Genomic DNA, 57,671 nt, shown 5'->3' on the forward strand with positions numbered 1-57,671 from the left:
CAAGTATGAAAGATTAGTAAATCGAATACTACTATTTGTTGAAAAAAACACTCACCTTTATTGTCTCTCAACCACCGCATAGAAGATCTCATAAAATTCTCCCCATTAGCCCTATATATCATTAACTTCATTCGAAGTAGCCTGTTAGTAAAAAGAAATGGCGTAATCCCAGAAGGGGCCACGCCATATCCTTGTCTAAGCATATTTATAATGTAAATCTGAATCTGCCTCGTCATACTGCACAGCTCGCGCCAGTTCTGCTTCCATATGTTTATCGGAATATTGCTTCCCGTATTTGTTATCGAGATTTTTATATAGGACTGCCCTGAGAATTGCCTACACAAAGACAATAACCCATTCATATGGCCAAACAAGGCCTGATGGCATCCCTGGCATGTATAACACCGTAATTCCCAGGGCCATTAAAACAGCAATCCTTCCAGCCCTTACGAACCATAGGAAACAGCCGGCTATGGCTGGACCTGGAAACTTTGCAGTCAAGGTTATTACATTGTAAGGGCATAACAATTCATTACCCTTTGCTGTTAAGGCAAATGGGATGAAGTTAAAATCTATTTTAACTAAAAATTCAGAATTATCAAGGAATAATATTCGACAAATTGGGCAATTACCAAATTCAGAGAGGGCTGATACCTTCTCGAATTAATGTTTAAAATCACGTTTCGTAGTAAGCAAAGGAAACACTTGCTGAATCGATGATTAGATACCCGTTAAGGAATTTCTGGGAAAGAAGTAAAATAAAAAAGCGGTTGGAAAGGCCGCTTTATTTTCACAGGTTCTATTTTTCATGGAACCAAGAAGGGTTCCGGCGGTTGCTTTTATAAATGTAATTTTTATTTCACAACTGGGTTGTTCACGTGCTGGTACTTCCCTCTATAAAAAATTAAAGGTTCGCCACTGCCTATATTTCCACCCTTTGTCTCACCGATTAGAATGGTGTGGTCACCTCCATCATAGTGCTTGACTATATCACAATCAAAATATCCGATTACATCTTTTAAAATCGGCGATCCTGTTACATCTTCCTCATAACTGATCCCCTCAAATCGATCGATGTTTTTTGTTGAAAAACGTCTGGATATATCTTCTTGCTCAGACGATAAAATATTAACGGCAAAACTTTCAGCGTTCAAAAATTCTGTATATAGACTTGATTTTTTATCCACATTGATTATTACAAGAGGTGGATCCAAAGATAACGATGTGAATGAATTGGCTGTCATTCCAACTGGATGACCCTTTTCATTTTTTGTAGTGACAACGGTAACGCCGGTTGCAAAACTTCCTGAGATATCTCTGAATTTTCGCTGATCCACAATAATACCTCCTTATATTCACTTAAAAGATAGGAAAATATCAATTTAAACTCCCTATCCACCATTCCATTTGTCTATTAAACCTTTTTTATGAATTAGAGAAATCCTTACTGATTAACAGCAATTTTTGAAGGGTTATGCAAATCCAAAGCAGAAAAATATTCCTGCAATTTTACCGATAATCCTCCGCTTCCGAACTTCGGACGTAGTTTTTTTGGTTCCTTTGTTTCATTAAGGGATTCAAGAAAAAAAATAATAATTCTCCGGCGTTGTAATATATCCACTATTCCATTTTTGTAAAACCAGGAATCAATAGTGTTATAGATACCTCTATTCACTCCATATTTTTCATTACAAAGCTGGACAAATGAAAAATCAGTTAGATGAATGATTTCATCGGCATTTGAAGACATATTACTCCCCCTAACGAAAAAGTCATTCTCTATTCTCAACTTTCTACCATTAATCTTTTTCTCACGAATTCAATATCCTTCTTGATTTGTGACACTAGTTGATCTATAGAATCAAAGGAAGTTTCCTCCCTTATGAAAAAGAGATCATCAATCTTTAGTTCTTCTCCATAAATAGTTTGATGAAAATTAAAAATATGAACTTCATAATGGACTTGAAAGTCTGTTTTATTTATTGTCGGACGAACCCCTACATTCATGATGCCATCATATTGAACCTGTTTATGCCAAACTTTCACTCCATATACACCTTTTGTTAAGGATGGCTGTTCCGTATTAACAAAAATATTTGCTGTCGGAAATCCAATCGTCCGGCCAATCTGTTTACCCCTTATTACTTCACCCGTAATCATTATCAACTTATTTCTCCCACTGTCTCTGCAGATCCTTTTAATGCTGTTTGCATAAAAACAAGTTCTTTCGCTAAATTTTTTACACGCTCTAATACTTCCTCATCAACCAATTCATCTTGAAAGAAATGATTTTTATGAGCATAAACGTAACTGGGAGCCATATAAGCATGTAAATAACTTCCGATTGGTTTTAATTGGTTTTCAATAACCAAATAATGTAGATCACTTCCGCCTGTCGCAACAAACCCCATAATCTTATTACGGAAAACCTTTGGATCGACTAAGTCAATCAAGTTTTTAAGCACTCCTGTATAGGAACCCTGGAAAATCGGTGTGCCGATAATATAAACATCCGCCGACGAAATGAGATCAATTACTTTTTTTGTATCACCTTCATAAGCAGAAGGATCACGGCCGTCACAGAACTGCACGTCATATTCTTTCATGTCTAATAGTTCCGCTGTAATTTCTGGATGGATACTCTCTGCCTGTTCCAATACTTTTTTAACAACAGTAAGTGTTTTTGAACCAATTATTGTTCCTGAAATGCCGAGTAATTTCATTTCCATTCACTCCTGATACTTTTATAAACACTCAAGCTGTCAGCCCACCACTTACTAAATGTTAAAATCTCTAAATTAATAAAATTTAATAAAATGAAGAATAAAACGAAACTCCTCCTCCTTACGTAACAGGAGGTTTTCGAGCTTCTTAATGAGCTGTGTATCCACCATCGATAACAAATGTATGTCCAGCCGCATACGACGCTCCAGGGGAAGACAAGAATATTACCATTTCTGCAATTTCTTCAGGTTTTGCAGGACGTTGTATTGGAATCTGCCCAACTAATGCTTTGCTGAACTCTGGGTCTTCTAACCACCTCTGTGTCATGGGTGTTTGGACTAACCCCGGTGCAATTCCGTTTACTCTTATACCTTTTTGTGCATATTCTATTCCGGCGGCTTTTGTTAAACCAACGACCCCATGTTTTGCGGCAACATAAGGTGCCATGAAAGGATCAGCAATAAGACCAGCAACCGATGCTGTATTGACGATTGTACCCCCTCCAGATTTCTCCATAAATTCAATTTCATATTTCATTGCTAAGAATACACCTTTTAAATCTATAGCAATGGTATGATCAAAATCTTCCTCCGTCATTTCTACAAACGATTTCGTCGGAGGTAGAACACCGGCATTATTAAAGGCATGATGTAAGCCGCCAAACACCTTATTTGTATTTTCCACTAATAATTTTACTTGTGCCAAATTGGATACATCTGTCTTAAAAAATGCAGATTCTCCCCCCTCCCCTTCAATTAGTTGAACGGTTTCCTCTGCACGATGATCAATATCGCCAATAGCTACTTTTGCACCTCTCTTTGCAAATGCTAGTGCTGTAGCGCGGCCTATTCCGGTTGCTGCACCTGTAATTAGCACAACTTTACCTTCAAAATCTTTTGACACTTTTTCACCTACAATCTATAAAAATTTTTCTTTACGTGCCATTATTGAGCTGTATAGCCACCGTCAATAACCAATTCAGAACCAGTGGTGAAACTAGAATCATCGGAAGCTAAATAAACAGCTGCTTGACCAATTACATCTGGATCACCTAATTTATTCATGGGAACCATTGATAATATTTCATCAACATTCGGAACCAGATGAATCAACTCTGTATTTATGTAGCCAGGGTGTATAGAATTTACCCGAATATTGGTTTTTGTTTTAGATAAATGTAAGGCTGCTGCTTTCGTCAATAAACGAACGCCGCCTTTAGAAGCTGCATAAGCTAAAAGTTCCGGATCGCCAACCAGGCCGGCGATGGATGACATATTGATGATAGAACCTCCATTTCCTGCTTTAATCATAGCCTCAGCACCATATTTCGTTCCTAAAAAAGTTCCATCAAGGTTAATATTCAATACATTTTTCCATGATTCAAATGTAGTAGATTCTATATTGCCGTGAACACCAATTCCTGCATTATTAACTAGAATATCCAATTGGCCAAATTGTTCTAAAACGCTATTGGTAACTTCTTTCCATTTTTCTTCGTTCGTTACATCAAGATACAAGGAGGAAGCTGAACATCCTTCATTTTTGATCTCATTTGTTGTTTCTTCTAAATGTTTTTCGTTAATGTCAGTGAGAATAACATGTGCACCTTCTTTTCCAAAGGCTTTCGAGATCGCTTCTCCTAAACCTTGTGCTGCTCCGGTTACAAGTGCTATTTTTCCTGCTAACCTATTCATAATCACATACCTCTCTTTTGAAATTATCTGGATCTGGAATGAAAGATATTATTAACCTGAATTATTCTATTGCATTTTTATATGCGACGCCTTCCGATGATCATCGTATTGGAGCAGTTAAACATAACGGAAGACGTCTTTTTTGAATAGAAAGAGAGTTATTGTCCACATACGAGCAGAAAATAAACTTAGAATAGATTATTAGATTTACAGCAGTAAACATCTAAAGAATTAAATGTCTCTATATAAACTGCCTAATTTTATAATCGTGATTGGATTTTCATTATTTAGCAACAACTGATGAAGTAAGGAAATCTATAGTAGTGTTTAACACATCTTCTAATTTTTCTGCTTGAGGGTAATGTGAAGTGTTTTCAATAATAGTGACTCTTGATCCTGGAATTTTTCTATGAAACTCATATGCATAGTCAACCGGTATAATGGCGTCCTTATCTCCCCAGATGATGCAAGTGTTAGCCGTAAGTCTGTGAATTCTGCGGCTCAATCCTTTGTCAGGAATTGGCCACATATACCTGCCAGCTTCAGCTAACGAAGTTAAATTCTGGACTATTGCCTCAATTCTTTCCTCGGGATCTTCAGGCAGAGTCGAAAAAGCCTTTGCAGCATCAGAATTTACATCTACAAACATTTTTTCAAGTAAAACCTCTGGTGTGTTTACATATGAAAACACATCCAGCACAGGTGTTTCATCTATCCAGAGCCCTGCTGGACATATAAGGACCAAGTTCTTAACACGCTTCGGATCTGTTGAAGCTAATTCTGAAGCAAGCATGCCGCCAAATGAGTGGCCAATAACATCAACACTTTCCAGTCCCAGGGCGTCGAATAGCTCATAGTAATAGAGTACTAATTCCCACCAGCCCTGAAGCTCTTCATTACCTGTGGAACCGCCTGTCCCAGGAATAAATGGAGCATATACCTTAAAATGCTTGGACAACTCTTCCATATAAGGGTCCCAATTATTCCCTCCGGCTCCATGAAGAAACACAACAGGTCGTCCTTCGCCCTTAACGAGAACCTTAGCTGTTATATTTTCTCTTACCGAGACTGTTTCTATTTTTGGTGCAGACATTATGCTTTCCTCCTTAAAGGTAAAGTGTATTTATTTAACAGTTTCTTTATTGTTACTATTTAATTGAACTTCAGGCCAATTGGTAACAGGCCATTGATCATCCCACATATCACGCAGATATGGAATGACTTCTTTCGCCATCAATTCGATATTTTTCAGGGCTAAATGCTGTGGCATAGATCCATGATTTAACATTGCTATGATGTTTCCAACGTGCAAATTTTTAGCTGCTTCTCTTAGCTGCTCTCGAACACTTGCAGGTGAACCTGCAACTATAAACCCTTGATCAATAAGCTGCTGCCAGCTCAAACCTTTTCGCAATTGTGCTCCGGCTCCTTCTGAACCGTATTGGCTCTTCATACCGTGTGCTACGCTCCTTGCAGATCGATATCCCGGTGCTTCCGCATATCTCGGTGAAACATGGAATGATTTTTCGAAGAAGTAATTAATATGCTCTTCATATTCTTCCTGAGCTTTCGCGTCTGTCTCGGAAATACAAATCATTTGGACAAAAGCAGCTTTATATGGGTTCATGTCATACCCTTTTTCCTGGCGTCTTGCCCAGAATTTATCAAATTTGTCCTTGGCAAACTTATGACCATAAAAGCTTAGGTACGAATATTGATAATCATTTTCTGCAACCCAATCCCAAGTCTCAAGACTCGCTGCGCCGCCTGGGATCCAAATCGGCGGATGCGGACTTTGTTGTGTACGCGGCCAAACATTGACATAACGAAGTTGATTAAACTTGCCATTAAAGTGGAAAACCTCATCCGTTGTCCACGCTTTTTTAATTAAGTCATGCGCCTCATAATACCGCGGCCTTAATTCAGCCGGTGAAATACCATAGGCATAGTTGGTATCCATCGATGTTCCGACAGGGAAGCCTGCAATTAAACGACCGCCAGTTATGACGTCCAGCATGCCCAGTTCTTCTGCTACACGGATTGGCGGATTATAAAGTGCCAAACTATTTCCTAAGATGACAAGGCAGGCTTTTTCAGAATCTTTAACTTTTCTTGCTATTGTTGCTGCCATAACATTAGGGGAAGGCATTAACCCATAACCATTGCTGTGATGCTCATTTACCCCGACTGCATCAAAACCTAAATCAATAGCAAGTTCATATTGGTCAATATAATCGTTGTACATTTCATGCCCTTTTTCAGGATCATATAAAGTTCTTGGAATAGAAATGAAAACGCTTTCATAGTCTTTTTCAAAGTTCTTGGGTAAATCACGATACGGCATTAGATTCATATAAACAAATTTCACTGTATTTCCCTCCTCAATCTAAATTTTCAATATATTTTCACCCATATTTCCTAGCCAAATCTACCTGCTGTTACTAAAAGACAATAGAGCTATGCAGTGAATCCCTAAATCGTTTAGGTTAGCAAATTTATACCGTAGGGACGGAACACCAACTCGAACATTACCAGGTTCACTACATAAGCTCGTCTTCTACTTTTTATGAAGATTGCAGGTTTCTTATTTTACCTTTGCAATTTGTGGATTCACAACTGGCTCTAGATAATTAAAAATCTGTTCCTTTTCGTCAAGCTTCCAAGGTGGCAGCATTAAAGTAGACCCTAAATCTTGTTCCGCTTCATCAATTGCCAGTCCAATATCGGAAGTTGTGAATTCACACAGGATTCCGCCTGGTGATCGTACATAGCAGGAATGGAAGTAATGACGGTCCTTAATATCTGAAATATCTGTGTAGCCAATACCTGAAATATGGTGCCTGATCTTTTTCAATTCCTCGTCCGTATCAACTGCAAATGCAACGTGGTGCACAATTCCGGCTCCATTAATCCAGCTGCCTTGAGGAACATCAGGCTCATGCTTAAAGATGACGGTTCTTGCAGCTCCACCTTCATTAAGTTCCAATTGATAGTATGGACCTTCTTGACCTTTTAATCTGAATCCTAAAACATCCGTAAAGAAACGCATTTGTTCATCGACTTCACGGATGGACATCGTTACACTGTGGAATCCTCGTACAGCAACTGATTCTGAAATTTCATCAGTTTCAAAACAATCACGTTTATCGTTGCCATCTTCTACCAGCTCAAATTCCAATCCGCATGGGTGGAAGAACGAAAGACGTTTTTGGCCAAATCTTTCCTCGATTGCACCATGCCTAATATTTTTGGTTTCAAAACGGTTCAGCCAAAAATCTAATGAACCTTCCGGAACCGTATAACCAGTAATCTTTACTTGCCCTGATCCTCTACGTCCATAAACTCCAGCTTGCTTATATGGAAATGATGTCATTACTGTGCCGATTTCTGCTTTTCGGTTCCCATAATACAAATGATAAATTGGAACATCGCCATCCATTAGAACTGTCTGCTTAACAAACCGCTGCCCAACAATAGTCGCAAAAAAGTCTACGTCTTCTTGAGCCCCTTCCACCCCAGCAGTTACGTGATGAATACCATGAATAATGCTACTTAGATTTTCCATACCTTCTCCTCCTCCTTTTTTTCCGGGATTTATAACTGCGTGTTGTAAATCCGTAACAAAACCTTAAATCACACAACTAACTGGCTGATTACAAATTACTTACAATTCTGAATTTTTTAATATTTTTGCACAAAACGCTTTACTGATGCTGATTCAAAGACAAGAATTATATGAATGGAACATGAATTTTTTACTTTTGATAGCTTCCATATTGTAAAAAATAAATTTTTTTATGAAAAAGTTTCTGAATGTTTTGTAAGTTCGATAAATCTTTCTTGACTACTTACAAACATGCTTTTATTATGTAAACATGTACATAGGTATTTAGTGCTTAACAGTTTACTATTAAGCAAGATTACTAAAAATATTTATGTTGTTTCCATAATAATGAATGCGCTTACAGAAATTTTGAGGACTCACTTACAACTATAAAGGAGGGGTAATGTGGAAATATATGAGTCCAAATTGAGAGTTCCCTATGTGACACCATATCTAATCAGGGAGCGGCTTTTTTCTTTTATCGAAAAGCATCTGGATCGATCACTAATATGTATAACCAGCGATGGCGGATATGGTAAAACCACGCTAGTCTCGAGTTTTATCAAGGAACATAATGTCCCATCCATTTGGTACCAACTTTCGCAGTTAGACCGCGATCCCCACACATTTCTTTCCTACTTCAAAACTGCTCTTTTAAGACATATTTCAGGGGAACAAAAAGTCTACGATATTTCAAAAGAAAGACTGGATTCTGAACTAACTAGCATATCCTCCATTCTATCAACGTGGCAAGAAAATTTGGTGATCGTTCTAGACAACTACCAGTCTATTAATGATTGTGAAGAAATTGAATCCATGTTAAAAACACTGATTAAGCATGTTTCCCCACATATAACGTTCATCATTACAAGCCGCACCCGACCTAATTTAGAGCTTGTTCAATTAAAGCTCCAAAATCGCTTGGTTGAATTGAAAACTCATCACTTGGCATTCACAAAGGAAGAAATCGAACAGTTTTTTGTCCACTTGCACCATATAGATCTCCAAAATCATGAAATTGAGTTGATTTTAAATAAAACGGAAGGCTGGGCAGCGAGTTTACAGCTTCTGCAAGATTTAATAAAAGATATGAATGAGTCAGACCGTCCTTTATTTTGGCTTAAATTTAGAGGAACACCTGAAATTTATGATTATTTAGGATCTGAAATTCTTGCTTCCCAGTCGGAAGAAATTAAATCTTTTCTTTATAAAACCTGCTTATTTGCCGAGCTAAATGCAGATATTATTAATCAATATCTGGAAATCACAAATTCAGATCAAATCCTTACACATTTACTAGAAAACCATCTATTTATTTATAAGAATGAATTTGGAACAATAAAATATCATACGATTTTTCGTTCATTCCTATACAAAGAGTTATCAGGATGTTTATCAAAATCAGAAATATACAACCTTCATAGGCAGATTTCCTTTATTTATGAACAAAGAAGAGAACATTTTCCTGCCTTTGCCCATTCACTTGCCGGCAAGCATTTCCTGCTTGCAGCAAAACTGATGGCTAATATGAGGAGACAATATGACTCCTCCCTGTTTTTAACCCTTATAGATGAACTGCTTGAAGAGATTTCACCTGAAGGTTTTTCAGCAGCAAGTACCATTTTATATCTGATTAAAGGCATGCCCCAGGAAATTAATAAAGATTTAATCAAGCCTTTAAGAAATAAAATCAATCAGACCAAAAAAACCAATTCCTTATTGCTTGCAGACCTTCAACATATGCTGGGAGGGGTGTATTTTTATACCGGGGATATCAATAAAGCTGAACAACTTTGCGGTGATTCTCTTGATCATTCAATAAAAAATAAAGATCACGAATTAATATCGATTAACCTTTCCCTTAAAGCTTTGATATCCTGGCATAAAGGAAGATTTGATCATGCGATTCAATTTGCAAAGCGGGCGTTATCCCATCCGGAGAATGGCAACTTCCACCACCACCATATGGCTACATGGATTCTTGCAGAAGTTTATTTGGATCAAAACAAGCTGTCAAAAGGTGAATCCTTATTATCAGAAACACTTAAGCTTTCCGGACAGCGCTACGATGGTTCAATTATTTATCCTTATTGTTCCATGGGAAAGTATTACCGAATAAAGGGCAAATATGAAGAATCCTTGGAGTGGATAACAAAAGCTGAGTCACTAGGGCTTGAGTTCAATATAGAATATGATATGGGCTGGATCTATTATGAGCTTGCTTTAACGTACTATAAATCAAAAGATTTAACGAAAGCTGAATTTTATTCATCTAAAGCTCTCACATATCTGGCAAACTCGGATCATATGAAATGTCATGTGAAAATGCTGCAGATACAAGTTTATAAAGAATTAGGTAATGAAACGTTGGCCGCAGATATACAAAACCAGCTTGAAATGATCGTAAAGAAAAAGAATTTCTTCTGGTTAAAACAAGAAACGAAAACCAAAGACACCAGTCAAGTAATCATTGAAGAGAAAAAGGACAAAGGATTTAAACTATTCCTGTATACACTGGGGAATTTTGAAATAAAATATGAGGATCAAACTATATCTTTAAAAAGAAAGTCGAGTTTACAGATTCTACAATTTTTTATAGCTAATCGCAACAAAAAAATGAATAAAGAAAGTCTTATAGATCAAGTATTTCCGGAAGTTCCATTTAAATCAGTCAAAAATCAATTCTATGTTTCTCTATCCGACTTAAGGAAATCCATCGAGCCAAACCTTAAGACAAAAAAGGATTCATCATTTATTAAACGAAACATGGATCATTATTCATTTTGCCTGGATCATGTTTATCTGGATGCTGATGAATTCACCCAGCTTATTGAACGAAAGAATGGTACAACAAAAATGGAGCGAATAAACCAATTAACAAAAGCTGAAAAATTGTACAGAGGGGATTTTTTTGAAGGATACCCTTATCATGAATTCCTGGAAGAAGAAAGAGAGAGATTACGTAACCTTTATTTATCTGTACTGCAAGAAATAGGCGACTATTACTGGCAAAACAAGAATTATAAGATAGGAATCGAATATTATGAAAAGGTTTTAAAAAAAGAACCGTATGATGAAACCATCTATGTTGACTATATAGAACATTTACTACGTGGAAATCTCTTTTTACAGGCAAAAAAGGTATCAGCGCAATATAAAAACTCGATCGAGAACGAACTTGGAATACCGGTTGATGAAAAACTGCAAACGATTTTTCAAAAATATACCCAGTATCTTTAAAAAAGAACGCTAACACTTATTCAGCAGGATTTGTTTTAACTCCTTCTCTGTTGAAAGAAGTGTTGGCGTTATTTTTGACTATGTTTGATTGTAAGAATTTTGTAAGCATGATGAATTATCATATGATTACATTTTAAAAAAGGGACTGGTGAAGTTGATTAATAAAATATATGATTCGATGGATGCAGCAGTCGCAGACATATCTGATGGAAGCTCCATTTTGTTTGGTGGATTTGGCGGTGCAGGAGTTGCGTATGAATTGATTTTGGCACTGCACAGACAGGGTGCAAAAAATATTTCTGCAGTGAGCAATAACCCAGGGTACCATGAAGAAGGCATAGCAAAATTGATTGCATATGACCGCATATCTAAACTAACCTGTTCATTTCCCAATGCGAAAGATAGTTATGTTTTTCGACAAAAATTTGAAGAAGGCAAGATAGATTTAGAATTAGTTCCACAGGGCACCCTCGCTGAACGGATCAGGGCTGGCGGATCAGGGATTGAAGCTTTTTTCACCCCTACCGGTGTTGGGACGGAAATTGCTGCCGGCAAGGAAGAAAGGGAGTTTAACGGGATACCTTGCATCCTCGAAAAAGCTATACGAGGTGACTATGCTTTCATTAAAGCCAAGAAAGCTGATCGCTGGGGCAATCTTGTTTATAACAAATCGGGCCGTAACTTTAATCCGGCGATGGCCATGGCAGGTAAAATCACCATTGCGGAAGTTGATGAGATTGTGGAAGTCGGGGAACTGGATCCAGAGACCATTGTTACACCCGGTATTTTTGTTCAACGTGTGGTGAAAAGGAGTGGATTATAATGGATAAACGCTTATTGACAAGAGAACAAATTGCAAAACGTATTGCAAATGACCTTCAAAGCGGTGACATCGTTAACATAGGTATCGGGATACCTGTGCTGGTCAGTAATTATGTTGGGCCCGATGCTGAAATCATCTACCACAGCGAGCAAGGGGTCTTGGGCATGGGCAAAAAAGCGAAACCTGGGGAAGAAGACCCTGATTTGGTGAATGCCTCAAAAGAACCTGTTACACTCGTTCCTGGCGGCAGCTACTCTCATTCCGCAGATTCTTTTGCAATGGCCCGCGGCAAGCATATTGACGTTGCAATATTAGGTGGTATGCAAGTTTCAGAAAAAGGAGACCTCGCAAACTGGAAAGTGAAGGGTGTAAAACTTGGAAGCATAGGCGGTGCCATGGATATAGCCAATGGAGCTAAAAAGGTTTTCATTGCCATGACACATACCAGTAAAAATGGTGATATAAAAATCGTGAAAGAACTGGATTTTCCTGTTACTGCCCTGCGTTGCGTTAACCGCATTTATACGGACATGGCAGTCATTGAGGTGCAAAGAGATGGATTAGTATTAAAGGAGATTGCATCTGGATTTAGTGTTGAAGACGTACAAAAAGTAACAGAACCAAAGTTGATCATAGATGAAGACTTAAAAGAGATTCAAGTCTAGCAGAATTTGCTCGTCTATGTGAAAAAACAGGCCATTCTCCTAAAAATGGGAGGATGGCCTGTTTTTTTCATATGATTAACCTCTATAATCTGTGTTGTCTTCAACGTATTTAAATACTTGCTGTGCAATGCTATCCTTTCGGCCCCTCTCCATATCTTCAACTAGATGGGCCACCAGCCCTACCGCCCTGGAAGCAACCGCGAATGACTTTACGATACGATAATCCATTCCCATATCAGACATAATGGCACCAATTGCACCGACGACATTCAGCGTGATTTTTTTCCCCTTTGATTCACAAAATTGTCTGTGCATTTCTAATAAAAGTAAAGAATGTTTACCAAGGAATCCTGTTTCCTCAGCAATTTGAAATAATTTTCCGGTACGCGGGTCCACTACTTTATGAATATGGTGTCCCAACCCGGGAAGCTGAAGGCCTTTTTCTTTTCTGTCTTTGATAATGGTGGATGCCAGCTCTTCTGTGCTTCTTTCATCTCCATATTCTGCATACGCTTTTTGGAGCATTTCGGCTACATATTCCATCGCGCCAAAATATACCGTCCCTGCTCCAAGCAAACCTGCCGCTACTGCTGCCTGTACTGCTTCCGGAGCTCCCAAATATGTTAATCGTGTTGAAAGGGAACTAGGCGTAAAACCGTGTTCGCATATCGCAACCAGAATGGCATTTAACATCTTTGACTCATTTTCAGTCGGTATACGGTGCTTTGCACCAAGAAACGCCATATCAGCAAGTGTGATGTTCCCTATCAATTCCTCAGCCAGATCGTACCCATGGACCTGTATATTATCTTCGGTTGATTTACCAATTCTTGTTTGAAACTGCATATGTTATTCCTCCCTGCTATTCTATTAAACTTCTAATCGTTTAAATTTTTGCTCCCCATAAGCATGCTGTTGTCGCTTTCCGCATTGATTATCCCTTTAAGCAGCGAGCGGGCGGCATCAATCTCATCATCATTTACCAGGTGCCCCATGCCTTTGTAAATTCGTTTATCAGTCTGAGCTCCCCTCTTGATGAAAATGGCTTCCGTTTCATGTACACGCTCTACCGGTATCCACTCATCTTCATCACTAGTGCCCAAAAAAACAGATGTACCTTCGAATGACCCTCTATCAGCCCATTTTGTACCTTCCGGCCCTATCAATGCCCCTGTAAAGATTAATAGCCCGCCGTATCTTTCAGGATTCCTGATTGCATATTCCGCCGCCAGGCATGCGCCCTGTGAAAAACCCATTAACACAATTTTCTCTGTTGGAACACCGTTTTCTGTCCATTGTTGCAATTGTCTTCTGCAGACCTCCAACGAATAGGTTAAAAAGGGTTCATTTTTTTCAATTGGTTCCATAAATCTTTCAGGATACCAGCTATTTTGAAAAGCCTGGGGGGCAGCATAATGTACCCCGTCAAGCCCGATGCGATCCGCAATTTCCAGAATGATGTCCGGAGAATGATTTCTTCCATGAAGGGAAAGAACAAAAGCCTTTGCCTCTGAAATTCCTGCGCCATGATATTTTGTCTGCTCTTGCATGTGTACATTCATAGTTTCACCTCCAAAGTATGCATTTTAAGATAATGACAGTTTACTCTATTCATCTTACAGATTTCTTACAATATGTAAGGCCTAACAAAGAAAACACTTTTTTGCTATCAATGCGGGACCATTTTGTATGGTAATTTAGGATTTTCTCTTTCCCACCATCCAGCTCATAGCAAAAAACCTGTTTTTTCGCATAACGTTGAAAAAACAGGATGTTTTAAAACAAACTGTCAGGCTCCTATTGTATTTGTTTCTCAGTATCTACAAAAAAATTTCCCGGTTCTGGACGTTTCCCTTGGTAGGCATACTGGAGCAACTGTCGAATTAAGCTTTTATCTATCGGTCGTGGATTATAATAAGTATTGATGATAGCCAGTTCCGCCGCTTGATCCAAATCGTGCTCTTTTAAACCCAGATCTGCTAAAGACATTGGGATTCCTAAAGCCAAGGCAAGATCAAAAAGCGATCCCGCGACATCTTCTTCTTTTGAACCAATTGCCCTTGCCATTATTTCTGTTGCTTCAGGTATGTGGCTGAAATTGTACCAAATGACATATGGCAGCACCACCGAATGGGTTTCTGCATGTGGAAGGCCAAAACTCCCACCTAAGATATGACATAATTTATGATGCAGAGCCATACCGACAGAACCTAAAACCGTTCCACCTAACCAACTTCCGTACAGCGCTTCAGAACGTATTTCCAGATCACTCGGATTTTCCAAAATTCTTGGCAAAATTGCGAAAAGAGTCCGTATCCCTTCTTCCGCGATTAGTGTGATAACCGGGTTTGAATTTCTTGTATACAATCCCTCCACACAGTGGGCAATGGCGTTCATACCGCTTGTAACTGAAATGTGTTTCGGTAAACCAGTGGTTAATACAGGATCATAAATAACAACTTGCGGCTTAACGATTGGATCATTCCCCGTTTTCTTTTGGCCCTTTTCCGTAATACCCCAAATCGGAGTCATTTCAGATCCTGAATAAGTTGTTGGGATGGCAATAATTGGAATGGCACTTTGCAGCGAAATGGCCTTGGCAAGACCAATAGCAGAACCGCCCCCTATGGCAATTAGGGAATCTGCCTTAACCTTATCTACAATCTCAAGACAGTTTTCCACAGTTTCGATAGGAACATGCTGAACAGCATCCGGGAAAATGCCTACTGATGAATCACCAAGCAGATCATCAATTTTCTTAGCAATATCCAACCTTCCGGGGGTGCTTATTACCAATGCTTTTTTTGATTTCAGAGCTTCAACTTCTGCTTTTATGTTATTTATTGAATCGGCACCGAATACCACTCTGCAATTGTATGAATCATAATTAAAAGGTTTCATAAATTCATCCTCCCGCGTATATGTCGATAAAATTTACCAGAGAATAAAATTTTATATAGCAAAGCTTACAAGAGGCTTACAAATGATGAAAAAGTAAAAAACCACTAAAAAATAAAGGTAAGTCAAATGTAAATTGACTTACCTTTATCGCTTATTTTATAGAACTAAGTTCATAAACATAATGGTCTGATTCATATGCTTCATGGTATAACTCGTATTTTATTTCACCGATTCCTTTAACATAGTAATAATTACCTAACCGAACATCATCTGGATTCCCTGCTTGTCTATGTTGAACATGTACTACATTTTTAAATGTGCCTGCAGGTGTTTTTACGGTCGCATTAGTGCTAAGAATTTTAACTCGGTTTCCTCCTGACACCCAGGATTGCCCTTTTACTACCGGATAGGCCAATACCACTTCTGGATAATCAAATGCATCAGGGTTTGCATTATTTGGAGTCCACATTGTATACCTTGTTACACTGTTGCTGAATCTGTGATAGTAAATATAGTCAACAACGCCTTCTCTTGGATTCAAAGCAGTCACTTTCCACTGTTGATTTGTACTCGATTTTTTGTAAGGCTTATAAACGTCATATTCCGGGGTATCGGAATACCATTTAAACTGGAAGGTGTATGTTTTTTGGGGATTCCAAAATACATAATCAGCATAAGCATTCGATAGTGAAAATGGTACCTTCTCGTACTTAATGTTTTTTGATTTATTTATCCAATAACCAGTGGACAGATAAAATTTCGTTTTATCTGTTTTGGTAATCCCAACCACTTTTCCCTTGCTAAGCTTTCCATACCCTTTTGGCTTATTTTTAACAGTCTTATATTGAGTTACCGGTTTTACAATTGTGACACGCCCAATCATACTCTTTTTGTACTCCAATTTATTCCACATCACTTTTTTTATGGACGGAGATATTTTGGGATCGATCGGTTTTGCCGCTGCATGAGAGATAGAAGAAAACGATAGAGTGAAAAATAAAACCATTACCATACTAATGAGCATTCTTTTATTCATGGGTGTCCCTCCTGATAGTTGTATACATTATATCGGACTCAATTCATGAAATTTTTACCAAGAATTAACCCAAAGTTACCTTATTTTGTTTTTTCATTACCCATTGTTAAAGTCTCAAAATATGTACTTCAAAAGCTAAATTCCCCCAAATCATTGTCATAGAGCATTTCGTGTGTGAAAACCTCTTTTCCTCCATTTTCCGAGAACGATTTTTTTCATAGGATTTGCTGTTGATCAATATATTGTTTTGACAGTATTAGCACAGGAAGCTTTTTCGTACTCCGCGGTCGGCGAGGTTCCTGCTTCTGATTTTAAAAGCAAAGGAGAAATAAAATGCGCCCAATTGCAATGAACTCCAATTTACATGCCGGTACTGTAAAAGAAATTGTCCATCATGGGAAAGATCAATTAATATATACCGCTGACTTTACCGGCTTGACTCAATTATGGCAAGCAAAGCCTGGAACACGGGGGTCGGAACAAACTTCCTTTACAGAAGACAGAATAACATTTGCAACATATATTAAACATAAGTCCATTTTTATTATCGGCATGGATTTTGCTGGTAATGAAAGACATCAATTGTATGTCTTAACGCTTGATGGGACACTCCTTCCACTAACAAACGCACCTGAACATACCCATATATACGGAGGGAGTTCTCCAGATGGAAACTGGATTGCCTGGTCAAGCGATCGCCGCCACCCTGAATTTCTTGACATTTATATCCAGAATCTAAACACCTTTGATATTTATCCGGCGTTTATCGGCTACGGGTCATACACATCTCTTAAGTGGTCGCCTGATGGCTATTCTTTATTGATCAAGAGAACAAATACAAGCACGGATAATGATCTGGGGCTGCTCCAGATCGGAACCGGACAAGTAAGCTGGCTGACCCAACATTCAGGTGAAGCGAGCTTTAAAGACCCACACTTCAGCTCGGATGGGAATCACCTGTTCCTTTTAACAAATAAAGATCGGGAATTTTTCGGGCTTGCCTCCCTTAATTTTTTAAATAAAAATCTCACATGGCTGCTGCAGGAACAATGGGACCTGGAAGAATTAACTATAAACAAGGGAAAAAATAAGCTGGCGTTCAGCATAAATGAAAGGGGAATTTCAAGGGGCATGGTTGCCGATTTGGAACAGAATGCCCTTTTCACGTGGAAAACTCCTATGGGTGTAATAGCCAATTTGGTTTTTTCAGAGGATGACCAAAATATAGCGTTTATATTTAGTGGCCCGGCCCATCCTCCAGACATTTGGCATGTGGATCTCCATACGATGCAGGCACAGGAGAAACACACAACCACTGTCGGGGAATTGGCTGGTCATTTAATTGAACCCTTTTTTATCTCCTATCGATCGTTTGACAACCTGGACATTCCTGCCCTTTATTATCAGCCTAAAAACACGGCTTACAAACTGCCCGTTGTTATTTATCTCCACGGTGGCCCTGAAACACAAAGCAGGCCAGAATTTAATCCATTGCTTCAACATTTATTAAGCCAAGGCTATGCCATATGCACACCCAATGTCCGTGGCAGCACAGGCTATGGAAAAACATATTCCCATCTTGATGACGCCAGGAGACGGATGGACTCTGTGAAGGATCTTGTGTGGCTGGTTCAATGGCTAATAACAGCTGAAAATGTGGATCCGAAAAAAATTGCCCTCATAGGCGGGAGTTATGGCGGATTTATGGTACTGTCAGCTATTACCCATTATCCCGATTTCTGGTCCGCAGCCATTGATATCAGCGGAATTTCAAGCATTAAAGCTTTCCTTCAACATACCAGTCCCTGGCGACGGAAACAGCGGGAAGCCGAATATGGGACGGTTGAACGGGACGCCGAATTTTTCGATAGGATCGATCCCATTCATTACACAGAAAGAATCACCGCTCCACTGATGGTAATCCATGGTGCCACAGATCCCCGAGTCCCGATTGAAGAATCAGAACAATTAGTCAACAGGTTAAGATCCCGGGGTCACCCTGTGCGGTATATACGTTTTGAGGACGAAGGGCATTCCCTTGCCAAAAGGGTAAATAGGAGGGTTGCATATAGTGCAATCGTCGATTTTCTGAACCGGAACAATGGACTTTAGATCCTTTTTCTTCTGTAAAAAAAGCCTGATCTAAAGAATAATTTTAACTAAATTTTCATCTGTTTCTTTCATTTTTTTCATCTAAATTCTCATCAACCATTGCAAACACATCATATGGCCGCTGTAAAAATAAATCTTATAAATCCTTTTCTGTCATTGTTTCTTCCACTAAATTATATTGATTGTTGTTTCTATAAAAGTTTGATGGAAACATATTTAACTCCTTTTTCACCACTTTAAGAAACGGAGACAATCCATAAAATCAGGATTGTCCCACTAACCTGGTTTTCAAAAATTGTGTTTCAGTGTTTTTATTTAACGATCCGGAAATTGACTTCAACTGTTTCATAGGCGTCCCCGGTTAATATCCCCATCTCAACTTTCCCCGGTTTCACAGCCTTTAAGGAGCCTCCAATATTGAGAAGCGGGCCACCTTTTCCAGGTAAGACACTAGGCACGATATAAAATCTCATTCGGTAGTCGGTACTATCTGTTTTGGATTTTCGAACAATAGAGAATTTTTCACCCAATTCCATGGTAATATTCTTATTTCCCGAAATATATGATTTTCCATTTTTTCTTTCCAGCATAAGAACATGTTTTGCACCACCAGCTACTTTGCGATCGTCTGCCCCGTTGCCTTTAAATCTATTAAACTTACCCTTCTTGTAAACATATCGATGATCTACATGGGATAGTCCATGAACAAGGAATAGCTCCTTATCAGGAATTAACGGTTTTATCTTTTTCCCGTCCGTCGAACCATAGACGATGGGAGTCAGGGAAAAGTCACTGCCCCATATATAGCCGACAACCAGCTGTTCCTTTTTATCATCCAGCAATTTTCCCTTGGTAATGTATGTTAATGCTCTGTATGTATATATCTTGCCACTGTCAGTAAACTTATTCACAATACGCCATTTCTTTTCGGAACTGTCGTATTGAAACACTTCTAGAAGGGTCTTATTAATAAAATCCGTCCCCGTTTCAAACCCATAACTGGAAACAACAATCTCTGGCACCTTTTTCCCTGTAAACTTAATTGGGTAAGCCTGATAAAATTTATACCCAGGAATCTTCCTTTTTTTTACGATACTCAATTGTTTATTCACTATCTCCTGCTCACTGCTGGGTTCGGCATAGACCGATGGTTGAAAGTTTGTTGCCAGCAATATTGCAAAAATAATGGATAGTATTACTTTTTTCATTCCTATTCCCCTTCCTTACATACACTTAATAGTTTGCTACCTTTTGAACGCTGCATATACCCGTTCATAAAATGTATCGGCTTTATGTATATTTATTAAATAACAAAAAAAACGACTATCTCTTGGATAGACGTCTTGATAGTCTGATTTAAGGTTGTAGCATCTATTTTCACATCTCACAGTTTTTTATTATTAAGAACATTATAAACCAACTCTATACCACGCTCTCATTATATAAATGCGAGAATCTTCTTAAACACTAATGAAGGCTGATTCACTAACAAATCCAGGGGAACTGTTTCGATCTTATGATTTCTTATCAGGTTGATAACATCATTATTTCTATTAATCTGAATCTTGATATTTTTAAAAGAGAACTGTTCAACTATAGAGGCTTGATCAATTGTTGTATGATCTAATCCAATCTCAATCTTGTCAGATATTCTTCGTAACATCCGCCAGAGTGTGGTTTCTTCTCGAGTTTTCATGTATAGTTCTGGTAACTCTTCGGCGTCCTTTAGCAAGGATAAAGTTGTCACCATATAAGTGGCAATACCGTAGTGTACTGGTTTAATTAACTTTAAGTTGTTCCATAGTTCGACGCTAAAGCGAATATATTCTTCTTCCTCTCGCCTTACTGTACTAACGTAATTTATCTTGCCATATTCAGAAATACCGTTCGGCACGCCTATCCCCGCTTTAACATACAATGCAATATACTTAGCTTCCTGCCAACCTTTTTTCAACTGCTTGACCGGTATCTCGTAATATCCATTTTGTATAAATCCTTTATACTGTTCAAAATCAGCTACTAGGCCTACAAGTACTTTTTCTTCTAAACTTGAGGTCCATGCTTCCTTTGTGCCCCTAGGGAGTATACCTTCCTTTTGAATTTCTTCTGGACTTTTCTCTATTAATCTTTCAACAAATTGTTCAACTAGATCGGTCGCGTTTGGTAAAAAAGGCAATCCGCCAATGTTTACTTTATCAATACTTTGATAAAAATGATGCTGTTCATAATCCGCTTCATCATACCAAGGAAACAATACATAAGCGCCAAAGGCTGTTCGTTCATATGGTCCTTCATTCATGACAACAAGTGAATCTCTATAACGATGCATAGTATTGATGTCATCCTCCATTGGTCCTGGATTGTGATAACGATTTTTGTAATAGCCTCCATCTTGAGCATAGTCAATCCGATACTTAGCATCAAAGATATAATTGTAGGAATAATCCTTCCCCTTTTTCTCAATGCTAAGCATAGTATCAGGTTTCTGTGGTATGGTGGGGAGTTGGATTTCGTATTTTTGATAAGTTAATGTGATTTTCTCTCTCGTAACTGGATGTCTGTATACACGTTTTGCTGTTCGATTCGATTCTAAATTAACAAACAAGCCCTCTCGGTTCACTTTAATAATATCCTGGCTTAGTAATTCGTACTTTTTATTTAGTATTTGGCCCAGTTTTAAGAAGGTCCAATATTCGTATAAAGTAGCAACATCCTTAACAGACATTTGATATAGCTTTCCCTGTAAGACTAATCCCTTAGAAACTGTTAAATAAATTTGGAAAGCATCCCGATAACCTGGGGCCATTTGCAGCACAAGACTCATAACCGATCGGTCAAGCTTTTGAATGTTGCGCCAAAACGGATTATTGAGTTTTCCTTTTAGTTGCTTAATCATGTGACTAATAAGTTCGACTACATCTGTATCAGGCTCCTGAACCCAGGGATTATTTCTGTTTACAATTGTATCTTTTAAGTCTTCCAATTTATGAACTAACCGTTGAATCATCCATTTTACATAGCGATTTTCGAGCGTGTCATATGTTAGTTCTTTCTTTATTTTTAACCCCTGTTCAGGCATAAGCGATTTACTTTGAAATAAAATTCCGCGATCAACCTCAACAAATAGATTGGCCCTCTTTTGTAGATAATTGCGTGTTTTAGAATCTAGTTTGCCAAGTTGGTCACCGCGAACTTTTTCATGAAAAGTCTGTAATATATGATGTGGTTGGCGTTCAATTCTTGCCAATGCTTGAATAAAATGTTGAAAGTGAGTACGTATTAACCGGTAAAACTCTGTTCTAGATGGCTTACCTTCAAGTTTAATGCTAGCCCCTAAATAAGTTTTTCTAATAAAATGATAAGCTAAATTATAAATCTCATCATTTACCTCTTGTAGAAGTGCCTTGTAATCCTGTTTGTAATCAAGCTTGGCGGGAAAAACCTCTATGGTAACCTCGAGAAGTGTTTCGCCGTCTTCCTTGCGGATTTCAAAAGTCGAATAACCTACCTCGTTTTGAAAGTGAAGATTTCCCATTAATATATAAGAAGGACCGATTTCGACTCGGCTGATCGCTTGTCTTAACTGTGGATGTTCATGATAGAAAACTAATTGTCGATCAGTTTTTGGAACAACAATTACTTGATAAATTCCATTTTCAAAAAATATAGGACGGAGCTCTATCTCCCCAGGCTGTACCATGTCTTGAGAGTTAACATCATATACCGTGACATCCTCTATTCCATTCCCGTGTAATGAAAACTCCATGACATCATGATAATCCATGACTCGATACTGCTTTAAACCTTCATATCTGGCATGATAGGGTTTACCTTTTATCACAAGTGAAAAGTCCGCAGCTTGGATGACCACTAACTCAACATCTTCACGAGATCCAGAAGGAAGTGAAGCCATCCTCTTGCAACCTCCTTAACATCTCTACAACTTTTGCTGCACTAGCAGGGTATGGCGCATTCTTAAAGTCATATTGGACATCAAGTTCTTCAACATATTCCATTCTGGTAAAAAGAGAAAATAACTCCTTCAGTAGAGTTTCAACACGTCCGTCACTCCCTGCAATACGTGGTAAGATCTTTTGTAAAATACAATGATCAAGTGCCTGTTCAAACGGCATAAGTTGGCTTTCTTCATTATAAGAAAGATAAAAGCAAATTTCGTCTCGAACACGATAACCGATATGAGCATTTATTCTTTGTAGGGCATTATTAATTAAAATAAGCTCATCTGTAATAGTTTTAATCAATTGTTCGTTAGATTTATAAGCATCCTTGAGATGCAAATATTTAGATGCAAATAGCTCTTGGTTCACTTTCACTGGCTCTATTTCATCCAACTCTTGTAAAAACGATAAATTACCTAACTCTACTCGATTAAACTCGATTGTATTTGCCCGATCCAATACTTTCTTGCTAAAAGGATGAGTTGTTTCATCCATATTTACCGTTCCGATTATATAGAGATTATTCGGGAGTATAATTTTCTTGCCAGCTGTTTTTTCTGACAATAGAGTGGATGAAACCATTTCCCCTTCATCCCACTTTCGACTCTCCATCACACTTAAGAGGTCGCTAAAATAATACTCAACACGAGCAAGATTCATCTCATCCAATAGTACAAAATAAGGCAAATTCTCATTTTCTCTAGCATTAAGAATCACTTCAGTTAATTTACCCTTCTTAAAATCCCCCTTAATATCAACATATCCAAGTAAATCAGAACTGTCACTCCAATCAGGTCGTACCGGAATTAAAGTAAATTGGCCATTCTTTTCTGTAGCGCCTACACTCTCAGCAAACCATTGTACAATTTTCGTTTTCCCTGTGCCTGATATACCTGAAATAATAACGAATGGTTTTGTTTTGAGGGATAAAAAGAGATTGATGACTTCTTCTTTTCGGTAGAAAAAACCTTTGTTGGCAATATATTGATTTATGTGATTTACAAGATCAAAAATAGTTATTTTTATCTGTTCCTCTCTAACTAGGCTAGCAGATGGTGTTAGTGTATATCTCCCATCAAATTTGTTATCCAAGACATTCCACTCCTCATCCACCAGTCCTATTTCTTTAAACCAATTTAATATATTTCTTGTCCTATTCTGTGCCACGGAATGCACCATTAAATTTGAACCCAGTGAGTTTCTTACAAGAACCATCCCAATTTCAGTAAGCAAGTTGACTTTTTCTGCTTTTCCAATTCCGGTTAATAGAGATAGTAACTGATATGTTATTTTTAAGTATGGATGTCGTAGCATTCTTTTTGAAAGAAATACATCCGTATTTCTAGTATCAATGTATTCATTTAAGATTTGTTGCTGAATTTTATATTCTTCACTTAGGAACCCTAGTATTTTCAATCCCTGCCTGGCACGAAGTTTAAGTCGTTTAATCGAATCCTCTTTAAATTTTTGCGATATTGTTTTCGGATCAAGCTCTTCATTTATAATTTCAGTTAATAGTTTCAATGTTTGTTTCAAAGTTGACTCAGGGAGCCGGTCAGTAGTAAATTCTTTTAATTTTATAAAATAATTGTTATCTTTTAATTCTGTTTCTACAAATGGCAACTCATGAAAAAATCCCATAATGAAACTAGAACTGCCTTTAGTCTCGATAAAGTCTTTTGTAGAAGCTGATCTCACTTTTATAAATTCCTCCCATGCGGTTAGAAGGAAATCATAAGTAATAAAAGAAAATGGGTTTTTCTTTTCTCCTTTGGTAAACTTCTCTCTTGAAGTCTCATTTTCAACATATATTCCTGCATCGTTTACCTTTGTTATCCAGTTAGGGTTATTCGTACTCAGAGTTCTAAGTTCATTTTTATTTTCTGCTAATCTTTTTAAAAGTAACTTTATTAACTGTTTGTCCTCTGCTTTTTCGTCCCCACTTAAAATATCTACTTCCATTCCGGTATTAACTCTGGTTAATAAATCTTCCATTTTAACATATTTAATTGGGTTACCTGAACCTTTATGTATGTCCCTTACATTATGTTCGTGAAGTTTGGAGCGAATTGATTCTTCAGCAAGTTCCCCAATAAGAATAAATCGGCCAATATTATCAGGATGCACATCCTTCTCATAACCAGTAAGCCTATAGACTTCTTTAATTTCATTATTATAAACAGCACAATAATATTTTATTTCACCAGAACTCAATCTGTTTTCTGCAATTATCCAGCTAACACTGGTTGCATGATATAACTCTTCCGATGTGATTTCTGCCTTATATGATACTCCAATTTTTATCAATATAGTGTCTTCTTTAGTCACACTTCCTTCTCCTCTTGGTAAAATTGTTTGTAACTCAGAATCATAATAATGTTCGATATACTTTTTCAAATGATTTAAAGCTGAGCTGTACATTCTGTGTCCCTTATCATTTTTCAATTTAAACTCAGGATTTTTCATGATTTTCTCAATAATCGCCGGCTCAGTTAAATCGAATAAATTTACGTTTTGCTCTATTCCATAATCCGTTAATTCGGATGATATCGTATCAATTGCTTTAGAATATCTCCCAACTGAATATGGATTTATGTTTACATAAGTTTTTAACCATTCAGCAAAAGCATCTCTATTCTTCATTAAAGCATCACTCTCTCTAAAGGCATTTCATTGATAATAATTATGGGTTAAAAGGTTAGAAATGGCTATAAAAATTGCAGATGATTCTTGCATATACACTTCTTCGGACAAGGATTTAATTGGTCAATAATGGGATCATTTTGTTTGAGGATGATGACCAAATAGGAATTTCCCATCCTTATTCATGTTTATTGTGCCAGGCAATTTACCATCTTCAATCTCTATTAAAAACATCTTTTCTTTAAAACCCCCCGTTCTGCAGCTTTCCTGTTTCGCACTTGTTCGACTTCCTGAATGGATGAACCATGATATTCAGTAAATGCGTGTATGGTCTCCAGCAAATCTGCCAGTTCTTCTATAGCTTCATTAATTTTTGAGGGAGCCATATACTCCTAAAGTTCTACATAACTCTTCTTCTTCAATTAATCTATGTATTCCTCATCATTTAAAATTATCGTAGAAAAACTTTTACCTTTACTTTCAATGACTTGGGGTATATGATCTCGGACAAGCTTGTTATAGAATGGCATTATTTTTCCCCCATGACGAAAATTTTTCTTTTATTATACCAAATTGATATTTGAAGAAATTAGTTTATTCTGTGCACCCTGTCCATTAATTTAACTTTAAGCTTCCTTTTCACAAAGAATCCGGTTGAATTTTCATACAGGTTTTAGTTAGAGAGCTTTGAATGAATTAAGGCTTAAAGGATGTTAAATTCTAAATTGTATGGGTAATTTAGTATTATCTAACTTACCCTAATGGATGTGAGATATATGGCAGATAAAATAACAAAAGAACAGAGATCGAAAAATATGCAGGCTATTAAATCCCAATCAAAGCTGGAAAATAAAGTGACTAAAGCACTTTGGCATAAAGGATTTCGATTTCGAAAAAATGCTAAACTTTTTGGCAAGCCGGATATTTCTATACAAAAGTATAAAATAGTAATTTTTATTGATTCTTGCTTCTGGCACTGCTGTCCTCTACATGGAAATATCCCTAAATCCAATACTGATTTTTGGACTAAGAAACTTGCAAGAAATAAAACCAGAGATGTTGAAGTAAATGATTATTATATAAAAAAAGGATGGAAAATCCTGAGGATTTGGGAGCATGAATTTAAACAAAACTTTAGTCTGGCAGTTGAAACTATTGCTGATTATATAAAAAAAAATAGTGATGTTATCTCAAATTAGATAATTAAAACCAATATATAAAAAAGCCTTGATCCATCTTTCTTCTGATCAAGGCTATACATATTTAATAATTGTCCTCTTCTACCACTGAGCCGGGTTTTGATTCAAACCAGTTTATGTTCACGTTTTTAGTACATCATCTGGTTCTGTTATAATTCATTTAGTTCAATAACTTCCCCATCCAAACCATCTAAATCTAATTTATATATAATGCCACTAATATGTTTAGGCATTTGTCCACCTATAAAACTTTCTGGTACTATTTTTGGAAAGTTTTCATCAATTTCATATTTAATTGCTTCAAGAAGGCGGTATGATTTTGTACGAACTTCACTGCCAATTGGGTATTTTAGTTTTTCGAGTGCACGTTCGATCTTTGATTCCTCTACATCCAATTCTATTAATTTAGTGACCATATCTTGAATCGAAATACCGTTTAAAGCAGGCTCAAAACGAAAGAATAACAAATAGTTTGCTTTCAACTGATATTGACTATTAATTGTAATGTGTGAACCATAACGTGCCGTTGTCGATTTCACTTCATAGGAACCATCATTGTAATTAAAATCAACAGAACCGCCGAATGGTCCAACCCATGAAACGTCTTTTTTTTGTTTCAGCAAATAATAGTAACTTATCATTTCTGCCAGTACACTATAGGCTGCTTTTTCTATATTCGTATTGCCCATAAGTACTTTCATTGCATGCCACCAGGAAATCGGATTCTGTTGGATTTCCTGATACGATTCTGCATCGGCAACCTTCTCTAAGAATGCGGCACAAATAAATGCAAAATCCTCGTATAACGTAGGGTGATCAGATAAGAGCATTAATAAATGGTACTCTTTACCATCGATTAAATATTCTTTTGTATAATAAGAAATGCTGGCGAACTGCTCATTTACATGTTTATCTGCCGGGATTTCAATGGCTACACCTTGAAAACTATCAAGTTTCACTATCCAATAATACTGCTCTTTTAATATCATGGACAGCTTTGCATTAGTTCGAAAATATGCGAAACCTTCTCTAATTCTTTGTATTGTTTCCATATAATTGACTCGTTTCTCCAATTTTGCTAAAATCATTTAAAAAATACTTATACAAATCTGATACATATTTTTCTATACCGCCTTCTACTAAACTCGGTTCAATCATATTTAATCGTGCTGTGTTTAATTTCAACACTCGACGAAATAATTGCGGCACTTTACTACTGGCATTTACTTTATATTGTCGCATTATTTCACGTGTTAGTTCCACACGATAACCACCACTGCCTGAACGGTCAAGTAACTGAGAAAGTTCATCTGAAGAATTATCTTTTAATATTTCGATTGTTTCTTCCTCTGTTCCTTGCCATGAAAGATGTATATACCACCAAATACTTTTCAGCCATATGCGGCGTTTACCTTTATAAAAACGCTGATCATTCATCCCAAAACGTTCATATACTAAGTCAGGAAAAACTTCCAACGATAAATAACGCCACATTTCATCCTGAGCTGCCAGTCTTTCGTTAAAACCGTATTTTTCTTTAAGCACTCGGTATAATATCAATCCCATATGCAAATCAAATGCATAGGAGTTAATTTTCTTCATTTCATCCGATAAAAAAGATTTCTGTTCGTTTATCAGGATTTCACGAAGCCTATCAAACGGTGCTTTCACTTGGCGTGGTGCACAGGTTTCCGGTTCGGCCTCTATTTGCTGGAATTTAAATTTTGCCTGGGCTTTCGTATAGACGACATTCTCCCACACTACATTTCACCTGTCTTCACTCTTGTCTCTAAATCTTTGCGTATAGACATCGCCAACTTTTCGGGTGTATCGAGATCCCAATTTAGTGTTGTTTTAAAATAATGCATGACCTGCCCAATAGACCCTTCCTCGCAGTTGTTCCCATTCTGTATATCCTGCCAATCCGGACATTCCATAAGGTTTTGTAAAATAAGCTGCAGGGAGCCTGCTAAAAACTCTACATACAATGCTTGGTCAAGTTTGGTTTTAGGTTGCTGAATCGATGAGAATGCAGCATGCGCTTTATTTAAATAGATTGCGATATATTCTTTATCAAACGGTTCTACTAACGGCTCTGAATAATTGAAATCGACATACCATAAAGGTTTATCCGGTTCATTAACAATCACAATCGGGAACGTAGAGCCAGAACCATCCAGAATTACAACCCATTCTATTAACTTACCCAAAATTGTACCTGTTAGTTTTGCCTGTCCCCGCATTGTATTTTGGCTTGCCTTTTTTAAATACACAATAAGCGAAATATCTACTTCACCAAATAATTTATCATTTGGGAAATAATGGTCAATGGGTATATTTACATTATTTGGTGTTATACTTGTAATTGTTGCAAGCGGTATTACACCGCGCTGAGAAGATTGCTTTGACATCCATTGTACTGCAAGCCCTAACTCTGCATCAGCATTGACCAATTGCGTAGGGCCAAACAAGCTGGACGGACTCCCTAATATTACATTACCTGAAAGCCCAAACCCTTTTTCTACAAAGTCCCAGCTATCATTATCATTACTCAATAATGTTTTAAAATCATAGTCTTCGGCTTGATTGAGGACGTGATTTGAACCATCTTCATCTTTATAAAAGAACTGTACGCCTGTCGAGACATTTAACAACTCTTCCATTGCCTCATCATAAAGCCGAATCATGCTAACCTTATTAGCCATTGTCTACACTTCCTTCTGGCTTCATCAACATTTCGACTTGTACATGAGGGTCCATACAAGTGAATTCTAGAATCCCTGTACATTCTACCGGCTCATCTTTTTTCTCAATACTTACAGCATGCAACACTTTACTGTCACTTTTTTGAGAAATGGACCTACCAAATAGACCCACCGTATCCGGGAAAGAGATGCGGGTAATTTGTGCAGGGAATGGTGTTCCTACACTATCTTCTGATTCCCAATCTGCTGCGGAGATTTTTCCACCTTCAGAAGCAATAAATAACTCAATTGTAAAAGCAGAAATATTTTTGGCCAGTTTCAATTGAAAAAGAACTTCTAAAGCACCAGTATCTAAGTATCTCTGTGATATAATCGTGAAACTATTGCCTCTACTTCTGCCTTTATTAGCAGGTGGTTTCGTTCCTCCAGCGTGATTGCGACTGGAAGCACGACGACCAAATCCGGTCGGTGGTAACAGCATCTTTCCCACATTACGTGCTAATATATTCATACCTTGCTTCTCTTTTACTTCTTCTTTGTTTTCATATGACGCTTTAATTTTCCGCCGTACCTGTGAGCGAATTTTCTCAACAATATCAAGCGGCTTATTTTTTATAATAATGTCTGTCCATGAAGTGTGATCGGCCATCTCACTTTTTCGTAAATACGCCTCTAAATCCACGACATCATTATCCGGATTCAGTAATTTCGTGTTGGAGTTTGGCACAAAAATAGCGACTAAATATTCGTGCTCTTCTGTGGCACCAAGTCCTTTACACCACTCTCCATCCGTTTCATAATTGACAATCATTCCTGGTCTTCTCGCATAAGCCATCAAGGGTGCATTTTGCTCACCTAACGGATTTTTTTCATTAACACAGGTAAACGGACTGGGACCATTAAATGGTGCCAGCATATCCAGCTCCTTCTTAGTGAACTTTTTATATGCTACCCGCCCCGCATTATTTACTTTATTGTGTTCAAAATAATTACGAATTTGAATATCATTGACAAAATAACGATTAGTTTTACTTCCGATCACTGCTGCGTTGTACATCATTTGAAGCTCAAGGAACAATGGTAAAAAATCATCCTTTTCCAGTCTCTCTCCATTGACATGTCCGTCTAAATATTTGCCATACATATATTTTTTATTAGCTAAACGCGGTGCATACCAACGTTGAATTGCCACACGTATATAATCTGCTGCATTCGATTCCCATGGTTTGTTTTCTCCTGAATTAATTTCATGCTTAATCAGTAACTGCTGTTCATCGATAAATGGAATAATTATTTTTGTACCCAGTCTCTCTCCCTCAAACGGCTCTAGAGAAAAGGACTTTAATATATCACGAATCATCACTTCATCTGTAATTGGTATTGTATCGTGACTATCTGGTGCAACGCGTTGGCCCCACCATGCAATTCCGCTCGGGACTTTCCCGTAAGTCTTTGGAATTATCGTATCTGATAATTTCTCGTTTTCTACTAATGTAACAGCTAAACGATGTTCATACTGACCATCGTCATTTAAAATATGAGAATAGTAAACAACCAGTCCAATACCTGTTCGGAAATACACAGTCTTCCCTAATCCCCAGGACCCGCCGGCACCTGGGGTATCTTGAGCCATACTAATCCCATAAATTAATTTAAAAATATTGCCATTTGGCGAATTTTTAAAGTCTAATGAACCCGTTAATCCGGTTGTGTTGGCATCTTCAATATAAATTGCCTTGTGCGGGGAGGCTCCAAACTTATTAATTAATAGATCTGTAATTCCATCTAAATGCCTGGCAAAGTTTGGGACATCGATATTTTTGATGCCAATGTCCACATACACAGAATCGTGCCCCTCTACACTAATACCCGCATCCAGACTATTTTGTACAGCTTCACGAACAAGTAAATCCAAAATCGGTAAATCGTTATTTTGAATAAGTTTTAATAATGAATTGCCGGATTGGGACATTTTCCCGAACTCTGCAATCTCGATTTGCATTACTCTTTTCCTTCTTCCGCTTCTGACTCTCCCATAGGGTTTTCAATACGAATTGACAATTTTGTCGCTAAATTTTTTCCAGAACGATACCCCGGCACAAATATACTAACACCAATTAGATCTTCTGAAGCATTTAAGTCATAACGTTTTTTAGCTTCTATTGTATTTGGCTTTTGTTCTTTATCTAATTTAGAATCTTTTTCAATACGATATAAAAGCAGCTGAGGCGTTAAACCAAGACCGGCAGCTTTTCGTAATTCATTGATAACGCTTTTCTTTGGTTGTTTTAGATCAATTTCTTCTAATTGATCCTCGATTCGTGCACGCTCTTCTTTCCCGGTTTTCGTAAATTTAAATTTCTCTGGAATAGCGTCATACATCTCTTTAGTCATATCTGCATATAAATCCGAAGGCGAACGTAACACACCAATATTAATAATTTCTCCAGTTGCCGAACCAAGTCTAGTACGTTTAATCAGTCCCACACCACGTCCGCCGATTTTCCATTGTTTATTGTTATTGTCCAACTTACCGCTGCCGGATAATGTGACATTCCAATTCGTAAAGCCGGCTTCCGCTTCTTTCTTTTGATACCAGTCAAAGAAGGTTTCCATATTGGAAAAATCGCTCTGGTCACTAAACTTGAATTTACGGAAAAAGTCATCCAGTATTTGTTGGAACGGCACATCTTCCCAATAAAGACCATGACTATTACGTGTTTCTTTTGGTAAGCCAAGATGATCTAAAAAGTGCTCCGTAACTTCGATATTTTGGCTTTGAATGGCCGCATTATCATCAAAAATAATTGTTTGACTTGATGTGCCAGAGAAGTCCAAATCGATTGCCTCTGCATTTTGCATACGATTTTTCGCTGTAATACGGAGCCACGATAGTTTTGGTGAATTTTTTATTTTGGGCCCGTATTCGTTTGCACCCATACCTTCCAGAATATATGTTTCAATATCCTCGCGCAGTTCTTCTTCAAGGGTCGCCATAAATCTGAACTTTGCCTCTGTAACAGTCGTCAGCCAAATACGCGGGAGCATTTCATACCCTTTTCGATAACCAAAAAAACGGCCCATTTGAAGTAGTGTATCAGCTTGGGAAGTAGTACGAAGGAAATATGTGCTCACTAACCCTTCAATTGTTAAACCACGAGATAACGTACTACCGCCAATAACAATAAATGCTGGTGCTGGGGCAGGGTAATTCGGTGATTTGGGATCTGGATAAGCTAACCGTACATGCTCCATATCTTCCGTGATTCCATTATTTGCACAGTTATCGATACATAAATGAAGACCGTCATGATATTCCAATCGTTTTGTATCTTCTAACACATTAATATGAGAAGGATGATTCCGGATTAAACGTTTCAGCTCCTCTTCTATTTTTTCAAATAGCGGGTAATCTTTCACATCCACTTTATTTGGATACACCTCAAATTCCATTTCAAAGTCTTCTTTAGTAAACTTTTTCTGCTCCTGTTCATAAAGCACCCGACAAGCTTCAATGATTTTCACTTTCGGTGTACTTAGGAAATAACTGTTGATTAAATCCGCAAAAATTCCATGATGTAATTGCTTTTGACTCGTATGAACAAGCATGCTGATCGGCTTTTTATATTTACGATAACGCATAATCGAAGTAGCTAATAAAAACCAATGGAGTGCATCTTCAAATGATTGCGGTAAATATTCTTCCTCTCCTTTATGAATACTATTGACTAAATCACGTTCACTTGTTGTAATTTCTCGTATAATTGGCAACCCGCGATAATATTCATTATTCTCTAATCCAAAAATTTGTTTTGCACCAAAGTATTCTTTAGCCGGATTTAATACGGCGACAAAATCATGTGGATACAGAGACTCTTCAGAAGCTTCATTCAAAAAGTTTGCGTAAGGTGTAGCTGTGTAACTGATGTAATTCATACTTAACGGTTTCGAACCATCATTAGCCTGAATGTTCACCAGCTCTACAATCGCTTTATTCAACGCTGTACGTTCTGATAATGAATCATTTACATCATTTGTATTGATTCCACCCTGGTCTGATTCATCATCAATGATTAAAATACGCATCTGCGAAAGCTTTTTGCCATCTTCTTTTAACCAGAGAATTAAATCATTTAACCGTGTTTTATTTTTCAGGCATACATTTAAGTAACGGTCACGTGACCCTTTATTTAATAAAAGGCTGCTTACTTTATGTGAAGAACCGAGCTTTAATGAAAGCTTACTTAAACGTTCCCAGGAAAGCCTGCCTGCCATTTTTAAATCGCTCATAAGGCGATCTTCTGTTTGTTTTCGTAAATTTTCTATTGTTCCGGATAAAACAATGAATAAATTAAAATCCCAATCAGCAGCCATTGCCATTAATCCAGCCATACTTGCTGTTTTACCCGATTGTACATGACCAATAGTTAAACCTTTAATCGGATTATGAGTCTCTACACGAAGCTTTCTTAAAATACTTATTGTCGTATTTTCAATGTCTTTTACCGATTCATCAGTCCAGCCTTGTCCTAATAGCTTATTCTTGTATAATTGCCAGCTACTCTCTGCGCCACCTGGGATTGTCAAATTATTATCCTGACGGCGACTTAAAATACGATTATTAGCAATTTTCTCTTCAATCGATTGCTCACGCTCTGCTGCTTCACGCAATAACTGTACAATTGTTAACCAGAGTGGCGCATTCAGATCTTCGGGAATCATATCATCTTCCTGTAATTGTTCGAGTTTATTTTGCAGCCCTTCTTCATCCTGCTTGCCGTAATATTTAATAAAATCCCAGTCACGTCCTTTATTACGCAACTTCTCTATTGCCCTTCGATGCTCATCATATTTAGGGGAAAAAAACTCATTTATCAAATTTAGCATTTCTATCGCCACTATTATGTACCTCTCTTTCTATCTTTAAAATACTTCATTATTTAATCATAATCTATTAATCTCATTGTTAACATTCAAAATAATAAGGATCTCTCCACTATATTAAAACTGATAACATATTTTAATACAATAATGAAGAGGCTTGAATTTTATTTCAATATACTTATTTTTGGCCTGGATGCGACAAAAAAGCCTTATAAAAGGCTCTTGAATTTTATCTAGGTAAACATCTAATAGATTCTTTAAAATATTGGCTTAAACTATCTATTATCTGAAGCGACACTATGAGTTTTTTTAATGTTCGGCTTGCATATCATACGGACCGGAAGGAATTAACAATTTCAGTCGCAATTAGTAAAGGTCTTTGTAAAGCATCAATATCTACTTTATTTTACTTACCCCTCTTTAACAAACAATGGTACTTGGTCAAATCTGTTCCATATTAGTTTGCCAAAACTTAATTTTGTTATTATAGAATTAATTTCCTGGACAGACATTTTCTTTTATAGTTAGTGCCTATCTTTTCCTCTACCTTTTATTGTATTTACTGAATGGAGAATGGTAAAGCGGTTATATTTCCCTTTAGTAGATTAACTTACATTGGCTTAAAAAACACACCTACTCTTAATGGTGCCATACTATACTACATCGCTAGCTATTTAATCTTTCATGTTTCCAGTGTTAGTCTCTATCCTTAAGTTTATATTTTTAATTTCAGAATTAATAAGGATCTTTGATGCATATTCATTTACAGTATAGTGATCTCAAGTGGAATTCCTGTAAAACCATCACTGTTGGTAAAACGTTAAGTTCCTGAAAATAATATTTAATAATATAACTGCCATATTATCCATTTCCATTTGTCCTGAGTCATTATCAGTCCTGAAGGAACTTTTCTTCTTATGATTAGATTTTGACGTTTGCTTTTTCCAACTGTGCCGACAATATAGTGGTAAACCAGCTTCCACAACCGAGTCGTTCCGTTCAGGATAATTTAGTTCCAACGTTTTTTATGGGTTTACCTGAAAAACATTACACTCCAAACAGTCTAGGTGTAAATGCTAAACGGAAAGAATAACCGAGGGTCTGTTGTGAGTATATGAGTATAATTTATAAATTAGGTTAAAGGTTTTAGAGGAGTATAAACTTTGCCGGAATAAAAAGAAGAAAAAGCATAATTACGCTTTTTCCCCATTAGATTCTGAAGTATTTTAAATTTAAGTAATAGGAGACACCCCATTACATTTATATTGAAAAACTTAACCCTTGATCATGATCGTCAGCAGTAACGAGATAGCAATCTCCCTGTTTAAACACTCGTTTCATGATAGTACCATGATAACACAATTTTCTCTTTAAGCATTTTTCTGGAGCAACATTCCCACTTTTAATCAATGGTTCTTATTGCTCCTTACACATTGCATATCCATTATTTCATTTAATATTTGCCTGTATACGAGCTAACTTAACTATAAAATAAAACTTTAATACCGTGAGTTTACCTTCTTTTGTTATCGTATGCGAAACATAGTTAGCCTCAAGAGTCCTTCTTTGGTTATCTAAAACATAAACCATTAACGGTTCATTTTCCCTATTTTTCTCGAATTATTTCTTTGGTGACGGCATTAATAAAAATTACTTTATACAAAAAAACACCTCCCGTTTCAGCTAGTTTAAGGATAACCTAAAAGGAAGGTTTTACCACATGTTGATTGTGAATAAGATATGAAAGATTAATAAGTTATCTTTTGGGACTTTGTCTTCAAGATGTCTATCCACTTCTAAGTCAAATGGTGACCTCCAATTTATTAGAAGGTGTCTTACAATTAGTGTCTAGTGCTTTTTGCCATTATCATTTCAAGGCAGAACCTGACGGAGAATAAGGTAGTTATAGATCTGTTTAAGTTTTTCCTAGTTGAATTCCAGTATCAGCTGAAAATATTCGTCCTATAATTTACAATTGAATACTGTTTGAAAAAAACTGTAATTGGCGCTCAAGACAAGATCACCTAGTTTTCTAAATCAAAAATCTAATAAATTAATTTTAAGGGTTAATTTTAAACCGCACCCCGTTCCAAATGGCTTGGTGATAAACCCACCGAAAGCAGCGTGTTAGCATTAACTTATTAATAAAAATGCTCACTTTGTTTCCGCTGTATACAAAGTGGGCATTTATTTCAAAAAGTCGGCATAAAATTATATGAATTGGGAAGCTAGTTAGGAATAATATATTTAACACAGATCAATGTTCCGAACCAAAGACTCCCTAAAGTCTGATGTTCGGTAAGCACTATAGAGTGACATAGCTGTGTATGTATCAATACTATATGCTTGTATACTCCCCAGTTCTATTCTGCTGTCAATATCAACATAGCCATGGTAGAATTGTTTATCTCCTGTTGAACCTGGAAATATTAAAACATTAACTACCTTCTGATAAACCGTTTTCAGCGAAACTGCATAGAAAAACTGTTTGACCAAATCGTGCCACCCTGGGAGATTATTTGCGACATCGTAGTACTTAGCATCAAGTACATAAAGAGTGTCTTGTTCCAAAAATAAAATATCAGGTATCTGGCGCGGAGTCTTTGTCGTTCCCTTAATGTGCCATACTGGTTGAGGAATATTATCTTTTAACTGCAAATATTCACTCTTAAACACATAACTACATATCACTTCCCAAACATGATGAAAGTATGAAGTTATTAGTGTATAAAAAGTTTTTTCATTATTATTCTCACCAGAACCACTTATAAATTCAATAATATAGTTAAGCAATCGTATTTCTCGTTCCAAAAAAGTATTTTGAAGCTCACGTTGCAATACAAAAAGTGCCAATTGTTGATTAACTGGCAATTCATCAAAAAACGGATCAACTTCTATTAATACATCTACCAGCCATCCGTACTTTTGAAAACTTTTTTGCACTACATAACGATGTAAGGCATATAAAATATGCTCACTATCTTCAAAACTTTTTTCCGTCACAAAATTTAAATAGACCGGCCTGCTATTAGATATTGTGGGATTTACCTTTTTTATGGTCAAGGGCCAATTAATCTTATTACCATGATTAATCCTTTTTTTCTTGACATTCCTTCGAATGAAATTATTTTCCTTATAATCTTGTAATAGCCACAAAGCGGCTGCTACTGAATTTTCGATTTCTCCTGCGCTGCTGTTTAATTCGTTCTCTTCCTCAACCAGTTTATTTTCTCTCTTATACCTGATTAACGTAGAAACTAATACTCTGATGTGATCAATTAATTCTTTATTATCATCTGGTAACCGATAGCCTTTAGGAAAAATAATAAAGAAGGTATTATTTAAAAAAATAAATCCAGTACACTTAAAAATGAAATTTCCGTTCATCTTCTTCTCACAGTAACCCATTTGAAAAAGCTCTTCATATACAGAATCCTGATAAACAGCATAAGAATAAGGATAATTTTCAATAAAACAATGCTGTCGAATATCTTTATTATTGTTATTCATGCTGATCATTACCAAGTGGTACTACTTCTTGTGTTCCAATTGGATCTTCAGGATTCCTTTCTTCAACGTCTGTATGAGAAGTATTATCAGTATATTTACCGTTAAAAATATCCCCGTCTTCACCAGTAAAGATTTCTTCCCCATTTTTATATCGTGTAACAAGATCTGCAAAAGTTATTATATCCTGCAGGAAAAGGGCACTCCTTTGATGTCGGACAACATCATCCCATAAATAGATAAGCAGTTTAGATGCTATGCTTTCTATATTTGATGGTTCACCTTGCTTCATAAAAAATGGTCCTATATGACGGTCTTCATTAATTTTCATCCTGCCTAGTCTCTTATTAATCGTTAGTACAAAATTTTCCCAACTAATTTGGCGCTTTGCATAATAAACCTGTTCATCTTTGTGTTGACAGTTTTCAAAAGAAATAGGCATATATTCAAAACCCCATCTCCTTTTAAATGCGGAATCCATAGAAAAAACACCTTGATCGGCACTGTTCATTGTTGCTACGATACGCAGATTCTTAGGGAGAAAAAGCATTTCTCCTTCAAAATCTTCCACCTCTTTTTTTAAGTAACGATGCAACTCCGTATCTGGAGTTATACCATACTCACTTCTCCCTGTAACATCTCGGTCAAGCAGTTGAAAAAGATCGCCAAAAACTGCCGCAGCATTGGCTCTGTTAATTTCTTCAATAATAAGATAATGTATAGTTTCACTTTTATCATTTAAAGCATTAATTAAGGCAGTCGTAAATGGTCCTGGAACAAAACGATAATCAATGATTGGCTCATTATCACCAGCTTGGGTCCCATCATATGTAATAAGATTAGTACCTTCCGGTAAAGGTTTATATAATGGTAAAGGTTTATAACTACCGACAAAGTCATAATAACTATATTCAGGGTGAAAAGTAACTCTTGTTTTATTGCCCTTTGATGCATTATTAAGGTAGTGACTTTTACCGGTACCAGGTGCTCCATAGATTATAAGGTTGTATTCCATTTCTTCCAGTTCGGAATGCTGTCTCTCTTCTTGGTCTGTATCTTGGATTGCCTGGAGGATATCGGTTGTTTCCCCTTCTTCAAAGAACATATCCCACATGTTTTCTCTCATATACCCGAACCATGGATTAGAATCATCTTGCCTAAAAAATACAAACCAGATATCACCTGGAAGTTGTTCTGCCTTTGGTATCACTCTGGCTAAATAGATACTCATTTCATCTTTATCCGGCTTAGAAAACTTACAAACAATTTCTTTACGTTCCTGTGTTAACCCCTGTGTTCCCGGCCAGATATTGAAGATGATTGTTTGATCGCTGCCATCCCCTGTCCGAGGAATATTCTCCATTCCTACATTTTCAATAATAGTTTTTTTTATTGCAGACTTAATATTGTAAGTTACCTTACTTATTTCGGCAGCCGTTATTGCTGTATATGCACCACTTATACTGCCAAAAAACCTATGTTGTTTAGCATTAAATACACCTTGTCTAGTCATGTCGTCGTTCCCCATTTTTTTTATAATTATTATACTAATGTATTAACCTTTAAGCCATTATCTTTTATAATTATCTAAATTTTTAACAAAACTAAAATAAGGTTAATTTTTCAAGGATACAATTTTAATCTTAACAGATAAATTCCAATAAATTCTCAGGTGTGTACTTTTTAGTTTTATTTAAAAAATTTGGAGTCTATGTGAAAATTAGACAAATCAACCATTCGCATCAAAATCTTTTATCTGACATTCAAGATATAAAAAAATACCTGCAGGTGAAACACTCTTTTTCTAGTGTCCTACCTACAGGTACCATATTACAATCTCCCCTCTTTTAATTAATCTCAGTGATTTTTTTTTCAAAATATGTAATAAATTCGCGATATATACTTATTTCACTATGAATAGAAGTACGTTCAATCCGATATTGGTACATTTCAATTTTATCTTTATAGAATCCTTGTCCTAAATAATTTGCTTTTTTACGGGACCAGTATCTGATAATGTTATCCAGTTCCGACATAAAACTACTCAATCCATAGACTTTAGGATTATCTGCGTATTTTAAGTCTTTTTCAGAATCCGGAACTACTAAATGAACGTTATGGTTATAAATTGTATTAATTTTATTCTTTGATATGGAATCATCTAATGTCAGTAAGTACATGGACTGAGCACCTGTACGATTTAATTCTTCAGGTACTTCTGCCCATCGTTCTCTCAATGTAGTCTTCATAGAAACAAGCGCACATTTATGTTTTTCTAGTTTATACTCTTTTACCCCAGGAATTGCAAAATCCACTAATTTACCTAGACCTACAGCTTGGAAACGCTCATTACCTAAGATTCCTTGATCATCACACAAAATTTTTGAGTGAATTAATAACTTATAAATCGCATATTCAAACTCTTTGCCCGCTCTCGATCTTCTTGATTGGGTATTACTCAAATTTAAATCATATAGGTGCTGATCAAAGTTCTCAGTAAACCTACTAACAATTCCCTTTACTTTATTAACATTTGTCAGTCTTGGATCAGACAATATTTTGAGTAACTGATTAATATTACTATGTTCCACTAATACTTTCGCCATTTCAGCATTAAAATGTTTCTCCAGCAGCTTATATTCTGTCCACAAAGCATCACGCATTTGCATCACATACTCAGTAGGATTATTAAAAAAATAATCTCTCCCTTTTTTTTGAAACCCTTTATTCAAAAACGCTTGATTCACCATATCCAATGATGATGATATGTAGTTACCTCTTTGGTTCTTAAAATACTGTTTAAATTGTTGTGTGTTCACCCGTACCAATTCACCTACCAGGAATACTCTTTATAGTCTATTTCTAATTTCATTTTGTTTTATTTTTGGATGTGATTCTATAAACTGATAATTGTTATTAACAAAAAAACCATCCCCAAAAAGAGAATGGTTTTATTTTTTATTATTCACATTAATCTCCTGAAATGTCAAGAATTTCAATAAATGTTTAGGATAATTGTTATTTTATTGAAGTTAGTACCGGTTGTTCAGTAGAGTACTTAAAACCACCACTTTTTTCAATAGCATCCACCATATTTCTTGCTACAGCTTCAACTACAGGAACTGCTACTGAGTTACCAAATTGACGGTATGCTTGGGTGTCAGAAACCGGAATTACAAAATCCTTTGGGAAACCCTGAAGACGCGCACACTCTCTGGGAGTAAGTTTTCTTGGGTTTTTTCCGGGACCTTGGTCGATTAAAATTTCACTGCCATCCTTAAAGTATCTCGCACTAATAGTATTTGTATAGGTACTGTCCGCATTAAATACAGAAAAACCGAAACCATTACCCTTCTTTTTATGTTCCTCTTTTCTTCTCAAATGGCCCTCGTAAAGACGGTCTGAAATGGTGTACTTCTCATCCACTACCTTTTCCAATATGTCACCCACTCTGGTAGGCTTATTGGTAGGTTCAGGGAAGGTGAATGGAATAGATTCTCCACCAAGCGGGTTATAAAATCCGACAATATATACACGTTCCCTATTTTGTGGAACTCCGAAATCTGCAGCGCGGAGCACCTTGTAATCTACGGTATAGTCAAGGTCTTCACGTAACACCCTCAAAATCGTTTCCAGTGTTTTACCCTTATTATGCCCTTTAAGCTGTTTTACGTTTTCCAGTAAAAAAGCTTGTGGTCTTCTTTCTTTCAGAATGCGTGCGATATCAAAGAAAAGGGTTCCCCTAGTATCTTCAAATCCTTTTTTCAGGCCGGCCTGTGAAAAGGGCTGACATGGGAATCCTCCTAGCAGTATGTTATGTTCAGGTATTTGCCCAACTGGAATCTGGGTAATATCTCCCTCGGGATCATCTCCAAAATTCATTTTATATGTTTTGGCAGCAAATTTATCCCATTCAGAGGCAAACACAGAAAGGCCTCCTTGTTTTTGAAACGCGAGACGAATGCCACCTATTCCGGCAAATAAGTCAATCATCGTAAACCGGGGATTATCCGGTGCGGGGAAAGGGGGTTCCTCTGGGAAATCCATAATAGTTTTATACTCCAGCGGAGACGGATACGATTCGCCGTTCTCCCATCTTCTGAGCGTTCTGTCGCCGTTCTTCCCCAATCCCAACGCGTCTGCAAACTCTTTCTGGGTAAGGCCTAGCCTGTCCCGTTTTTCCTTGATTTCTGGTAGATTCATTGTTAATGGGTCTCCTTTAGGTCATCTTGTCCTGCTTATGACACAAATTATACCGAACATTCATTCCTTTTGTCCAACGTTTTATAGAAAAATTCAAATATGAGGTAAATTTTAAAAACGATAAAGGAGATTAGTTTAATGAATATTTTCTCTAAAATGAGTAGAAGTATGGGAAACACTTTTTATGAGGAACATTAATAAGTACTGAAAACAGTAAGCTATTACCATAGATTACGCTTATTAAAATTTTTGGGTAATAAGGTAATGTAGGATTTTCAGTACAAGCTGGTAATAATAAAAGGGTTTAATATTCAAAATATATAAAACTGCTAGTATTATAAAGGGCTAAATTTTCACTGGTTAAATATTCATAACGTCAATTCACTCGTTCCTTATATGTTATTCATTTTTCAGCATTGCCCAGATATTATTGGATTTATTTTCAGAAGTCATAGGCTGGCTATATAAAATCTTACCAAAGCTTAAACACTAAACGTCACAAATTTTCGAAAATGCCTTGTCCCTTATTACATTGAAAATACCAACGCGCTTACTAACCACTCTAGCTTCTACTTTTACATTTCTTTATAATTATTAGGGATATACAGTTGAGAACAACTTATAAAAATAGGAAAACAACTTTTGAGTCAACCAGACAGCATTGGCATTATCCTATTCACACTAGCTCAGTATTAATATTACATAAAATCTATTCCCCTTGTCCTATTTTACCTATAACCTTTGTTAATTTGGCTATGTGTATGTTAGGATACATTCTATAGATCCCATGATAAACGGGGTGAATTATTTGTTAAAAATAGTTATTTACTATCAACAAAAAGAATGCGAAATGCTGGATCATGCCATTAGCTTCGTTAATAAAATAATTGGATCATTGCAGAAAACCCATGAAATATTGGGAGTATTCTTTGATCACTATGGTGAGAGAGAAGAATTCTACAACTTTATAAATTCCAACCCAAAGCAAGTAGATGTTATTTTTTTGACCAAGTCACTTGAAGATGAATTTGATCAACGTCTACTAGAAGAGTTTGCGAGAGCGGAGAAAATCCAGATTAAATTTATTCACGATGAAGGTTAATGCCAGCAAATCTTTTAATAGTTCTGTTACCATAACCAAATAAGAAACGCGCTTGAGTAATTGATACGCGTATAGCCTATGATTTCCCTGGATAATGCTAACTTTTCAATGATCTCCTTTCTCTTATATGGTATTCTAACGTGATTTTGTGAGCAAAGCATGGCTATATTGACTAGTGGTTGGATAATTACTAAAAGAAAAAATTTATGACTTGCCATGAAATCGAATGTCCCCTATGCAATTAAAGAAACTACAACTAGGGCTTATTCCGAGATATCTTTTGAGGAAAAGTATGGACATAGCTTAGTTTAGATAGATACCTGCCTATTTTTGATTCATTTTTACAAATTCAATAGATCAGGAACAAATTGATGTTGAACCAACAAGATTCCAATTTCTTTTGATAATATGTTTTCTGGCCCTCGCCATAATCATTAATAAATAAAAATAATACCTAATTTTTTCTTTCCTTTGTCAGATTAGGTTTACCATTCCGGAAGAATTACCGAACAATAAAGGAACGGGCAAGCATTACGCCAGCCTGTTTATTTTATTCATACCCATGCATTAACCTATGTTCCCGTAAAAATATGTTAGAAGGATAATCTTCTTTCGGCAAAGTAAAAGATAAATTTGTTGAAATTCTTTGGCCTTTAAAATCGAAGTTTTGGGAATAAAGTACTTGATAATCGTCAGTCAAGCTAATATAACCATGTTCAAAAAGTCCGTCATGTAATTTACATAGCATTATTGAGTTATTAGTGTCATTTCTTTCATCAGCAGTTGCGGTAGACCACCTTTTTATATGGCTTGTAATTAACAATTTTGGATCGTTAATACTGCATAACGCACACTTTGATCGGTAATTTTGCAGTAGTGCTTTACGCAACTTATATTGACCTTGACGCGCTTTAATTGTATGGAGTACGTCCTTAAAATCATTTTCATTAAAAGTAATTTTACGTAAGATCTCCCCGTCATCATAATTTGCTAGGTGAAATTCTTCTAAATCTTCAACGTTAACCTTTAATACATTGTCTTCGATCTTTCTAAACGTCAATTTAGGGTATTTAGCTTTGCTATTCCCGTCAAACCCATAAAAATGAATAACAGACCAAGCCTGCCAACCATCCTCTTCAGCAAGTGCATCAATAGTTGTTCAATTTTACGGTTACTTAACCCTTCCTTTAAAAAATATTTAATGTGTATTTACTAATTTAATATTTTGAGTTATTAACTGATAACCACGGTCTTTTTATAGTGAAGTATACCGATAGGAATTGAACATACACGGGCGATATCATTAATCCGCTCCAAAGATAGGTAATTATAGTATATCATTATTAAGGAAAAAAGGGTCAGTCCCCCTCTTCCTATCAGGGAATGTAACAGTTTAGTTTCGAACAGTGGACATAGGAACCAATATTGTAATACTCCTTTGGAGCATTACATATTTGACTCCGCGTATGAGTTCAAATATTCAGCAAAGCTGATGCTTTTTATTGTTATTGAATGACTTAATTATTTGGTAACCGATCACTGACATTTGCTTACATCGGCAGCTACAATAACTTGAAACCATGGAAAAATACAGCTGATGCTTGTTAGATTCGAGCATAGTTAGATTATTTATATAATTACAAAGGCAGTAACAAAACTCTTCACTTCCCGTTCCTTCATAAATCACCAAACCAACCATAATCCTTCTCAAATCCCAGCATTACTGTCCCAATTGGGCCATTCCTTTGCTTGGCAACAATAATTTCTGAGATGTCCTTTTTTGCCGTGTCCTGTTGATAATAATCCTCGCGGTACAGGAAGGCGATTACGTCTGCGTCCTGTTCGATTTGGCCGCTTTCGCGAAGGTCAGAGAGCATCGGGCGTTTTTCCTGCCGGCCTTCCACTCCCCTGCTGAGCTGAGAGAGTGCCAGCACGACCACGTCCAGTTCTTTTGCCATTTGTTTTAGGAGAGCGGCTGATTTCGCTGATTTCGGCGTAGCGGTTTGTATATTGCTTTCCTTCTCCTGTTATCAGCTGAAGATAGTCCAGCACAATGAGGATTCTTTTCTTTTCTCCGTATTCCCGCTTCACTTTTCTTACCTTTGCCCAGATATAGCTAACAGTGATTGCGGCCCGGTCGAACATGTGCAGATTTGCTATCGATAGTTTTCCCATTGCTTCGGTGATCTTGGTCCAGTCCTCCTTGGATAGATTCTTTTTGGATTTCTTAATTTCAGGCCATTAATTTTGCCGGTTGCACTGATCGCCCGCTTCATTAATTGCTTGACCGGCATCTCCAGCGAGAAGCACATAGCAATATCCTCCTTGGCCGCTGTAAGGGCAAGGTTCAAGGCAAATGCAGTTTTCCCCATACCGGGCCTTGCGCCAATGATGACCAAGTCTGACGACTGAAACCCGCCTGTCAGTTTGTCCAGCTGGGCAAAACCGGATGAGATGCCGGTCAGTTCCCCGATATCGTTTTCACATTCATAATAGAAGTCTATCAATGAAGCCTGTATGTCCCCGAGGCTGTCTTCTGTGCTGAAGTCTTCAATTTGCATCAAGCGATGGATCCCGTCGCGCAGCGTGTTTAGGTTCGGTAAGGGTAGGTCATCTGATCCAAAAGCCCTAATCGGTAATCACAGCTGTGATAGCCTATATGTGAAGTACCAGCAACCTCCCATGTCCGCAGAACATCTGAATCATCTTGGCGGGCCGCAACTTCCCCAGGACTAAATAAGATCATTCTCCGTATTTACCTTGATTACCTTGGTTATATATCCGTACATAAAACTTATCACCAACTCCAAGGTACAATATGTAGCCATCGAATATGTTCGTGAGTGGATGTATCTTATTATAGTACCTTAAAAGGTAACGCTCAGACTGTGAAGCTACTGCAGCAAGAATCATCTTTGGCTTTAAATTTCCTAATGGATTAATCCCTCTAGGATGACGGATAATCTGAGCTGCTTGTGACTAAATATCGAAGGAAAAAGAGTCATCGTTTATCGTGCCGCCATCCGTTACATCAAGCGAACCATATCTCTCCGGGCTCCGTTTTCTAAGCCCTGTCGCGAGTTCCCCTAGTTGTTCCCACCCTGTAAAGCCGACTCTTTGGACAGAAACACCAACATAAGCATATCCTTGCGAAGGAAATGCTCGGAGGATGCCATCCACATGGCGTCCAAATTGTACCCGCTTGTGACGTTTAGCCACTCGACCACAACTTATCCATTGAAGTTTTCTGGAGAAATAGGTCTTGTGACCAACATATGTGTTTTATAAGGATGACCGCTGGAGATTGGAGTTGCTGTCTCAAGAGATTTGCTCGGTGCTGTATCCAGTAGCTTTTCCTCAAAGAAGGATTCTTTTTCTGTGAATCGATGCTTTTTTAGATCTATACTCGTTGCTAACTGCGGATAGTTATGGGAGGGATGCCCCAATTCACTCGACTGATTGGGTCCGGTGACGGTTGGACTATATTGTCAGAAAAAAACGTAAGCGTTCCTAAGACGTTTGTTTCAAGTTAGCAGAAAACTCATACCTCTTAAAAGGGTCTATTGGGTTATTTTAACAATAACGAACGATGGATGAAGATAAAATACTTGGATACAATAGCTCGGCGAATATAAAAAGCTCGAACCGTTCGATTGATAATCTCAGTTGTCTTAATACCTCGTGGCTAACCAAAGTGAAATACTTGTATCGTTTTCCCTTACATTTTAACCAGATATTTCCATCTAGTTCTTAACCTAATTAAAAATACAATTTTTTTAAAAATGTTCTATTAATACAATCAGAGCAAGGTTAAAATTTAATTCAAAAATCCACACAAAAAGAACGCTCCTAGGCAAGAAGAACGTTCCGAAACACTAATGTCTACTAGGCAGATGTTATACAAATTAACAACTCCTATTACATTAGTTCAACAAGAAATATCAGCAATTTGTTTTTTACTTAATGAATCAGGTAAATAAAAGCAGCACCAACAACAAACATTAGTAACACATAAAATCCGTTCCATCTCAAACCAACCGATAGTCCAGGTTTATCTATTGATTCACTCACAACAAGATTTAATGGATTAACTGGACTTAGAATGGCAGACATAGACCAAGAAATCATTATCAATAAGGCCAGGACTTCTGGGCGTGTACCTATCATATCCGCATCCATCTGAGAGACCAGTGCTGTTACAACAACAACTGGGTGTACGCCTATAAATGTAAAAACTAGAATTATTATGACAACAGTAATAATGAAAAGCAAAAAGGACATTGATGCGGTTTCAGTCAAAAAAAGTTTAATCCCATCTGCAAATGTAGTGCCAGCTAATGCATTTCCAAAGAGCCCTGCACTAATAAATAACACAATTTCATTATTCATTTTTGGAATAGAATTTTCTATATATTCTTTAATATGAAAAACGAATTCATTTCTTTTCCGCTTTGTTATAGACCAGATGACTGGATAAGTAATAGAGAATAAACTAACAAGATAGATCATTGGCAACTTGGTAACATACTCTAACAGGAATAATAACCCCGATAAAAAAATAAGAACAAAGAGTAAATCCATCATTTTTTTCCGATGGTATTTTTCTTTATTTTCATTTTCTTCAATAATCGTGTCTTCCTTTATTTTGTCACTTTGTTTTTTATTTTTAAGCCATAGGTAAAATAATAAATTGCCAAATATCAGCTGGATGAACGCAAGTGCCAAACCCAGAGGAAGGTACTGTAAGACTGGAACATCAAGGTAATAAAGAACCAGAGCAACAGATGAAAAATATGGAGACCATAAGACAACCGTGGAAAACCCTACAAGATAGGATTTTGCCAGAAATTCCGGCTCCAGTTCAATATCCCTTATTGTTTCATGCAAAATGCGAATAGATCCTATGTTTAGCATTGGCCCAATACAAAAGAGTAATAAAGTAATCGTACCAAACATGGTTTTTAGGTCGTGGGCCATTCTCTCCATATAAAAGTGAATCGAGTGAAAATAACCACCAATCTTAAAGGGAATCGATAAAAGCGGCACCAAAATTACCAAGCATAATAACGGCAAGTTGACTAATAGTCCATTTGCGGTCCCTTCCATTACGTCACCTTTAAAAATATTCAATACGATTCCAGATAGTAACATCATGATGCTAAATAAACGGGGCAGAGTTTTAGCCGCTTCAAGGCAGATAAGGAATACTACGATGCTCAAACTAACAATATAATAGGAAAAAATATTCCATTTCATAAAAAAGTTAATAAGATAGGCAATGCACATTGAAAGGATGAATAGGTTTTTTACTTTAATATTCATCCTCTTTTGAGTTATCACTTTCGTTTGCAGCATGTTCTCCACTCCATTATATAGAAGTAAACATCTTTCATTTGGTCACTTCAAGGGGAAAACCGCTACAGGTATTTCCAGTGAAAAGATCACACTTATGCACATATAGAAACGACATTTTTTTCCGGTAAGAATATTATTGAAAAAATTTTAGGGTGGCAATGGTTTGAAATTGCCTTCGACCATATATTCTTGGAGGTGATCACTAAGTTAGCAGGTAACCTATTTGTCTCCAACAGGAACAGATGATGGCTTGATTGTTATGGTTTTGATGGAAGTAAAGAAGTCTATTGCAGCTCTCCCCAATTCCCTTGCTTGAGTACTGGAAGCTTTTAAACCGCCAAATGGCGCTTGATACTCAAGACCGGTTGTTTCTCCGTTAATCCGAATCATGCCCGCCTCCATTTCCGCCAAATATTGAAATACTTCATCAAGATGGGCAGTGAAAATAGAAGCGCTTAAGCCATACTTTACATCGTTGGCCACTCTTAGAGCTTGATCAAGGGACTCTACTTTAATTAAAGCTAATACAGGACCGAATATTTCTTCCTGAGCAATAAACATATCTGGTTTTACCTCATCAAATACTGTAGGCTCAATATAATATCCATGTTCCAAATCACCGGTTGATTCCGGTTTTCCGCCAGCAATCAGCCTTGCACCTTCTTCAATTCCTTTTTTAATAGCCTCCAGTACAGTACAATATTGATTTTCCGAGGACACAGGACCCATATAGGAATCTGCATGTAATCCATTTCCTACTTGAATGTTCTGTATTCTTTGAAGGACTTTGTCGCGGAAGGCCTCGTAGACCTCTTCCACGACGATGGCCCGGCTGGTAGCGGTACATTTTTGGCCGGCCGATTTCATACTTCCGCTAACCGTTAAATCGGCTGCTAAGTCTAAATCTGCATGTTTTGTCACGATTACCGGGTTTTTCCCACCCATTTCAAGCTGGAATTTCACTCCACGCTTTACCGCTTTTGCCGCTATGATCTGACCAACATCATTGGAACCGGTAAAGCTAATTGCTTTAATATCCGGATGTTCACATAGTGCATTTCCAATTGTAGAACCTCTTCCACTAACTAGATTTACGACACCAGGAGGGAATCCTGCATCAATAAAGCATTCCAATAGTTTAATAGCAGTAACCGTGGTTTCAAATGCGGATTTGATGACGATTGTATTTCCGTATACTAAAGCAGGAGCCATTTTGTGTACAGGTATAGCAACAGGAAAATTCCATGGTGTAATTAACCCAATGACTCCCAATGGTGCTCTGGTAGTAAATAATAAAGTATCTTGATCTGTGGATGGTATAACTTCCCCAATCGAACGCATACCCTCATTGGCATAATAACGTAATATGTCCACTCCACGTAATGTTTCACCCTTCGCTTCTACAAGCGTTTTCCCCATTTCACGAGTCAAGGTTTCCGCAATTTCGTCACTACGTTGTTCCAATATATCGGCCGTTTTACGAAGATACTCCCCACGAGCTGCGCCAGATAATTTTCTCCATGCTATCTGAGCCTGTTTGCCCGCTCTAACAGCCTCGTCGACATCCACAATTGTTGATACTGGTACATATCCAACGATATCTCTTTTGTCAGAAGGACTTATGCTTTCCTTATATCCGCCTGATTGTGGAGCTTTCCATTTTCCATTAATATAATTTTCATAGGTTTTTGATAGTACTTTCATTTATCATGCTCCTTTACTGTTTTCTATTTAACTTGCATGCATTTTTTAGTATTTAGCGGGATTGTCTATAAATTTGAGGATTGAGGTACCAATCAAGTCAGGTACTTCTTACACTATTTGGAGCTTCCCCAACTACTTTCTTGAGTTTCAAATCTTTAATTTCATCCGGCAGTAACCCAAGTTCTTTCAAAATTTCGTCTGTATGTTCGCCAAGCAGAGGGGGATGACGTTTCAATTTTGCTGGTGTGTCTGATAATTTAATAGGGAAACCAGCCATTTTTAGATTCTCCACTATGGGATGATCTACTTCTAGTATCATGTCTCTCGCAATTACGTGTGGATGGTTGACCACCTGGTCAACCGTATGGATTGGTCCACAAGGGACACCCACTGCATCCAGCCGCTCGAAGATACTTTTACTTTCAAGAGCTGAAATCCGTTCGCTTATGATGGCAACCAATTCCTGGCGGTGACTGACACGGTCTTCATTCGTCTTAAATCGAGGATCAAACAACAGGTCATCCCATTCCATTGCACGGCAGCATTTTTCCCAGAGTCCATTGTTAGTAACTGCCAGGATAATATCCATATCCCGTGCAGAAAATGCCTGGTAGGGTACGATGGTTGGGTGGGCAGAGCCCATGCGACCTGCAGGTTTGTCTGTAGCAAAATAGCTCGTTGCCAGGAAATTTAACAAAGCAACTTGCCCATCCAGGAGACTCGCATCAATAAATTGTCCTTTACCTGTTTTTCCCCGGGCAATCATGGCTGTTAAAATGCCATAGGCAGCGAATGTACCCGTTGTTAGATCTACTAGGGACATCCCGGCTTTTACAGGAGCTCCGCCTTGTTCCCCCGTAACACTCATCAAGCCTCCATATCCCTGTAGCAGAAGGTCATATCCAGCACGATTTTTTTCAGGGCCAGTCCGCCCAAATCCGGAAATGGAACAGTAAATAATACGCGGGTTGATCTCCTTCAGTTGCTCATAACCTAATCCCAGTTTTTCCATGGTCCCTGTTCGGAAATTTTCAATGAAGACATCCGATTCTTCGGCTAATTTATATATAATCTTTCTGCCTTCGTCTGATTTAATATCAATGGTGATGCTACGCTTATTCCGATTGGACGCAAGATAGTAAGCGCTTTCACCATTCCATCTGGGTGGGGTGAAATCCCTTGTCTCATCACCTTTTCCAGGCCTTTCAACTTTGATAATATCTGCCCCCATATCTCCAAGCAGCATGGTACAAAAGGGACCTGCCAGGGTTCTTGACAAATCTAAAACCTTTATTCCATCCAATGCCTGCATACATCAAACTTCCCTTCATCCATTCTCATGGTTAGTAGTTGATTGAAGAAGAAGACACCCGAATTTCCTCTATTTAAAATTAGGTGTACGCTTTTCTAAAATCGCCTTCACACCCTCCTTGTAATCTTCTAATTCTGTCACTACGGCCATGGCTGAAGAAATCATATCGAGAGAAGTACGAAGGTCCGTATGAAGCCCCTGGTATACGGCTCTTTTGGTAAAACGTAATACTTCCTGTGGTCCTGAAGCGAGGCGCTTTACATAGGCGTCAGCAAATTCATTCAGTTGTTCATCAGGAACCACATGTGTGACCAATCCTAACTGCTTTGCCTCTTCAGCGGTAAATGAATCACCAGTCCAAAGCAATTCAAGTGCCTTATCCACACCCACAATCCGTGGCAGAAAAAACGCTCCTCCATCCCCTGGCACAATGCCTGCCTTCACGTAACTTTCAGAAAACGTCGCACTCTGGGCGGCTATTCGAATATCGCATGCAAGTGTCATATCAAAACCTGCACCTACTGCGAGACCGTGCATCACAGCAATAACCGGCTTATCTATTTCCTGCAGAAGGAGAGGCACCCGTTGCACCCTTTTCCACAAGGTATTCTTTCGGGCAAGCCCTGTTGATACCTGATCGCCTGCTCCCGTATTGTTATAGAGCATGCCCTCTCCTTGGGTCATTACTTTTACGTCCCCTCCCGCACAAAAGGCCCGGCCATTTGCCATCAAAACAACGACTCTTATATCCTCACTATCACGAACCGTCTCTAATGCATCAATCCAAAGATCGATCATTTCTGTACTAAAGGCATTGAGTCGGTCTGGACGATTTAATGTAATCCTGGCAATTCCATTATCTACTGAAAAAAGTAAATCACTCATTAGACACTCTCCTTTTTCTCAATTATTCTGCCAATCGACTTTTTATCCGTTAGAAAGGACCAGAGCCCAGCCTGACCATTTTCAACAATTTGATGTGCTAATTGATTCCCCCACTCTGTTTCTGTTCCATATTCATCCCGCCAAGCCCACAAACGGCGTGTATATTGGTGCAGGATATGTTCATGGGTAAACCCTATTGCGCCATGAACCTGATGGGCAATTGCAGCTGCTTTTCCCGCCGCTTCATTAATCCTGATTTTAGCCATTGCAATATCCTTTGATTGGAAACCCGGCTTAAACGCATCTACTGCACAATCGGCAGCAATTCCTGCCGCTGCATATTCCCCGGCCAAAATAGCTAACTGTTGTTGGATGGCCTGGAACCGATGGATTGGCCTGCCAAATTGAACCCGTTCTGTGGTATAGGTTTTTGTCAATTCCAGGACACGTTCTGTTGCGCCAGCCATTAATACGATTCGTGTAAGGGCGCCACTATGCCATAGCTGGTTCGACACATGCTCAAATTCAATTGGGATGACCTGGCAATCCTTAATGAACGTGTGATCCAGTGTTATGGTATCCCTTGCTTCGCCGGCAAGATTTTGTCCCAGCTCAATATGGCCATGTTCCTTTTTGATCAGTGCCACTACATGTTCAGATTCTGTTTGGCCAAAAATCAGGATCGTTTTGGCGAACCTTGCCCAAGGGATAGCCCTTGCTTTTCCAGAAACAACCCATCCCTCACCATTTTTTTGGAAACGGAACAATTGATTTTTGTTGGGGTAAGCAAATGTTAGCGGTTCATCCGATATTTCCCCGCCTAACTGATTCAGCAGCCAATTTCCCAGAAAGGTTTCAGCCAATGGAATAGGGGCAGCATATTTTCCAGCTAACCTTAAGATGTTAAAAGCATCGGCATAACCCCCTCCATTTCCGCCCCTTTCCTCAGGGATGGCTACTGTGATCATTCCGGAGTCAGCTAAGATATCCCACAATTCAGAAGCCCAAAGGCCTTGTTCGGCCTCGTTGACAAGCTTCTTCGTGCAAATATCTTTCATAATCTTAGTGGTAGCATCGATTATCAATTTTGTGATTTCATTCACTTTCCAATTACCCCCTTGGAAACAATCATTCGAAGTATTTCGGTAGTTCCCCCACGAAGGGTAAATCCTGGTGAATGGAGAAGCGCTTCCAATTTAAGCTTTTCAAATTGGTCGGATACGGTCATATTCTCGGAAGACACCAGCAACCTTGCCAATTCAGCAACTTGCGTCTCCAATTGTGTACCCAAATCCTTGACCAAAGCTGCAGCCAAGTCCGGCGTTTTATTTTCTTCAAGCATTTGAGCGATGCCCATCGACATGTTACGCAGGGTCCAAAGATTGGATGCGATGGAACTTACTTGGCTCATTAAATATACGTCACCTTTTAGTCGAATGGTGTTGACCAATTCCTCTAAAAGCGGGAATGTACTCAGAAATCGTTCTGGGCCACTCCGTTCGTAAGCAAGTTCAGCCATTCCTTGCTTCCATCCATTTCCTTCTTGCCCAACCAGCATGTTAACGGGAACAAAAACGTCTTCAAAGAGTACTTCATTGAAATGATGTTCACCTGTCATCAGCAGAATCGGACGAATCGTTATACCAGGAGCTGATAGGTCAGTTATCAATTGACTCATCCCTTCATGGCGATTTTCAGGATTTAGGGGTGAAGTTCGGCAAAGTGTGATCATGTAATGGGCAAAATGAGCCCCACTGGTCCAAATTTTGCTTCCATTCAATATCCACCCATTGTCAACTTTTGTTGCTTTTAAACTGACTGCCGCTAAATCGGACCCTGCATTTGGTTCGCTAAGACCAATGGCAAAATAACTTTCCCCTTTGGCAATTTTAGGAAGAAAGTACTCTTTTTGTTGTTCTGTTCCGTATCGGAGTAATAGCGGTCCCGTTTGCCGGTCTGCAATCCAATGAGCGGCCACCGGGGAACCTGCTGCCAATAACTCTTCCGTGATCACATATCGGTCAATTGCTGATCGTTCTTGCCCGCCGTAGCGTTTTGGCCAGGTCATTCCAATCCAGCCGCGACTCGCTAACTTTCGGCTAAATTCCGGTGAATAACCACTTAACCAAGAATCACATTTAGGTTCAAAGGTTCCATTTTCTTTCTCCTGTCTTATGAAACTACGAATCTCCTCCCTTACTGCGTCGGTCCGGTCAGAAAAATGAGCTATAGACAATTTTAAACTCTTCACCAGGATCACCCCCAAAGTTAGTTTTAATCCCTCTAACATACCGATAATTAATATATCGTACCTGTAATCGAAATAATACAATATTCTAAATTTTAAATCAATAGTAAAATAAGCTTCAAATGAATGGCCCTGGTTTGTGAACGTCAATGAAAAAAGCAGTAAATCATTGCCAGGTTATGAAATTACCTGAATAGTCACATAAGCTGAAGGAGTATTTTGAAAACAATTTTATTAAGCATTGCAGAATGTGCGACAGCGCCAGATAGTCTAAAGGAGCTATAAGAGAGCGTCATTAAACAAAATAAAAGCAGGCATTAAGCCTGCTTACCATTCGCCACAAAAGCGCTGAATATTTCATCATACTTAGTTGGTATGAATTCGATGACCTCATATTCTGCAAGATTATGCGAATAAAATGGATCTTCTTCTATAATCGCCTGCATTTCTTGTTCGGTTTTTACATTTGCTAAGATTACGCCGCCAGTTCTCGGATTTCGCCTTCCAGAGCAGATAAATACCTTTTGCTCGTAGTATTTGTCCAAAAATGAAATATGTCCATCTAAAAATTTATCCACTTCCTCAAGCGGTTTTCTATAAGTTAATAAAACTAAGAACATTTATATCTCTCCTCTCCATCCTCCGTTTTAAATATTATTAAAATCTATTTCTATTGAAAAGTAAATAAACCTCCCTTGATCCCACATAAGAAAAATTTTTTGCTATCCACCCTTGCCTCATTGGCTACAAAAAAAAGGACACAAATCCGAAAGAACAAGGTTATAGAAATATGCTAACCTAGTGCTTTTACAAGATATAGATTCGAGGTTTTTAAAAAATTCTGAATTAATTAAAAATTAAATTGACAGCGTTTTCAAAATGATTTAATATGAGCGTATCGATAATCAGTAAAGCGATTCGATAATCGGTACGTTTTATCTTTTATGTTTACAGAACTGTCAAAGTTGAAAAATTCACACTAACTATCTCCATTTTATTTTAACAACGAAAGCACTTACTCCTTCAACAATTTGATAATATGGGAATTTTCAGGATTTTTTTTCGAATAATTCTCCGTTAATTCAAAACCAACCTCTTTAGACCGACAAAGGAAGAAATAATAGTCAACTATCATTTCAATTTTTGTTCAAAATTATCCAGAAATGGATGATAACCAAACGGAACAGAAACCTCTTTGCTTGGTTACTCTCACTTGTTAGCAAGAAATTCAATTCATTCAAATCATAGTATAAAGATTTAATGAAATGCTGCTTGTGTTAAACACCTTGAATCAGTAGTAACTCGACTTCTTTAGATTTTTGTAAATGTTTCCACCTGTTTTTTTGTTCTTTCTTTAGAATCTGCCACATTTTGGACTTTTAGGAGGTGATACTTATGTAATACCTTGAATCATACCTTATGATTCACGAATAGATAGTTTTATATTACCGAAGCCAACTAACAGGTATTTAAGGTATTGCCAACTAAGCTACCAAATAAAAAAACTGCCCTGCTATGTGTTTTACATGTCAAAAAACAATTTTTATTAAGGAGGAATGTATTCATGAAATTCGTATTATTTTATTTGCCTACAGTAGGTACCAGAAAACAAATCGAGTCTGGAATGTTGCCGGGACAAAATACGCAAGCCTATCAATCTATGCTTTATCAGATTACGGAGCAAGTAAAAGCTGCTGACCAGCTTGGTTACTATGCGGCAGCTTTCACAGAACACCATTTCCATATTGAAGGGTTGGAAGTATCCAATAACCCGATCATGTTAAGTTTGTACTTGGGTATGCAAACAAAGAATATTAAACTCGCACAGTTGGCAAATGTACTCCCTTTCCATAATCCTATCCGGGTAGCGGAAGATATTGCTATGCTAGATCAAATGACCAAAGGCCGTGCGGTTTTCGGAATGGCCCGCGGATACCAAAAGAGATGGGCGGATGTTCTCGGCCAAGTATATGGAGTAGGAGCTACATTCTCTGACAAGTCTCAGTCAGACGCGCGAAATAGACAACTATTCGACGAACACTACAAAATTATAAGAAAGGCATGGGCTTCAGAAACTTTCTCACACAAGGGAGACATTTGGACCATCCCGCCGGAAGGACTCGAATTTGCCGCGCATAATGCTGTCCGTGACTATGGCCGGGGAATGGGAGAAGACGGTACTATTAAAGAAATCGGAATTGCCCCTAAGCTTTATCAAAATCGCGAAATAGAAATTTGGCAGCCATTCTCCCACAGTGAAGATACATGGCGTTTCTGTGCTACAGAAAATATCGTACCGTTTATGCTTAACACGGATGATACGCGAATGAAACGACTAATTGACGCTTATCACGAAGAGGCTTTAAAAGTAGGCCGTGAAATTGCTTATGGAGATAGTATTGGTGTTTTCCGTGATGTGCTTGTTGCCAAAACTGATGAAGATGCCCACCGCTTGGCAGCGGATGGAAATGGTTTCGTATGGCCGGCATGGTTTGGTGATTTAGGGTTTAATGAAGCATTACGAAGAGAAGGAGAAACAGGAAAAATCAAAGGGGATTTCAAAGATCTATGTGAACGTGGCTTTGAATTTATAGGAACACCTGATACTGTAAACCGCCAAATCGAACATTTGGTCAAAACACATAATCCTGAATATCTGTTAATGTGGCAATATCCTGGCTTGGTTCCACATGAAGATATGATGCGCCATATGGAAATGTTTGCAACACAAGTAATGCCTAATTGGACCGACTCTAGAGAAACAAAAAGTTCTTCCATCCCTGTTTGATGACTGATTCATGAAAAAGCTTTTATAGTATTAATGGAGAGATATCAGCGAGATAAACTCTGGCTGAATTGTTGGGGAGGTCATTTTATGGCTCAAGGTTTAAAAGTGACTGCAGTTGACTGTGGTCCGTTGAAATTGGATAAAGGGATTTTTGTAACGGGTGCAAGTGGATTGATTTCAGCTCCCTCCACTGTTTGGATCATTGAACATCCCAAAAAAGGATTAATCCTTTTTGATACCGGGATTAACTATAATGTTGCCGATCCTGAAGCGGCAGAAAAACATTGGGGCCCTGGAATGCGTGACGCATTTGGCTGTCAAATGACACGCGAAGATGCTATAGATCGTCAATTAATAAAGCTAGGTTATAAGCTGGAT

At 37.7% G+C, this 57,671-nt stretch carries 46 protein-coding genes and 2 pseudogenes (1 of these 48 only partly in view); 8 read left to right on the forward strand and 40 right to left on the reverse strand.

What is annotated here, in order from left to right; translation table 11 throughout:
* Nucleotides 1-336: 336 nt before the first annotated feature.
* The 10 genes from D0466_RS22075 to D0466_RS04085 form a co-directional block, all read right to left on the reverse strand.
* Nucleotides 337-501, reverse strand: a complete 165-nt coding sequence (locus D0466_RS22075; RefSeq protein ID WP_158555816.1) for a hypothetical protein — start codon at nt 499-501, stop codon at nt 337-339.
* 353 nt (nt 502-854) lie between these two features.
* Nucleotides 855-1,337, reverse strand: a complete 483-nt coding sequence (locus D0466_RS04045) for a flavin reductase family protein (RefSeq protein WP_158555817.1) — start codon at nt 1,335-1,337, stop codon at nt 855-857.
* A 107-nt stretch (nt 1,338-1,444) separates the two neighbouring features.
* Entirely contained in the window at nt 1,445-1,750 is a 306-nt protein-coding gene (locus tag D0466_RS04050; RefSeq protein WP_117321267.1) for a hypothetical protein, read from the reverse strand.
* A 35-nt stretch (nt 1,751-1,785) separates the two neighbouring features.
* Nucleotides 1,786-2,160, reverse strand: a complete 375-nt coding sequence (locus D0466_RS04055) for a riboflavin kinase (RefSeq protein WP_117321268.1) — start codon at nt 2,158-2,160, stop codon at nt 1,786-1,788.
* Nucleotides 2,161-2,162: 2 nt separating this feature from the next.
* A complete protein-coding gene (locus D0466_RS04060; RefSeq protein WP_117321269.1) occupies nt 2,163-2,723 on the reverse strand; it encodes an NADPH-dependent FMN reductase in 561 nt (186 codons plus the stop codon).
* 148 nt (nt 2,724-2,871) lie between these two features.
* Nucleotides 2,872-3,627, reverse strand: coding sequence for an SDR family oxidoreductase (locus tag D0466_RS04065; RefSeq protein WP_117321270.1), 756 nt, complete (start codon nt 3,625-3,627; stop codon nt 2,872-2,874).
* Between the two features lie 41 nt (nt 3,628-3,668).
* Complete coding sequence (locus D0466_RS04070) at nt 3,669-4,418, reverse strand: glucose 1-dehydrogenase (protein ID WP_117321271.1); 750 nt, start codon at nt 4,416-4,418, stop codon at nt 3,669-3,671.
* 283 nt (nt 4,419-4,701) lie between these two features.
* The gene (locus tag D0466_RS04075; protein WP_117321272.1) at nt 4,702-5,511 is read right to left on the reverse strand and encodes an alpha/beta fold hydrolase; all 810 of its coding nucleotides are present in this window, start codon (nt 5,509-5,511) and stop codon (nt 4,702-4,704) included.
* A 30-nt stretch (nt 5,512-5,541) separates the two neighbouring features.
* Nucleotides 5,542-6,786 carry an LLM class flavin-dependent oxidoreductase gene (locus tag D0466_RS04080; protein ID WP_117321273.1) on the reverse strand — a complete coding sequence of 415 codons (1,245 nt, stop codon included), beginning with the start codon at nt 6,784-6,786 and terminating at the stop codon, nt 5,542-5,544.
* A gap of 216 nt (nt 6,787-7,002) precedes the next feature.
* A complete protein-coding gene (locus D0466_RS04085) occupies nt 7,003-7,983 on the reverse strand; it encodes a VOC family protein (protein WP_117321274.1) in 981 nt (326 codons plus the stop codon).
* A gap of 444 nt (nt 7,984-8,427) precedes the next feature.
* Here D0466_RS04085 and D0466_RS04090 point away from each other — a divergent pair, with 444 nt between their 5' ends.
* The 3 genes from D0466_RS04090 to D0466_RS04100 all read left to right on the forward strand — a co-directional run bounded on the left by D0466_RS04090 (nt 8,428) and on the right by D0466_RS04100 (nt 12,750).
* Nucleotides 8,428-11,262, forward strand: a complete 2,835-nt coding sequence (locus D0466_RS04090; RefSeq protein ID WP_117321275.1) for a BTAD domain-containing putative transcriptional regulator — start codon at nt 8,428-8,430, stop codon at nt 11,260-11,262.
* A 148-nt stretch (nt 11,263-11,410) separates the two neighbouring features.
* The gene (locus D0466_RS04095) at nt 11,411-12,085 is read left to right on the forward strand and encodes a 3-oxoacid CoA-transferase subunit A (RefSeq protein WP_325048674.1); all 675 of its coding nucleotides are present in this window, start codon (nt 11,411-11,413) and stop codon (nt 12,083-12,085) included.
* Nucleotides 12,085-12,750, forward strand: coding sequence for a 3-oxoacid CoA-transferase subunit B (locus D0466_RS04100; RefSeq protein ID WP_117321277.1), 666 nt, complete (start codon nt 12,085-12,087; stop codon nt 12,748-12,750). The genes D0466_RS04095 and D0466_RS04100 overlap by 1 nt, the downstream gene beginning before the upstream one ends.
* Nucleotides 12,751-12,825: 75 nt before the next feature.
* Here the strand turns inward: D0466_RS04100 and D0466_RS04105 are convergent, their stop codons facing one another.
* The 4 genes from D0466_RS04105 to D0466_RS04120 form a co-directional block, all read right to left on the reverse strand.
* Complete coding sequence (locus tag D0466_RS04105) at nt 12,826-13,596, reverse strand: citryl-CoA lyase (RefSeq protein WP_117321278.1); 771 nt, start codon at nt 13,594-13,596, stop codon at nt 12,826-12,828.
* A 32-nt stretch (nt 13,597-13,628) separates the two neighbouring features.
* A complete protein-coding gene (locus D0466_RS04110; RefSeq protein WP_117321279.1) occupies nt 13,629-14,312 on the reverse strand; it encodes an alpha/beta hydrolase in 684 nt (227 codons plus the stop codon).
* 235 nt (nt 14,313-14,547) lie between these two features.
* Nucleotides 14,548-15,651, reverse strand: a complete 1,104-nt coding sequence (locus tag D0466_RS04115; RefSeq protein WP_117321280.1) for a maleylacetate reductase — start codon at nt 15,649-15,651, stop codon at nt 14,548-14,550.
* A gap of 151 nt (nt 15,652-15,802) precedes the next feature.
* Entirely contained in the window at nt 15,803-16,687 is an 885-nt protein-coding gene (locus tag D0466_RS04120; protein ID WP_117321281.1) for a hypothetical protein, read from the reverse strand.
* A gap of 333 nt (nt 16,688-17,020) precedes the next feature.
* Here D0466_RS04120 and D0466_RS04125 point away from each other — a divergent pair, with 333 nt between their 5' ends.
* Nucleotides 17,021-18,799 (forward strand): S9 family peptidase, encoded by a 1,779-nt coding sequence (locus D0466_RS04125; protein WP_117321282.1) that lies wholly within the window; start codon nt 17,021-17,023, stop codon nt 18,797-18,799.
* Nucleotides 18,800-19,110: 311 nt separating this feature from the next.
* On the opposite strand, the gene D0466_RS04130 is transcribed toward D0466_RS04125, so the two are convergent.
* The 4 genes and pseudogenes from D0466_RS04130 to D0466_RS04145 all read right to left on the reverse strand — a co-directional run bounded on the left by D0466_RS04130 (nt 19,111) and on the right by D0466_RS04145 (nt 25,931).
* Nucleotides 19,111-20,007 (reverse strand): hypothetical protein, encoded by an 897-nt coding sequence (locus D0466_RS04130; RefSeq protein WP_117321283.1) that lies wholly within the window; start codon nt 20,005-20,007, stop codon nt 19,111-19,113.
* Between the two features lie 230 nt (nt 20,008-20,237).
* Complete coding sequence (locus D0466_RS04135; protein ID WP_117321284.1) at nt 20,238-22,712, reverse strand: restriction endonuclease-like protein; 2,475 nt, start codon at nt 22,710-22,712, stop codon at nt 20,238-20,240.
* Nucleotides 22,684-25,401 (reverse strand): AAA family ATPase, encoded by a 2,718-nt coding sequence (locus tag D0466_RS04140; protein ID WP_407675601.1) that lies wholly within the window; start codon nt 25,399-25,401, stop codon nt 22,684-22,686. Before D0466_RS04140 ends, D0466_RS04135 begins: the two co-directional genes overlap by 29 nt.
* A gap of 135 nt (nt 25,402-25,536) precedes the next feature.
* Nucleotides 25,537-25,931: pseudogene (locus D0466_RS04145) on the reverse strand (nucleoside triphosphate pyrophosphohydrolase).
* Between the two features lie 246 nt (nt 25,932-26,177).
* Here D0466_RS04145 and D0466_RS04150 point away from each other — a divergent pair.
* Entirely contained in the window at nt 26,178-26,600 is a 423-nt protein-coding gene (locus D0466_RS04150) for a very short patch repair endonuclease (protein ID WP_117321285.1), read from the forward strand.
* Between the two features lie 149 nt (nt 26,601-26,749).
* On the opposite strand, the gene D0466_RS04155 is transcribed toward D0466_RS04150, so the two are convergent.
* From D0466_RS04155 to dcm, 9 genes are all read right to left on the reverse strand, one after another.
* Nucleotides 26,750-27,652 (reverse strand): PD-(D/E)XK motif protein, encoded by a 903-nt coding sequence (locus D0466_RS04155; protein ID WP_158555818.1) that lies wholly within the window; start codon nt 27,650-27,652, stop codon nt 26,750-26,752.
* The gene (locus tag D0466_RS04160) at nt 27,630-28,361 is read right to left on the reverse strand and encodes a hypothetical protein (protein WP_117321287.1); all 732 of its coding nucleotides are present in this window, start codon (nt 28,359-28,361) and stop codon (nt 27,630-27,632) included. Before D0466_RS04160 ends, D0466_RS04155 begins: the two co-directional genes overlap by 23 nt.
* Nucleotides 28,361-29,305 carry a hypothetical protein gene (locus tag D0466_RS04165; protein ID WP_117321288.1) on the reverse strand — a complete coding sequence of 315 codons (945 nt, stop codon included), beginning with the start codon at nt 29,303-29,305 and terminating at the stop codon, nt 28,361-28,363. The genes D0466_RS04160 and D0466_RS04165 overlap by 1 nt, the downstream gene beginning before the upstream one ends.
* Nucleotides 29,298-31,307, reverse strand: coding sequence for a hypothetical protein (locus D0466_RS04170; RefSeq protein ID WP_117321289.1), 2,010 nt, complete (start codon nt 31,305-31,307; stop codon nt 29,298-29,300). Before D0466_RS04170 ends, D0466_RS04165 begins: the two co-directional genes overlap by 8 nt.
* Nucleotides 31,307-34,204 carry a Z1 domain-containing protein gene (locus D0466_RS04175; RefSeq protein ID WP_117321290.1) on the reverse strand — a complete coding sequence of 966 codons (2,898 nt, stop codon included), beginning with the start codon at nt 34,202-34,204 and terminating at the stop codon, nt 31,307-31,309. Before D0466_RS04175 ends, D0466_RS04170 begins: the two co-directional genes overlap by 1 nt.
* 2,232 nt (nt 34,205-36,436) lie before the next feature.
* A complete protein-coding gene (locus D0466_RS04180; RefSeq protein WP_142919886.1) occupies nt 36,437-37,708 on the reverse strand; it encodes an LlaJI family restriction endonuclease in 1,272 nt (423 codons plus the stop codon).
* Nucleotides 37,692-39,209 carry an McrB family protein gene (locus D0466_RS04185; RefSeq protein WP_158555819.1) on the reverse strand — a complete coding sequence of 506 codons (1,518 nt, stop codon included), beginning with the start codon at nt 39,207-39,209 and terminating at the stop codon, nt 37,692-37,694. The genes D0466_RS04180 and D0466_RS04185 overlap by 17 nt, the downstream gene beginning before the upstream one ends.
* Before the next feature lie 334 nt (nt 39,210-39,543).
* On the reverse strand, nt 39,544-40,446 hold the full coding sequence (locus D0466_RS04190) for a type II restriction endonuclease (protein WP_142919887.1): 903 nt from the start codon (nt 40,444-40,446) through the stop codon (nt 39,544-39,546).
* Between the two features lie 268 nt (nt 40,447-40,714).
* The gene (gene dcm, locus D0466_RS04195; protein WP_117321294.1) at nt 40,715-41,899 is read right to left on the reverse strand and encodes a DNA (cytosine-5-)-methyltransferase; all 1,185 of its coding nucleotides are present in this window, start codon (nt 41,897-41,899) and stop codon (nt 40,715-40,717) included.
* Between the two features lie 808 nt (nt 41,900-42,707).
* Between dcm and D0466_RS04200 the strand changes: the two genes are divergently transcribed.
* On the forward strand, nt 42,708-43,001 hold the full coding sequence (locus D0466_RS04200; protein WP_117321295.1) for a hypothetical protein: 294 nt from the start codon (nt 42,708-42,710) through the stop codon (nt 42,999-43,001).
* A 550-nt stretch (nt 43,002-43,551) separates the two neighbouring features.
* Here D0466_RS04200 and D0466_RS04205 read toward each other — a convergent pair.
* The 13 genes and pseudogenes from D0466_RS04205 to D0466_RS04250 form a co-directional block, all read right to left on the reverse strand.
* Nucleotides 43,552-44,061 carry an HNH endonuclease gene (locus D0466_RS04205; RefSeq protein WP_158555820.1) on the reverse strand — a complete coding sequence of 170 codons (510 nt, stop codon included), beginning with the start codon at nt 44,059-44,061 and terminating at the stop codon, nt 43,552-43,554.
* A gap of 616 nt (nt 44,062-44,677) precedes the next feature.
* Nucleotides 44,678-44,959: a replicative DNA helicase gene (locus D0466_RS22775; RefSeq protein WP_233522525.1), complete on the reverse strand. Its 282-nt coding sequence runs from the start codon at nt 44,957-44,959 to the stop codon at nt 44,678-44,680.
* Nucleotides 44,868-45,176, reverse strand: coding sequence for a DnaB helicase C-terminal domain-containing protein (locus tag D0466_RS22780; protein WP_233522526.1), 309 nt, complete (start codon nt 45,174-45,176; stop codon nt 44,868-44,870). The genes D0466_RS22775 and D0466_RS22780 overlap by 92 nt, the downstream gene beginning before the upstream one ends.
* Nucleotides 45,158-45,562 carry a DnaB-like helicase C-terminal domain-containing protein gene (locus D0466_RS22785; RefSeq protein WP_233522527.1) on the reverse strand — a complete coding sequence of 135 codons (405 nt, stop codon included), beginning with the start codon at nt 45,560-45,562 and terminating at the stop codon, nt 45,158-45,160. Before D0466_RS22785 ends, D0466_RS22780 begins: the two co-directional genes overlap by 19 nt.
* A 29-nt stretch (nt 45,563-45,591) precedes the next feature.
* Nucleotides 45,592-45,747 (reverse strand): alpha/beta hydrolase domain-containing protein, encoded by a 156-nt coding sequence (locus tag D0466_RS23570; RefSeq protein WP_407675602.1) that lies wholly within the window; start codon nt 45,745-45,747, stop codon nt 45,592-45,594.
* Nucleotides 45,744-46,447 (reverse strand): annotated as a pseudogene (locus D0466_RS23275) (alpha/beta hydrolase domain-containing protein). Before D0466_RS23275 ends, D0466_RS23570 begins: the two are co-directional and overlap by 4 nt.
* Nucleotides 46,448-46,961: 514 nt before the next feature.
* On the reverse strand, nt 46,962-48,323 hold the full coding sequence (locus D0466_RS04220; RefSeq protein WP_158555821.1) for a hypothetical protein: 1,362 nt from the start codon (nt 48,321-48,323) through the stop codon (nt 46,962-46,964).
* 252 nt (nt 48,324-48,575) lie between these two features.
* Nucleotides 48,576-50,060, reverse strand: a complete 1,485-nt coding sequence (gene gucD / locus D0466_RS04225; RefSeq protein ID WP_117321299.1) for an alpha-ketoglutaric semialdehyde dehydrogenase GucD — start codon at nt 50,058-50,060, stop codon at nt 48,576-48,578.
* 97 nt (nt 50,061-50,157) lie between these two features.
* Nucleotides 50,158-51,372, reverse strand: coding sequence for a CaiB/BaiF CoA transferase family protein (locus D0466_RS04230; RefSeq protein WP_117321300.1), 1,215 nt, complete (start codon nt 51,370-51,372; stop codon nt 50,158-50,160).
* Nucleotides 51,373-51,441: 69 nt separating this feature from the next.
* Nucleotides 51,442-52,257, reverse strand: a complete 816-nt coding sequence (locus tag D0466_RS04235) for an enoyl-CoA hydratase/isomerase family protein (RefSeq protein WP_117321301.1) — start codon at nt 52,255-52,257, stop codon at nt 51,442-51,444.
* The gene (locus D0466_RS04240) at nt 52,257-53,360 is read right to left on the reverse strand and encodes an acyl-CoA dehydrogenase family protein (protein WP_117321302.1); all 1,104 of its coding nucleotides are present in this window, start codon (nt 53,358-53,360) and stop codon (nt 52,257-52,259) included. Before D0466_RS04240 ends, D0466_RS04235 begins: the two co-directional genes overlap by 1 nt.
* A complete protein-coding gene (locus D0466_RS04245) occupies nt 53,357-54,508 on the reverse strand; it encodes an acyl-CoA dehydrogenase family protein (protein ID WP_233522528.1) in 1,152 nt (383 codons plus the stop codon). The genes D0466_RS04240 and D0466_RS04245 overlap by 4 nt, the downstream gene beginning before the upstream one ends.
* Before the next feature lie 314 nt (nt 54,509-54,822).
* Nucleotides 54,823-55,125, reverse strand: a complete 303-nt coding sequence (locus tag D0466_RS04250) for a YciI family protein (RefSeq protein WP_117321303.1) — start codon at nt 55,123-55,125, stop codon at nt 54,823-54,825.
* 944 nt (nt 55,126-56,069) lie between these two features.
* Here D0466_RS04250 and D0466_RS04255 point away from each other — a divergent pair.
* Together D0466_RS04255 and D0466_RS04260 are read left to right on the forward strand one after the other, a co-directional pair.
* Nucleotides 56,070-57,293 (forward strand): LLM class flavin-dependent oxidoreductase, encoded by a 1,224-nt coding sequence (locus tag D0466_RS04255; RefSeq protein WP_117321304.1) that lies wholly within the window; start codon nt 56,070-56,072, stop codon nt 57,291-57,293.
* 87 nt (nt 57,294-57,380) lie between these two features.
* On the forward strand, nt 57,381-57,671 hold the 5' end (the start) of the coding sequence (locus D0466_RS04260) for an N-acyl homoserine lactonase family protein (RefSeq protein WP_158555822.1). 498 nt of this gene lie beyond the right edge of the window; only the first 291 of its 789 coding nucleotides appear in the window; the start codon lies at nt 57,381-57,383; its stop codon lies off the right edge, out of view.

This window comes from Peribacillus glennii, from assembly GCF_003429105.1.
Taxonomy (GTDB): domain Bacteria; phylum Bacillota; class Bacilli; order Bacillales; family DSM-1321; genus Peribacillus; species Peribacillus glennii.

Excerpts from the sequence above, each read along its gene's own strand:
- D0466_RS04125 (WP_117321282.1), top strand. The coding sequence starts at position 17,021 with ATGCGCCCAATTGCAATGAACTCCAATTTACATGCCGGTACTGTAAAA.
- D0466_RS04155 (WP_158555818.1), bottom strand. The coding sequence starts at position 27,652 with ATGGAAACAATACAAAGAATTAGAGAAGGTTTCGCATATTTTCGAACT.
- D0466_RS04055 (WP_117321268.1), bottom strand. The coding sequence starts at position 2,160 with ATGATTACGGGTGAAGTAATAAGGGGTAAACAGATTGGCCGGACGATT.
- D0466_RS04135 (WP_117321284.1), bottom strand. The coding sequence starts at position 22,712 with ATGGCTTCACTTCCTTCTGGATCTCGTGAAGATGTTGAGTTAGTGGTC.
- D0466_RS04060 (WP_117321269.1), bottom strand. The coding sequence starts at position 2,723 with ATGAAATTACTCGGCATTTCAGGAACAATAATTGGTTCAAAAACACTT.
- D0466_RS22780 (WP_233522526.1), bottom strand. The coding sequence starts at position 45,176 with ATGGGAAAACTATCGATAGCAAATCTGCACATGTTCGACCGGGCCGCA.
- D0466_RS04140 (WP_407675601.1), bottom strand. The coding sequence starts at position 25,401 with ATGAAGAATAGAGATGCTTTTGCTGAATGGTTAAAAACTTATGTAAAC.
- D0466_RS04115 (WP_117321280.1), bottom strand. The coding sequence starts at position 15,651 with ATGAAACCTTTTAATTATGATTCATACAATTGCAGAGTGGTATTCGGT.
- D0466_RS04150 (WP_117321285.1), top strand. The coding sequence starts at position 26,178 with ATGGCAGATAAAATAACAAAAGAACAGAGATCGAAAAATATGCAGGCT.
- D0466_RS04185 (WP_158555819.1), bottom strand. The coding sequence starts at position 39,209 with ATGACTAGACAAGGTGTATTTAATGCTAAACAACATAGGTTTTTTGGC.
- D0466_RS04085 (WP_117321274.1), bottom strand. The coding sequence starts at position 7,983 with ATGGAAAATCTAAGTAGCATTATTCATGGTATTCATCACGTAACTGCT.
- D0466_RS04075 (WP_117321272.1), bottom strand. The coding sequence starts at position 5,511 with ATGTCTGCACCAAAAATAGAAACAGTCTCGGTAAGAGAAAATATAACA.
- D0466_RS04170 (WP_117321289.1), bottom strand. The coding sequence starts at position 31,307 with ATGCAAATCGAGATTGCAGAGTTCGGGAAAATGTCCCAATCCGGCAAT.
- D0466_RS04105 (WP_117321278.1), bottom strand. The coding sequence starts at position 13,596 with ATGCAGTTTCAAACAAGAATTGGTAAATCAACCGAAGATAATATACAG.
- D0466_RS04230 (WP_117321300.1), bottom strand. The coding sequence starts at position 51,372 with ATGCAGGCATTGGATGGAATAAAGGTTTTAGATTTGTCAAGAACCCTG.
- D0466_RS04130 (WP_117321283.1), bottom strand. The coding sequence starts at position 20,007 with ATGAAAAAAGTAATACTATCCATTATTTTTGCAATATTGCTGGCAACA.
- D0466_RS22785 (WP_233522527.1), bottom strand. The coding sequence starts at position 45,562 with ATGCAAATTGAAGACTTCAGCACAGAAGACAGCCTCGGGGACATACAG.
- D0466_RS04190 (WP_142919887.1), bottom strand. The coding sequence starts at position 40,446 with ATGGTGAATCAAGCGTTTTTGAATAAAGGGTTTCAAAAAAAAGGGAGA.
- D0466_RS04050 (WP_117321267.1), bottom strand. The coding sequence starts at position 1,750 with ATGTCTTCAAATGCCGATGAAATCATTCATCTAACTGATTTTTCATTT.
- D0466_RS04120 (WP_117321281.1), bottom strand. The coding sequence starts at position 16,687 with ATGAATAAAAGAATGCTCATTAGTATGGTAATGGTTTTATTTTTCACT.
- D0466_RS04220 (WP_158555821.1), bottom strand. The coding sequence starts at position 48,323 with ATGAATATTAAAGTAAAAAACCTATTCATCCTTTCAATGTGCATTGCC.
- D0466_RS23570 (WP_407675602.1), bottom strand. The coding sequence starts at position 45,747 with ATGATCTTATTTAGTCCTGGGGAAGTTGCGGCCCGCCAAGATGATTCA.
- gucD (WP_117321299.1), bottom strand. The coding sequence starts at position 50,060 with ATGAAAGTACTATCAAAAACCTATGAAAATTATATTAATGGAAAATGG.
- D0466_RS04250 (WP_117321303.1), bottom strand. The coding sequence starts at position 55,125 with ATGTTCTTAGTTTTATTAACTTATAGAAAACCGCTTGAGGAAGTGGAT.
- dcm (WP_117321294.1), bottom strand. The coding sequence starts at position 41,899 with ATGAATCTACCAGAAATCAAGGAAAAACGGGACAGGCTAGGCCTTACC.
- D0466_RS04235 (WP_117321301.1), bottom strand. The coding sequence starts at position 52,257 with ATGAGTGATTTACTTTTTTCAGTAGATAATGGAATTGCCAGGATTACA.
- D0466_RS04070 (WP_117321271.1), bottom strand. The coding sequence starts at position 4,418 with ATGAATAGGTTAGCAGGAAAAATAGCACTTGTAACCGGAGCAGCACAA.
- D0466_RS04180 (WP_142919886.1), bottom strand. The coding sequence starts at position 37,708 with ATGATCAGCATGAATAACAATAATAAAGATATTCGACAGCATTGTTTT.
- D0466_RS04100 (WP_117321277.1), top strand. The coding sequence starts at position 12,085 with ATGGATAAACGCTTATTGACAAGAGAACAAATTGCAAAACGTATTGCA.
- D0466_RS04110 (WP_117321279.1), bottom strand. The coding sequence starts at position 14,312 with ATGAATGTACACATGCAAGAGCAGACAAAATATCATGGCGCAGGAATT.
- D0466_RS04165 (WP_117321288.1), bottom strand. The coding sequence starts at position 29,305 with ATGGCTAATAAGGTTAGCATGATTCGGCTTTATGATGAGGCAATGGAA.
- D0466_RS22775 (WP_233522525.1), bottom strand. The coding sequence starts at position 44,959 with ATGGCAAAAGAACTGGACGTGGTCGTGCTGGCACTCTCTCAGCTCAGC.
- D0466_RS04255 (WP_117321304.1), top strand. The coding sequence starts at position 56,070 with ATGAAATTCGTATTATTTTATTTGCCTACAGTAGGTACCAGAAAACAA.